The organism is Clostridium sp. AF34-10BH (assembly GCF_003478095.1).
In the GTDB taxonomy this organism is placed as follows: Bacteria; Bacillota; Clostridia; order Lachnospirales; family Lachnospiraceae; genus Acetatifactor; species Acetatifactor acetigignens.
On sequence record NZ_QUEC01000032.1, the window covers coordinates 1 to 41,791 of the forward strand.

At 45.7% G+C, this 41,791-nt stretch carries 32 protein-coding genes; 12 read left to right on the plus strand and 20 right to left on the minus strand.

What is annotated here, in order from left to right:
- Window positions 1-335: 335 nt before the first annotated feature.
- The 7 genes from DWZ61_RS16710 to DWZ61_RS16740 all read right to left on the minus strand — a co-directional run bounded on the left by DWZ61_RS16710 (window position 336) and on the right by DWZ61_RS16740 (window position 16,295).
- Window positions 336-8,579, minus strand: coding sequence for a family 43 glycosylhydrolase (locus DWZ61_RS16710; RefSeq protein WP_118539774.1), 8,244 nt, complete (start codon window positions 8,577-8,579; stop codon window positions 336-338).
- Between the two features lie 273 nt (window positions 8,580-8,852).
- Window positions 8,853-10,592, minus strand: coding sequence for a DUF2264 domain-containing protein (locus DWZ61_RS16715; RefSeq protein ID WP_118539776.1), 1,740 nt, complete (start codon window positions 10,590-10,592; stop codon window positions 8,853-8,855).
- Between the two features lie 319 nt (window positions 10,593-10,911).
- Window positions 10,912-12,084 (minus strand): glycoside hydrolase family 88 protein, encoded by a 1,173-nt coding sequence (locus DWZ61_RS16720; protein WP_118539804.1) that lies wholly within the window; start codon window positions 12,082-12,084, stop codon window positions 10,912-10,914.
- Between the two features lie 166 nt (window positions 12,085-12,250).
- The gene (locus tag DWZ61_RS16725) at window positions 12,251-13,090 is read right to left on the minus strand and encodes a carbohydrate ABC transporter permease (protein WP_118504477.1); all 840 of its coding nucleotides are present in this window, start codon (window positions 13,088-13,090) and stop codon (window positions 12,251-12,253) included.
- Between the two features lie 14 nt (window positions 13,091-13,104).
- The gene (locus DWZ61_RS16730; protein WP_182427151.1) at window positions 13,105-13,896 is read right to left on the minus strand and encodes a carbohydrate-binding protein; all 792 of its coding nucleotides are present in this window, start codon (window positions 13,894-13,896) and stop codon (window positions 13,105-13,107) included.
- Window positions 13,896-14,795 carry a sugar ABC transporter permease gene (locus DWZ61_RS16735; protein WP_243026446.1) on the minus strand — a complete coding sequence of 300 codons (900 nt, stop codon included), beginning with the start codon at window positions 14,793-14,795 and terminating at the stop codon, window positions 13,896-13,898. The genes DWZ61_RS16730 and DWZ61_RS16735 overlap by 1 nt, the downstream gene beginning before the upstream one ends.
- Window positions 14,796-14,930: 135 nt before the next feature.
- On the minus strand, window positions 14,931-16,295 hold the full coding sequence (locus tag DWZ61_RS16740) for a sugar ABC transporter substrate-binding protein (protein WP_022312007.1): 1,365 nt from the start codon (window positions 16,293-16,295) through the stop codon (window positions 14,931-14,933).
- Between the two features lie 339 nt (window positions 16,296-16,634).
- On the opposite strand from DWZ61_RS16740, the gene DWZ61_RS16745 reads away from it, so the two are divergent.
- The 3 genes from DWZ61_RS16745 (at window position 16,635) to DWZ61_RS16755 (ending at window position 22,124) form a co-directional block, all read left to right on the plus strand.
- On the plus strand, window positions 16,635-18,410 hold the full coding sequence (locus DWZ61_RS16745; RefSeq protein WP_242993680.1) for a sensor histidine kinase: 1,776 nt from the start codon (window positions 16,635-16,637) through the stop codon (window positions 18,408-18,410).
- 33 nt (window positions 18,411-18,443) lie between these two features.
- The gene (locus tag DWZ61_RS16750) at window positions 18,444-20,042 is read left to right on the plus strand and encodes a response regulator (protein ID WP_118539780.1); all 1,599 of its coding nucleotides are present in this window, start codon (window positions 18,444-18,446) and stop codon (window positions 20,040-20,042) included.
- Between the two features lie 129 nt (window positions 20,043-20,171).
- Window positions 20,172-22,124 carry a heparinase II/III family protein gene (locus DWZ61_RS16755; RefSeq protein WP_118539782.1) on the plus strand — a complete coding sequence of 651 codons (1,953 nt, stop codon included), beginning with the start codon at window positions 20,172-20,174 and terminating at the stop codon, window positions 22,122-22,124.
- A gap of 11 nt (window positions 22,125-22,135) precedes the next feature.
- Here DWZ61_RS16755 and DWZ61_RS16760 read toward each other — a convergent pair whose 3' ends face one another.
- Entirely contained in the window at window positions 22,136-23,416 is a 1,281-nt protein-coding gene (locus DWZ61_RS16760; RefSeq protein WP_118539784.1) for a GGDEF domain-containing protein, read from the minus strand.
- A gap of 16 nt (window positions 23,417-23,432) precedes the next feature.
- A complete protein-coding gene (locus tag DWZ61_RS16765) occupies window positions 23,433-24,458 on the minus strand; it encodes an ABC transporter substrate-binding protein (protein ID WP_118539786.1) in 1,026 nt (341 codons plus the stop codon).
- A 233-nt stretch (window positions 24,459-24,691) separates the two neighbouring features.
- On the opposite strand from DWZ61_RS16765, the gene DWZ61_RS16770 reads away from it, so the two are divergent.
- Genes DWZ61_RS16770 through DWZ61_RS16780 form a run of 3 tightly spaced genes read left to right on the plus strand, consistent with a single transcriptional unit; the run spans window position 24,692 to window position 27,190 of the window.
- The gene (locus DWZ61_RS16770; protein WP_182427153.1) at window positions 24,692-25,075 is read left to right on the plus strand and encodes a hypothetical protein; all 384 of its coding nucleotides are present in this window, start codon (window positions 24,692-24,694) and stop codon (window positions 25,073-25,075) included.
- Between the two features lie 51 nt (window positions 25,076-25,126).
- Window positions 25,127-26,494 carry a putative ABC transporter permease gene (locus DWZ61_RS16775; RefSeq protein WP_118539788.1) on the plus strand — a complete coding sequence of 456 codons (1,368 nt, stop codon included), beginning with the start codon at window positions 25,127-25,129 and terminating at the stop codon, window positions 26,492-26,494.
- A gap of 33 nt (window positions 26,495-26,527) precedes the next feature.
- Window positions 26,528-27,190: a PilZ domain-containing protein gene (locus DWZ61_RS16780; protein WP_118539790.1), complete on the plus strand. Its 663-nt coding sequence runs from the start codon at window positions 26,528-26,530 to the stop codon at window positions 27,188-27,190.
- Between the two features lie 75 nt (window positions 27,191-27,265).
- On the opposite strand, the gene DWZ61_RS16785 is transcribed toward DWZ61_RS16780, so the two are convergent.
- From DWZ61_RS16785 to DWZ61_RS16795, 3 genes are all read right to left on the minus strand, one after another.
- The gene (locus tag DWZ61_RS16785; protein WP_022311998.1) at window positions 27,266-27,730 is read right to left on the minus strand and encodes an Hsp20/alpha crystallin family protein; all 465 of its coding nucleotides are present in this window, start codon (window positions 27,728-27,730) and stop codon (window positions 27,266-27,268) included.
- 305 nt (window positions 27,731-28,035) lie between these two features.
- Window positions 28,036-28,617 carry a DUF4352 domain-containing protein gene (locus DWZ61_RS16790; RefSeq protein ID WP_172594826.1) on the minus strand — a complete coding sequence of 194 codons (582 nt, stop codon included), beginning with the start codon at window positions 28,615-28,617 and terminating at the stop codon, window positions 28,036-28,038.
- Window positions 28,618-28,735: 118 nt separating this feature from the next.
- On the minus strand, window positions 28,736-29,200 hold the full coding sequence (locus DWZ61_RS16795; protein ID WP_117466495.1) for a cupin domain-containing protein: 465 nt from the start codon (window positions 29,198-29,200) through the stop codon (window positions 28,736-28,738).
- Between the two features lie 104 nt (window positions 29,201-29,304).
- Here DWZ61_RS16795 and DWZ61_RS16800 point away from each other — a divergent pair, with 104 nt between their 5' ends.
- From DWZ61_RS16800 to DWZ61_RS16810, 3 genes are all read left to right on the plus strand, one after another.
- Window positions 29,305-29,784 (plus strand): S-ribosylhomocysteine lyase, encoded by a 480-nt coding sequence (locus DWZ61_RS16800; RefSeq protein ID WP_022311995.1) that lies wholly within the window; start codon window positions 29,305-29,307, stop codon window positions 29,782-29,784.
- 33 nt (window positions 29,785-29,817) lie between these two features.
- Window positions 29,818-30,516, plus strand: coding sequence for a 5'-methylthioadenosine/adenosylhomocysteine nucleosidase (locus tag DWZ61_RS16805; protein ID WP_117466494.1), 699 nt, complete (start codon window positions 29,818-29,820; stop codon window positions 30,514-30,516).
- 79 nt (window positions 30,517-30,595) lie between these two features.
- Window positions 30,596-31,630, plus strand: coding sequence for a M42 family metallopeptidase (locus tag DWZ61_RS16810; RefSeq protein WP_118503080.1), 1,035 nt, complete (start codon window positions 30,596-30,598; stop codon window positions 31,628-31,630).
- Window positions 31,631-31,734: 104 nt separating this feature from the next.
- Here DWZ61_RS16810 and DWZ61_RS16815 read toward each other — a convergent pair whose 3' ends face one another.
- The 4 genes from DWZ61_RS16815 to DWZ61_RS16830 form a co-directional block, all read right to left on the minus strand.
- Window positions 31,735-32,187, minus strand: coding sequence for a GtrA family protein (locus DWZ61_RS16815; protein WP_118502939.1), 453 nt, complete (start codon window positions 32,185-32,187; stop codon window positions 31,735-31,737).
- Between the two features lie 223 nt (window positions 32,188-32,410).
- Window positions 32,411-33,373: a D-2-hydroxyacid dehydrogenase gene (locus DWZ61_RS16820; RefSeq protein ID WP_118539792.1), complete on the minus strand. Its 963-nt coding sequence runs from the start codon at window positions 33,371-33,373 to the stop codon at window positions 32,411-32,413.
- A 194-nt stretch (window positions 33,374-33,567) separates the two neighbouring features.
- The gene (locus DWZ61_RS16825; RefSeq protein WP_022153088.1) at window positions 33,568-34,917 is read right to left on the minus strand and encodes a glucose-6-phosphate isomerase; all 1,350 of its coding nucleotides are present in this window, start codon (window positions 34,915-34,917) and stop codon (window positions 33,568-33,570) included.
- A 158-nt stretch (window positions 34,918-35,075) separates the two neighbouring features.
- The gene (locus tag DWZ61_RS16830) at window positions 35,076-35,897 is read right to left on the minus strand and encodes a hypothetical protein (RefSeq protein ID WP_118539794.1); all 822 of its coding nucleotides are present in this window, start codon (window positions 35,895-35,897) and stop codon (window positions 35,076-35,078) included.
- Window positions 35,898-36,113: 216 nt separating this feature from the next.
- On the opposite strand from DWZ61_RS16830, the gene DWZ61_RS16835 reads away from it, so the two are divergent.
- From DWZ61_RS16835 to DWZ61_RS16845, 3 genes are read left to right on the plus strand one after another with little or no spacing between them, the layout of a single operon-like run.
- Window positions 36,114-36,356 carry a TIGR03905 family TSCPD domain-containing protein gene (locus DWZ61_RS16835; RefSeq protein WP_022311989.1) on the plus strand — a complete coding sequence of 81 codons (243 nt, stop codon included), beginning with the start codon at window positions 36,114-36,116 and terminating at the stop codon, window positions 36,354-36,356.
- 25 nt (window positions 36,357-36,381) lie between these two features.
- Complete coding sequence (locus DWZ61_RS16840; protein WP_118539796.1) at window positions 36,382-37,461, plus strand: undecaprenyldiphospho-muramoylpentapeptide beta-N-acetylglucosaminyltransferase; 1,080 nt, start codon at window positions 36,382-36,384, stop codon at window positions 37,459-37,461.
- Between the two features lie 27 nt (window positions 37,462-37,488).
- A complete protein-coding gene (locus DWZ61_RS16845; RefSeq protein ID WP_243026447.1) occupies window positions 37,489-38,235 on the plus strand; it encodes a copper homeostasis protein CutC in 747 nt (248 codons plus the stop codon).
- On the opposite strand, the gene DWZ61_RS16850 is transcribed toward DWZ61_RS16845, so the two are convergent.
- The 4 genes from DWZ61_RS16850 to DWZ61_RS19850 form a co-directional block, all read right to left on the minus strand.
- Window positions 38,225-39,001 carry an HAD family hydrolase gene (locus DWZ61_RS16850; RefSeq protein WP_118539798.1) on the minus strand — a complete coding sequence of 259 codons (777 nt, stop codon included), beginning with the start codon at window positions 38,999-39,001 and terminating at the stop codon, window positions 38,225-38,227. The two genes, DWZ61_RS16845 and DWZ61_RS16850, sit on opposite strands and share 11 nt — an antisense overlap.
- Window positions 39,002-39,021: 20 nt before the next feature.
- Window positions 39,022-39,492: a GNAT family N-acetyltransferase gene (locus tag DWZ61_RS16855; RefSeq protein ID WP_022153335.1), complete on the minus strand. Its 471-nt coding sequence runs from the start codon at window positions 39,490-39,492 to the stop codon at window positions 39,022-39,024.
- A gap of 52 nt (window positions 39,493-39,544) precedes the next feature.
- The gene (locus tag DWZ61_RS16860) at window positions 39,545-40,891 is read right to left on the minus strand and encodes an AAA family ATPase (protein ID WP_118539800.1); all 1,347 of its coding nucleotides are present in this window, start codon (window positions 40,889-40,891) and stop codon (window positions 39,545-39,547) included.
- Between the two features lie 185 nt (window positions 40,892-41,076).
- Complete coding sequence (locus DWZ61_RS19850) at window positions 41,077-41,232, minus strand: hypothetical protein (RefSeq protein WP_173867108.1); 156 nt, start codon at window positions 41,230-41,232, stop codon at window positions 41,077-41,079.
- Window positions 41,233-41,791: the final 559 nt, after the last annotated feature.

The following is a 41,791-nucleotide window of genomic DNA, read 5'->3' on the forward strand; positions in this document are numbered from 1 at the left end:
TAGGTCACAAATGTTTTTCAAAAAACACTTGACTATTTATAGTTTGTCACCTCTTACTGTTATATGCATGATAGCATAAAAACGTTTTTATTTCTACTGTCCAAATCTAAACATTTTATATACTTCTTATTTGCAGATACTTCTTTCTGTCTTTTCTTGTTTTACTCCGCAAAGTAATACAACTTTCTGTATCCTACTGAACAATGATGTCTCGTGATTTTAAAATCCTGCATAACCTACCGTATACAAAAAACCGACGAAATCTTAATGACAGCCATGTCAAATAAGATTTCGCCGGTTTTTAATGTTAGATCATACAGAACATATATACTCTTTTACTTTTTCTTACGCAGATAGAAATATCCTGCAGCACATCCTGTCAATACTATTACAATCACAATAGGAATCCAAATTTTTCCTGCTTTGCTGTGATTACGGTTCTGGCTCTCTGTGTTGTCATTTTCTGCGGAAACTGCTTCCGACGAAGCATCCTTGGACAGATTCTCTACATCCATAGGCTCGTCAGCCATAACCAGCAGATATTCGCTGGCATGCTCATAGTTGAGTTCAACCCATCCGCTGTCTGCCACCTGACCGAACGCAACTAACTCCATTGCTGCATTGTCAGGGTTATAGTAGAAGAGATTTGCATATTTACCGATATTCTCTGTACCAAGACGGACTGACAGTTTTGCGGTCATGCCGAAGCTTCCGTCGTGTACCAGTGACAAAGGAATATAATCATGTCCCTGTGTCGTCTGTGTTATCAGTTCAGCAGGAATCCGATCCGCTGACCTAAGGATTCCGAAATCAATATCTCCTACATTTTCTGTGATCTCCTGTCCTTCAATGATCCATGCCAGTTCCTCCTCGATTTCGATTCTCAGAGACAGGTTGCTTCCCATTACGCTTTGCAATACTTCTGCAGGAACAACGGTGTCGCTGCCTGCCACAATATAGATCTCTTTATTGCTGCTATCACTTACATTCTGACGAATATTTTCAAGGATATCCTTCCATCCGATTGCCTCAGCCTCACCGGCTGCATTGATTATGGTTGCTCCTGTTTTTTCTGTCTTCTGTGTTGTTGCCGGAACGGTCGGTGTCGCATTTACCATATCACTTGGTGTTGCACCCACTGTAGGATGAACAGGTCTTGCTGTTGCTACCGGAACCGGAGTTGCGGTTGCTGCCACAGGAGAATTCGAGGTGTTGTTGTCCTTGTCATCCTCATGATTGGAATCGTTTGAGGGCGTTGCCGTAGGTGCTGCCGTAGGCTTTGGACTTGCCGTAGGTGCTGCCGTAGGCTTTGGACTTGCCGTAGGTGCTGCCGTAGGCTTTGGACTTGCCGTAGGCTCCGGAGTCGGGGTAACTTCTGCATCCTTCTGCGCTTTTGCCACTACAATAAAGCTGACCTGAACGGCACTGGATGTAGCTGCATTCGGCGAAATAGTTATCGTCAGAGTTCCTTCTTCGCCTACCTCTACATTTTCATACGTAAGAGTATCGTTTACATTATTCTGGTAATTGTATTTCTCTGTTACTACCTTATCATTCAGACTGATATCCGCATAGCGTTTTCCATCCCACCAGCTGGAGGGGTCAAACATACCCACATAAACATTATATTTTCCGGCTTCCAGATCAAACCGATAACTGATGCTCTGGGTCTTGTCTGTTGCATAACGCATACTTTGATAAATGTCATCTGTGCTGTTACGCAGCTTTCCTTCTGCTCCTACATATCCAAATCCTGTTTCTGTACTGTAGGCGCCATCATATACATCCACTGTATGTAACAATGTATTGCCGAGCTGTTTCATGATGGAAGTATAATCTACACTTACCGGTGCTTTCGATGCATTTGCAAAATAAACTGCATTTTTCGGACATACCAGCATTTCTGTTGAGATCTCCGCGTTCCGGCAATCGATGAGTTTACCGGTGACAGTGGTTCTGCCGATGACCTGATAAGAACTCTTGTCCCAGGCAACCTTACTCTCCACAGTCTGTCCCTTATAGCTTACCGTGACTTTCTCCGGCAAATTACTGCCGTCCATCCATGTGATCTTGGGAAGTGCAGTCTGTATGCCAACCGGGATCAGATCTTCCAGTTCTTCTGTCTTCCAGTTGGTGCGATTCAGAATCGCAATAGTATGGGAAGTGGCATCTACCTGTAAGGGCAGCCAGACAGTACGGCTGTCGGATAATTTGTTGCCATTCCAACGGTCTCCCATATAAATGAACTTTCCTGCAGCTGCATCAATCGGAATAATATATGTCACCTGTGTATCAAAACATTTTCCGGTATCATTCTTTGCCGGGTTTCCTACTTTTTCCCAGCCGCTTAGAATGTTCTGACTGCGATAGTAGGTATGTGCGGTGCTGTTCCAGCCATCCGTTCCGCTCGTAATCATGTAATACCAACCATCGTATTTCATGACAGCGGGTGCTTCTCTGCTATTGTCAGATACCAGACGGGCTACCATCTGTTGATTGTCCGCTGTATTACCCTTGGCAGCGAGCCCGGTATAATCACTGTTCAATAGAGATGCATACAGCTTTGCATTCATCTCACTGGAGTAGATTACATAAGCATCCTTTGCTCCGTCTGCATTTGCATCCACATCATCGACAAACACAGTCATGTCTCTGGCTTCGCCCAACCGCTGTGCATTCAGGCTCTCATCATAATTCATACGGGTCATATTTACCACTTTGAAAGGTCCGAATGGTGTATCACTTGTTGCAAAACCAACCATAGCGCGGCTGTATCTGCTGGCTTCACAGTTGCCCTGCATACCGTTCTTCACCCAGTTGTACAGCTTTTCATTGTTGTACAAAGGTCCATCTGCATGGAAAATAATGACAAATTTCTTTGTCTTTTCATTATAGACCATCTTAGGTCGCTCAGTAATGCAATAATTACCATACATTCCCTCGAAAGCAAGCTGTAATCTGGATACGGTCTGGGTTCCATTGGTCTTGCTGTCAGGGTACAGGAAGCTACCTGCCTCTACCTTTGTCTCATCATAACTCTTTGCAATCCAAGATATATCCTCAGCGCTCGTTGGCTCTTTCTCAAACTCTGTGACATAAGCTCTTAAGAACAGCTTGACATCACGGAATTCCGCTTCGGTGACACCCTCTGGTGCTGCGGACAGCTTTCCCCATGCCTTCAGAGTCTCGAAATTGGTATTACTGAGCTGCATTGCAGGATAACTCTGAGTCGTTCCTGTTCCATTTGCTCCTGCGGAGGAAGTGATTGCTTTCTCTGCGGATTCTTCAATCGGCAGGATGCTGCTCTGAAGATACAGTACTGTTCCCTTGTCGGTCCAGTTGTAAAGATCGGTAGAAACATAACATTTTACACCATCTACCGGTCTGGTGTTGTTGGTCTTATCTTCTCCATACCACAGATATACGGTCTTACCCTCTGTGATCTGTCCGTCACCATCGAGGTCAATATTGACGCATCCCTCTCCGGTTCCTTCTTTCATGGCTGCTGCGGAACCGCCGTGTGCCTGCATCGCCTTTCCGTTCGTATCACGGATGACACTGCCTGATGTACCGGGAATACTGTCATTCGGCTGAATTTCCTCGGCATCTCCGGTCCGGCTGACAACGAGCCAGCTGATGACAGGAGCCTGTGTTCCGGTTGCAGTGATCGTATAGGTTACGGTCTGTTTGGTTCTTACGTCAAAAGAATAAGTATTTACAGCATTCGGATTGCTGCCGTCTACCTGAATCGTTCCGGCATCCAGTGTAATATTATCCACTGTTACTGTCAGGTTCATCGGTCTGGTCATTCCCCACCACTCTCTGTGTGCAGAGGTAATGGTGTATTCACCGGGATCTAAAGTCAGCGCGTAGGTCAGAGTTTCGCCTGATTTGTTATTGTTCCCGTAAATACCGGTTGCTGTCTTATCTGTAGTATCGGTGTAACTCTTGGTTCCCGCGTCAGTATCCACCAGCCCCCAGCTATTGCCGGAGGTCTTTAACTGATCCGCAGTCTGGTTCAACAGCGCACTTCCTCTGAGTTCCTTCACTGCTGCAAAGGCTTCCGTTTTTGCATCTGCATCCGGAGTTCCCTTTACCATATCAATAAAATATACCGTATTCTCCGGCACCACTTCTACCGGAATCGTCACTCCGAGACTTGCTCCGAAGCTGTTGACACCATCCTGCACCACACCGGTGACACTGGTCGTCGCATAAGCTTCCGAGAAATGTTCCGCCGTATTATTGCTCCATACGATAGGCTTTGTCACTACAGTTCCATTTCCTGTTTTTACTTCTACCGTAGCCGGCAAATTCTTGAGGGTCTGATTCTGCTCAACTGCATAAGCTGCAGGAAATTTTGTTTCTACGCTGACAAGCACATCATCACCGATCTGGGTTGTCTCACCCAACGCATACAGTGCATCTATTTTCAGGGTACCACTCTTTACTACTACTTTGATATTATGATCTGCAAGGCTCAGACCACTATAGCTGTAAGACTCATAACGACTTGCAGCTGCTGTGGTCGAAACATTCTCCGCTACAAGGTTGTTATCTACATAGACATCCAGCTTCGTCCCGGCGTTGTTAGGTCCAATAATTGCAAATCCCGCACCATGGATAGGGAAACTCACTGTTGCACCGCTTCCGCCTGATACAGACAAGGTACGATACCAGTTGTCCGCACTGCCGCTTCCGGGATTGTCGATTGTCCAACTTCCCTCATAGCTTACGCTGTCATCCTGTCCATCCACCATAGACAACGCATAAGCACATCCTCCTGCAATCTTCTCAATGAGAAGGTTATCATAATATACCTGATGCCAGTTGTTGCTGATCTTGACGCGACCGGACAGCATCGGAGATGCGTCCTGATAGCTTGTGACCTGTTCTCCGTTGATAAACGCGGTAATCATGTCGCCAAGGGCTGCCAGCTTTAATTCATATTTGCCATCTGTTGTGGCTGTTACCGTTCCATTTGCTACAGCACTGCCTACGCGGTACAGTTTCCAAGATCCGGCACCGTTAATCTCCAGCGTATAGCCGCTCTGGTTCCAGTTCATGCCTGTCTGGGTGCGGATACCCAGTCTCGCATAGGTCGATGCAGATGTCTCCGGAATCTGGACATCAATTTTTGTCACATAATCCATCCATCGGAAATCACCGACGATCGTCGAAGGCTCTCCACCGTTCCACTGTCCCACACTGGTCGTCAGTTCCGATTTTAATCTGCCGTTCTCTACAATGTAAGCGCCATGCGTATCCAACATATAACGTGGCTCATTGCCTCTTGCCGTCAGATAATCTACACTGGTGGTTTTCCCGGTTTTAGCATTATACTGTTCCATTTCCGGTTCTTCTGTATACTCGAAATCATCCGCATAAAGTACATTATCCGTTGTATTCTGATTGCGTCCGGTACTGTCAGTATCCAAAACCGTTCTGTCCTCGTTATGGATTTCTTGTTCCGGTGTTCTTGCAGGTGTCGTATTCAGTGTAGTTGCTGTTACCATCCCATAAGCCGGAACTGTTACATACCAGCAACCGTTCTGCTGTTCTGCATCTGTATCACTCTTTTGTAAATAGCTATCTGTTGTGGTTGTCCATATTTTTAAGGTTGCATCGGAGGCTACTGCCATATCCTTTGCAGTAATCTTAAAGGTTTTTTGATTTCTTGTGTTATTTACAAAAATTACAGAAAAGTCTTTTTTATCCGGAGATACCAGTGTCATATAGCTGGCTTTCCCATCCATCCCTGCTGTCTGATGCTCATTGTCACTGGAGCCGAAGGATCCGGAGGTTGCACCGGTGATAACACGCCAGATTTCATTCTGGGAAGGGTCGGTATCCTCCCATCCGGTGACTGCAAACTGAGAGAAATGTGCAATCATGTACAATGCCGGATCATAATGGATATAACCGCTCCAGGGATCTCTGGCACTTAACAGCTCTTTATGGCCATACTGGATGCCTTCATAGAAGGAACCGATAGCCGGCTGGAAAATATAGTGGGTTCTGCGAGATCCGGTAAACGCATTGATAAAGCTGTCTGCCAGAGCCAACGGACTCTGATATCCTCCGATCGTTCCACCACCGTATTCACTCGTCTTGTTTTCCTGTAACTCTGTATAACCAAAGGTTGCACAACCCTCGCTGTACCATACCTCCTTGTCGTCCACATCCGCCATTTTGATGTAATCCTCCGTGGCACTGGTACGATAATGGAAACCAATGATATCTACTGCATTGTAGAGATCATTGTCGCTTCTCATGGAAGGTACGATTTGCAGGGTCTTATTCTCGTCAGAAGCAATAATTCTGATATTGTGATAAGCGTCAATCGCTGCCTGATCCATATAGTCCGGGAAATCTGTTTCTTTTTTTACCCGGTTGGAAAACCATTTGATAAAGTCCTCATTAGGGTCTGTTGTCTCGTTCTTATCAGGATCTACGAAATCTACGACATAACCATATTTTTCATAGGCATCAAAAATGGTCTCCTTGTACCATTTATAAACTGCTTCATATCCTGCACCGGTACGGTCACTGCTCCATTTGGAAGCAACCCATGCCGGCATCTCCCAACGCAAAATACTGATCTTGACATTCGGGTTGATCTTCTTCGCATCAGCTGCCATGACAAATCCCGGAGAGCGGGAAGCATCCGCTTCTTCGTTCTCATAACGCATGGTACAGGCTTCTGCTCCGGTAGAATTATTTCCGTCATTTCCCATTTCCATCTTGATATGGGTAAACAAAGGATATTCTCCACCGAAAAGATACTGCATCATGTCCCAGTATTGATCAGGATGCTCTGCCTTGTAATCCAGAAGCAGGTTACTGGTACTGTTACCATTTAACATGCCAAAGCCCTTATAAGTCAGACCATTGATATTAGCTGCTGCCTTATCAACATCTGCACCTGATATCACTATGTTTCCGTCTGTCTGGACAGCGCCTTTGATGGCATCCAGTCTTGCCTGTGTTTCCGTAATGGCTTCTTCCTCTGTTGCAGCTGCTGCCTTGACAACAATATTGTCATAAGTACCGTTGCACAAATAGTTGGTTCCATAAGCTGCACCGATTCCGGCAGCCAGATTGGTAGTATTACTTAATTTAAACCCTATTCCAGTGGCATTCAGTACCTTTGCTCCGTCACAGTATAATGCCACATAGCCTTGCTGTTCATCCTCGGTATACACAATAGAAAGCGCATGCCAGTCCCCTGCAGTAAGAGCCGTTGTCAGAGGATAATCCTTTGCTCCTGCATTGGTACCCACTCTCAGCACAGACTGATTCTGGGACTTTGCCGGAATTACACGGAAAGCAGTGGAATCGGAATTACCAAGAAAAACAGCAGCACGGCTCCCCGTTTCTTCTTGTATGTAATTGTATTTTAAATTGAGATTATATGTAAACTGCTTTCTCTGGAAAAAATCAGGTGCATTTTTTATGGTTGCGCCTGCCTTAGAGATACCACCACTAGTCCAGCCACCTGTCACAGAAAGCTGCTTTCCTGTGCCGCTGTCTGCTTCTAAGGAAGCATCAGAAAGAACAGTGAGCTGATTATTGTCTTCCAGAGCCTGTCCAAAATATTCCGATTCCTTTGTGATATATTTTGATACTCCAAGCCAGCTTAAAACAGGAGCCTGCTTTGCCGTACTCTTTAAGGTATAAGTAACCGTCTGGGCAGTATCCAGCGTAAAAGTATAAGAAAATTGTGCTGTTTTTACACTTTTGCTAACAGATACACTTCCAATGGTTGTTTCTCCTGCGTCTGTTTTTAACAGCACATCCATAGGACGGGTTTTGTCCCACCATTCTCTATGTCCTGAAGTAATAGTATAGGTGCCTGCCTCCAGATACAGATCATAAGACAACGTTTCTCCAATGGCATTATTTTTTCCATAAATACCGGTGGCTGTTTTATCAGTAGTCGTATTCTTATATCCTTTGGTTTGCGCATCCGTATCTACCAGACCCCATGCAGTATCCGCCGTCTTTTGCTGATCATAGACGGTATTGATCAGCTGGTCACCTGCTAATGTCTTTACTGCTTCATAAGGCTCTGTTGTAGTTTCCGAAAAATCTTTTGTTACATTATCGATAAAATATACAATTCCTTCCGGTACAACATCAACCGTATAGCTGGTTCCATCCGCCGCCTTTGCCGTAACCGCGCTGTACGACTCGCTGAAAGTATCTACCGTCACATCTGCATCCCATGTGATTCCTTCCGGAATTTTTCCTGTATAAGTTGCAATATGTGTATTGGAAGCTTCCAGGCTTATTAATGCGATTCCGTCTCCTTCTGATACGGAATCCGCCTGTGGGGCACCACACTCCGTTCCTGTTTCTTCTCTCTCCTTTATAACTACGTTTCCATCAGATACAGAACCTGTGGATTGCGTATTGCCTTCTGTTCCGGCTTCTGTATCAGTCTCTGTGCCCCCAACAGGCTGTTCTGACTGTACATCCGCTGCCAATGCATCTATCGGCACCGAACCTGCCGTCAGACCTGCACAAAGCAACAGAGTCAATACTGTTTTCGCTACTTTACATGTTTTTTGCTTCATACAATCCTCCCATAATTATTTACAACAATACATCTTTATTATAAAAAATAAGACAGATTGTACAAAATGCAATAAATTACTTTTTACTTCCTTTTTTCTCTATGATTTTTATGATTATTTTTGTAAGTGTTTACATATAATGTAAAAAATTATGCAACTATATACTTTTTTAATATTTATGTTTCAACAATTTACAGTATACATAATACTTTTATTTCATATAAAAACAATGGAGCCTGCAAATAGCAAAACTCCACTGCAATTTCTATATATTCAGATTACTTCCGCATCCACTCTGGTCACTATTTCCTGTTCCCCTTTGCTGATATGGTATTTCACTGCCGGGATCTTGGTCTTGGTGTAGAGCAGGTTAGTGTTGGGATCTACGGTGATCATGTAGCCTACGGGCGGCTTGTCTGCCACTTCGTTAACCTGTGTATTTTCATCCAATACCGCACTGACAGTACAACTGCAGAATTCGTTGCTGGCCTGGGCGGACATACCGTCCACCTTTTCCGCAAAGCCGACCTCTTCAAAATCACCTCTGCTGACAGCAAATCCACAATCATATGCCACGCACTCGATCTCACTTGTGATCTTATGTACTCTGGTATGTCCGCCTGCATCCGGAGTGATCGTCGTCTCTACTGTGATGCCCGGATAGGGACTCCACTTTGACCATACCCCTGTGTCCGTGATCTTTGATGCCTCACAGATCCGGCGCACGTAGACATACCCATTGATCCAGAAAGCCAGCATATTATCCGGTGCATTTTCATGCAGCTCATATTCGGACTTTGCCACACTGATACTGAATCGGGTATCGTAGGCGAATTTTCCGTATTTTGCCACGATCTGTCCGTGTCCATTGGGGCTGTAGACACCCGGGGCAAATGCCGTCGTATGATTGCCGTAATGGTAGACAAACAAATCGGCGTATTTCTGGGGACAAGCAGACGACAGTTTCGGCAACGGTGCTTCCTCTGCACTCCAGAAGGGATGATCGTCGGGAAGCAATAAAAAGGCAAATACCTTCATACCCCAGTAAGGAGATCCGGGCGCATTGTACCGCTCTGCCATGGTCAGATTCGGATAACCGTATCCTATCGTCAGTACATGATCTCTGTCGAAAATCGGCCGTTTCAGCCAGTTTTGCAAATGTCTTGCTATCAGTCCCTTCATCACGGGAACCGGGAACGGCTCCAGTCCTGCCAGCAGGCAGACACTGAAAAAGCTTACCTGTGAAAAACGATAGGTCAGGGATCTGCCGAAAGGAATGGCCTCGCCCTCTTCATCGAACCAGTAAATGAACTGCTTTGCGAACTCCATGGCTCTCGCCTTGTATTTTTTTGCCCGTTCCGGATCATCTTTTTCCATAATTACGGCATAGATCAGGCTGTAAAAATGAATAGCAAAAGAAATATAGTAATCCTTCTGTCCGGAATCTCCGTCCTGATACCAGCCTTCACCCAGATAGAAGGTCTCCAGCCCTTCCAGATATTCTTCCAGCATCTCGGGGCTATACCGGCGTCCCACCTTTTTCATTGCAATGTTCACCAGTACGGCGAACAGGATCCAGTTGCACACCGGCAAGGGATGTTCGTTGATCTTGTTTAAGTAGTTACAGAGGTTCTCTTTCTGTTCCTCCGTGAGAGGATCCCATACCACTTCAGGGGCAAACATGATGCCATAGGAAATAGCTGCCATCTCCACGAATCTCTGGTCAAAGGAAGTACATTCTCCCCAATATTCCGGGTTCTTCTCATCGGTTCCTGCGGTGAGACCCTTGCGGTAGATCTCTTCAAATTCCGGCTCTTTTCCCCCACCTGCCCAAAAGGGCACCAATCCCCATAAGGGGCGGGAAAAGGCTTCCATCCATGTGGCACCGATGTCATAATGTGCCATGGTAACGCCCAGGGTCAGTCTCGCCTTTTCCTCACTGTAATAAGGCTTTAACGGATTTAATATCGATAACATACAGTCCTGAAAATCTTTTTTGCTATGTAAGTTCATGCAGTTAGTCCCTCCAAAATAACAAACGTAGTAACTATATTCCTATATTAGAAATACTTCTTACAGAAGCCCAGACAGGATGCCATGCCGAAGATGTTTGTCGTAGAGTGTGAGATTTTCTTGAAAAGTGGTCTGGCAACAGGGCGAAAGCGAACACGATGTTCGCGTCAGCCGATCGTCGACATGGATGTCGACTGTAGGCGGGCCCGTCATAATGAGAAAAACTAAGCCACTTTTCTTTAGAAAATCCACACTCGGAGACCTTACATCAAGGCATGCGTATCTGTATGGGCTTCGTATGATATCAATTTAATATAATCTACCAGTACTCTCTCCAATCCTTCAATAACCGGGTCAGTGCCTCCATGTAGAAGTAGTCTCCCCAGGAATTGCACTCATCCACGCCGTAATGATTACAGGTATTGTAAGGAGAATGATTTGAGTAAGTGCTGTGCAGCACCAGTCCGTTGGATTCCTTCGGATCCTTTACGGCATAGCCCACATAGACAGACCGCATGATCTGTTTTGCCAGTGTAATGTAATGCTCTGCTTCTTCCGGCTCCAGGTATTTCGCCATCTCCAGCATACCGCAGGCTGCAATGGATGCAGAGGAGGAATCTCTCGGCTGGTCATCCCCGTCGGTGAATTCCAGATCCCAGTACGGTACCAGATCCTTGGGCAGATGTTCCAGGAAATATTCCGTTACATGGCGGAACAGGTCGATATATTCTTTTCTTCCGGTATAACGGTAAGCCAGTGCCATACCGTAGACACCCCAGGCCTGACCTCTCGCCCAGGCGGAACCGTCACGGTATCCCTGACAGGTGGCACCATGATCCGGCGCACCTGTCTTCATATCGAAGAAGAAGGTATGCCAGGTAGAATAATCCTCACGGATCACATTTGCTACTGCTGTATGGATGTGCTTCTCAGCAATATCACGATACTTGGGATCCCCAGTCTCGTCGGATGCCCAATACAGCAGTGGCAGATTCAGCAGGCAGTCAATGATCAGACGGTAATTCTCCGGAGCATCCATGGGGCCCCAGGCCTGAATGAACTCGCCTACGGGATGATATCTGGTGATCAGCTGATCTGCTGCTTTGATAGCTGCTTCCCTGCCTTCCTTGCTTCCGATCAGCTTATAAGCTGCCACGCAGGAAGGAGAATACAGAAATCCCATATCGTGATGATCTACTTCGATCTTATTGTCAATACGGTCCAAAAAGCTCTTCACCTGCACCTCACCTGCTTTTTTCAGGCGTTCGTCCTGTGAATATTCATAGGCCAGCCAGATCTCTCCGGTCCAGAACCCACAGGTCCAGTAATTGTTCGGAATGGGCTGGTAGAAACCGTTCTCACTGTAGGCATTCTGGAACTGATCGGTAAATTCCGGCAGATCCCGGATCACCTGCTCCGTGGAAAACTGCAGAGCGTCTTTGATCTCCGCATCTGTGATCTGCGGATATTTCTTTTCGTCAAATGTTATCATAGTCTTATCCTTTACCTTACTATTCAGCCCCACCCCGCACATTCGCAAAACCGCCTCAGCGAGGCTTTACGGAATAACATGCCTGCATGGTTCTGAATATTCATTTTTATTATACAAGCCTGTGACATGGAACCGGCACAGGCTTGTGAAAATACATTGTTATCCGTTATCCCTTCAGTCCCGTAGAAGCAACACCTTCTACGAAGTATTTCTGCAATACCAGGAATACGATCAGCACCGGGATCAGTGACAATACCGATCCTGCCATGATCAGACCGTAATCGGAAGAATACTGGCTGATAAACATTTTCAGTCCCAGCTGAATGGTCTTCTTCTCCTGGCTCTTTAAGTAGATCAGGGGTCCCAGATAGTCATTCCAGGTTGCCACGAAGGTGAAGATCGTCAATGTGGACAATGCCGGTTTCGACAGCGGCAGCATAATGCTGGCATAGATTCTATACTCGCTCATGCCATCGATTCTGGCGGCTTCACACAGATCATCGGGAATGCCTTCATAGAACTGCTTCATCATGAATACACCGAAAGCGGAGAATGCCTGCAGGCAGATCATAGCCAGCAGCTTATCGTTCAGTCCCATTCTTCTCATCATGATAAACTGAGGTACCATATATACCTGCCAGGGCATTGCGATGGTTGCGATGTATGCCAGGAACAGTCCGTTCTTATGACGGAAGTCCAGTTTTGCAAAAGAGTATGCTGCAAAACTACTGGTCAGTAACTGTAAGAAAGTAACGATCAATGTCAAGTATACCGTATTTCCCACGAATCTGCCAAAGGGAATCTTCGTCCAGATCTTCACGTAATTGTCCCACCTGGGGTTCGCAGGGATCCATACAAAAGGATTCATCTGAAATACTTCTCTGTCACTCTTGATGGATGCGGAAAGCATCCACAGGAAAGGAATGATCATGACCACTGCGATCAGAATTAGAATCGCATATACGATCACTTTGCCAAAAACGGCTTTTTTATGTGCTGATTTCATAATCTGTGCGCCTCCTAACGTTTTACCCTGCCGTACACTTCAATCTGACTCAGTGCCGGGAAGGGGGATGGATCTTCTGCTTTGATCAGGTTGCAAAGCTCCAGCCAGGTGATCTCCTTCTCGGGGATTGGCAGTACATGTGCCCTGCTGCTCTTCTCTAAGGGAAATTCCTGTTCACTGCCATCGGAAAACCGGATTGTTACCTGCTGCCACCAGTTGTCATGCGGGAAATCGGATCTGGTGTACAACACGATCCTGTCTGCCAGTACCGGTCTGCCGAAGTCCAGCTTCATAGTTGCATCATCCTGCATGTTGATTCCCCAGGATTCGTAGGGCCATTCTCCGTGGGAGCGGTTCGCCCGGACACCGTCAATGGCGTTTTTCGCTGCGAATACACTCTCGCCTCTGGTCTCCACATTGGCTGTCGCATGCGGATAACAGGGAACATCCATATGCTGATCCGCAGGATTCAGTGCCAGGTTTCTATAGGCTGTGATCTCATCTTCTCTTGCGACTTCCGCATAGAGATAATGTTTATTTCCGGAAAATACCTTAGGGGACATGCTGATCCTTTTCTCCCCGAAGGGAACATAATAGGATACATTGTCGGTTATGTATACGAAAGCATCCCCAAGAGCATCATCCACCTGTAAATGTACATGTATATTTTTCTCATCGGTCTCCAGCACGATCCGGTCACCCTCTTCATAGGTATGGGTGCAGACCAGATCCACAAAATCCTCACCGCTGCTGACGCAGATGGTGTTGCTGTCCTTATCGAGAACCTTCAAAGCTAAGATTGCCATTATGCTTTCTCCCTCTTTGCCTGACCGCGGAACTGAATGATCGTTACGAACAGTACCATCAGGAACAGTACCATTGCTACAGAGCTGGAGTAGCCCAGATCCCAGTCAATAAATGCTTTCTGATAGATGTAGTATACAAGAACGGTTGCGGATGTGGTCAGCTCGCCGCTTCCACCGCCTGCCAGCATGATGGCGATATCGTACACCTTGAAGCAGTTGATGGTCAGCATGACTACTACGAAGAAGGTCGTGGAAGACAACTGCGGCCAGGTCACATAACGGAATTTCTGCCAGGTATTTGCACCGTCCAGACTGGCTGCCTCATACAGTTCAGCGGAGATTCCCTGTAAGCCTGCCAGGTAGATTACCATATAATAACCCATATATTTCCATACACTGAACAGAATCATGGAGAACAGTACCAGTCCGCCGGTGAACCACTGGGGAAGCTGATCCTGCGGTACATTGAAAACATTCAGCAGAATGTTGTTCACAGGTCCTTTCGAGGGGTGGAACAGCATTTTCCATACTGCGGTGATTGCTACCAGAGAAGCTACATATGGGAAAAAGGAAAGGGTTCTGAAAATACCTCTTCCTATTACTTTCTGATTTAACACGATGGCCAGTGCCAGAGATGCGATCATGGTCAGAGGCACGGTACCGATACAATAAATAATGGTGTTTTTAAATGCTGCGATAAAGAAAGTATCTTTCCACAGTCTTGTAAAATTACTGATGCCTGCCCACTGGATCGGGTTACTCCCGTCCCACTTCATGAAAGCAAGGGCAAAGGCAAAAATAATGGGGATCAAAGTAAATACGCAGAAACCGATAAAGTTAGGTGCAATAAAGGAGTAGGCCACCAGATCTCTTTTGGTTTGACGGCTTAATTTCCGCATAACAATTCTCCTTTCAAACGCTTTTTGTGTCATCTTTTGCGTCTTTTTCTGATAAGAAAGGGGCCGTAGGTACGACCCCTTAAGTCTTATTCAACATTCAACAAACATTCAATACTTTTATAGAGAAGATCTTCATTACTGAGCCTGAAGGTCAGCTACCGCTTTATTCATTGCAGCAATACCATCATCAATGCTCATCTCACCGGTCATGATACTTCCATGATAGGAATCCAGAGCGGAGTTGATCTCAGATACATTGGGAGCGTAAGGAACTTCCAGATACAGGTTGGATACAGTCAGAGCCTCCTTGCTGGCTTCATCGGTGGGGAATCCTTCCAGACCGGAGATCATGTCTACTACTTCATCAGTCATCATTGCAGGGAAGTTACCACTGGAAGCCATAACTGCTGCGCCTTCTTCACCGCTTACCCATTTAACGAAATCCCAGGACGCATCGGGAGTATCACTTGCAGTGGTTACAGCCAGACCGGTGATGGTACCCAGAGTAGAACCGGGCTCTACGCCTTCTGCATGGGGATACTTAACGATACCCCAGTTACCGCACAGGCTGGAATCATATTCGCCGGACTTCAGGTTGGACATCATGGTTGCGATGAACCAGGAGCCCATGTTCATCATTGCTACGTCTCCACCGGAGAATGCTGCGGAATAATGTAAACCTTCGGTCTTCAGATCCGTGTACTTTCTGCATACACCGTCAGCTTCCTGATTCAGAACCATCTCATAGTAAGGTTTGAAGAAATCATAGTTTCCATCCAAAATAGTATGCTTACCATCCAGAACACCGAACAGCTGAACTGCACTTCTCCATGTGTGATAATGAGCACCGTATACCTGAGAGCCGAAGGTGGTATCGGTCATCTCTCTTGCCAGAGCATCGTACTCATCAAAGGTCATATCGTTGGTAGGATAAGCAACACCCTTGGCATCAAACAGATCCTTGTTATAGAACAATACCCAGAAGTCATTTCTGAAAGGCAGCTCATACAGGCTTCCGTCTACAGTTACCTGATCGGTAACACCTGCGTATTTGCTTAAATCCACGCCATCTTTGGAGATGTAATCATCCAGGGAAAGAATAGATCCCTTCTGTACCAGCGTTGCATATCCGGGTACATCCTTGACGGTTACTACATCGAAATCGGATCCGCTGCCGGAAAGCTCAGTTGCCAGAACGGTCATGTAATCGGTAGAACCAAGATCTACCATCTCAATAGTTACACCGGGATGAGATGCTTCATACGCGTCCTTAATGTCACCCCAGTACTGTGTGGTCTCCTGATCCCAGATAGCCCACTTTAAGGTAACTTCTTCTGCAGGTGCTGCTTCGGTGGAAGCTGCTGCAGCCTCAGTGGTTGCTGCTGCGGGTGCCTCACCGGTGGAAGCTGCTGTGCTGCCGTTATCGGAGCTGCCGCAGCCTGCAAGCATGGTAGTCATCATTGCTGCTGTCAGTACTAAACTTAATACTTTCTTTTTCATGTAAACCCTCCTGTTAATTTGATACTATGTTACGTCTGTTACGAATCCGTTGTTATCGGTTCCTTGACTGTAACTAAAGTATAACGAAAAAGATCTTTCCGTAACATGGAAAAATTTATAATATAATTCACATTCTTTTATAATTTTTTTATCTTTTTTCTAAAAGTGCTTTCGGAAGATGTAATATTTTATTTTAATATGCACTTTTTTTAGCATCTTGTTTTTTCAACTACCGTTTTTCTTTCGTTATGTTATACTGAAAGCATGAAAAAGACTGTTTATCACTCAAAAAGCATACGAAATCGCATATTGCTCTTCACTCTGAGCGCCATTTTGGGAATGTGTCTGTTGATCAGCCTGTTCAGTTATTACATATTCCGGCACTATCTGCAGAACACCCTGATCCAGTCCACGGAGACCAGCCTGCGCCTGTTGTCGGAGTCTATGGACAACAGTATGGATGAAGTCTACCGGTTGGTCAGATATTGCCAGACAGATTCCAATATTGCCAATTATATTGAACATAACCCCAATCCCGGCTCTGTCCTGTCCGTATCCACTTATGATTCCTTCTACGAGGAATGCAGCCGGAATTCTTCTTATAATTATATGCCCAGAATTGCCATTGTCTCACAGGAGCATTATCTGCAGGTGGTAACCGCAACGTACTCTTCTACCGCAGATCTTGCAACGCTGATTCCGGAGCTTCCTTATTATGAAGAATTACTGACTGCCGATGATTATGATTTTTCGCCCGGTATTGTATCCGATCCTTTTCACCGTGCGGGACGTAAAGTATTACCTGTGATCCGTCCCATTACCTACCAATACAATAACAGGCAGGCAGGATATCTGTTCATCGAAATATCCGCAGATCTGTTCACCATACCTTTGAAAGATTACAGTTGTCCGTCAGACAGCTTTCTCTATCTGTCCATTGCAGGACATACCTATATTTATGAAAACGGAGGCTTGCAGGAATTTACGCCCGAATATAGTATTCTTGATGACCTGAGCACATATTCTCTCACGGGCACCACACAGATTTCCAAAATCCACAGTGCTACCATGGGAGAACAGATTCTGGTCACCACTCCGTTAAATATGCCGGACTGCTACTTAAGTCAGAGTATTTCACATGCGGAGCGGACCAATCAGGCGGTTTTGTTCATGGGAATCCTTGCCTGCATCCTGATCGGCATTTTGTCTATCGGTGTCGTTCTGATGCTGTTGATGAATCGTATGATCACGGTACCTGTATCCAGGCTGCAGACACGGATGGTACGCATCGCCGGCGGAGACTTCTCCAGAGATCCCAGCGTGGAATGGGATCACGAACTGGGGGATATCGGACGGGGAATCAATGATCTGTCGGAAAATGTATCGGAACTTATGGAGAAACGACTGGAAGATGAGAAACAGAAACAGGATCTGGAATACAAGATGCTACAAAGCCAGATCAATCCTCATTTCCTGTATAATACACTGAACTCTATCAAATGGATGGCAACCATACAGGGGGCAACCGGTATCTCCGAGATGACCACCTCCCTGTCCCGTCTGTTAAAAAGTATTTCCAAAGGCACCAGCCTGTTGATCGATATCCGGGAAGAATTATCTCTGTTGGAGAACTATTTCACCATTCAGAGCTACCGCTACGGCGGCACCATTACCATGGACATTCAGGTGGATAATGAATCTCTGTACAACAGTGAGATTATCAAGTTTACATTGCAGCCTCTGGTGGAAAATGCAATTTTCCACGGTATCGAACCGAAGGGCTGTGCCGGACACATCCGGATACATGTCGGCTATGAGACATCGGACAACACCGAAAAGATCCGTATTGATGTCACAGATGACGGTGTAGGCATGACAGCGGATAAAGCTGCACAGGTATTACGCTCCAACGACGACAGTTCTGCGGATTTCTTCCGGGAAATCGGTGTCAGCAATGTGCATAAACGCTTACAATACCAATTTGGTGCAGAATATGGCATTACCATAGAAAGCAAAGAAGGGGAATATACGACGATGTCCATACACATACCGAATATTCCTCTGCATAACAATGAAACTGTTTCATCCGAAACTATTTCATCTGAAAACACTTAATCCGGACAGACATCTGTCCAGAACGGAGTTACTATGTATCAGCTTTTAATCGTAGATGATGAGCCTTTGGTTCAGGCGGGTATCCGCTCCATGCTGAACTGGAATGAATTAAATATCGAGATCTGCGGCACTGCCATGAACGGTCAGGCAGCTCTCAGGATCATCGAGGAAAAATCTCCTGAGATTGTGATCACGGATATCAAAATGCCCGTAATGAGCGGTCTGGATCTCGCAAAAGTATGTAGGGAACGCTATGGTGAAAACTGTCCGTACTTTATCATCCTTACCAGCTATGAGGATTTCCAGATGGCCAGAGATGCTCTGTCCTATCAGGTATCCGATTATCTGGTGAAGCTGGAGCTGACACCGGAAGTATTGAAAAATGCCATAGACCGGGTACTCACACAGATCTCCCGTTCCCGGAAAAAGCAGATGTCCGCCGTAAATATTCATCCCTTTTATGACAAGTTCCTGATCAGTCTCCTTCATGACCTGTTCGAGTCCGAAGAACAGTTCCGTCTGCAGAGCAGAGATCTGAATCTGAATTTCGATTACGTCGCTTATGTGTGCTGTTACGGAGAGATCATCAGCCCTCAGGCCGATCAGATGTCTGCCGAAAAGCAGATGCCTCTGTTTACCAGTTCACTGCAGATGATCCGGGAACTGGGCGGTAAATATCTGCCGCTGTATGCATTATCCCTGGATCTGCGCCATTTTGCACTGATTTTCTGCTTTGCGGATGCCGTAGGTACCGATGATTATGTAGAAAATCTGACGGAGATTCTGCACAATATCAGTGGAACTCTGCAAAACTACTATAATGTGTCGCTACGCTGCGGCATCGGCATCCCGGTTCAGACGCCTGGTACCATCTGTGATTCCTACCAGTACGCGAGACAGATTTTTCAAAATACGGAATCCCATGACGCGATAGTAGCATTTGATACCGGTCATTCACAGGAAAAGGCTAAGAATTCCTTCAATATCAGCCTGTTTAAGAATGATCTCACCAGAGCTTTTGAAGAATATGATCCTGATATTTTACATAACACGATTCAGTCGATCTGCGATCTGTTCCGGGATCACCCGGGGCACTATGTGCAGGCTCTGGACGCTGCCAGCAATATTCTCTATCTGTCGATTTCGCTTTTACAGGACGGGGAATCTATTGTGTCCGGCTTTTTTGCGGAAGATCCGGATGGCTACCGTTCCCTCTATAAGCAGTCCAATGTGGATCACGTGATCCAGTGGCTGCAATTCTTCTGCGGACAACTGTGCGAATTGTTCCAATCCCGTCGAAAGGATTATAAAAACCACATCGTAACTAATGTTCGGAAATATATTAATGAACACGTTAGCGAGCGGTTGTCCCTGAATGAGGTGGCCGCGGTCTTTGGCATCAGCCCGAATTACTTAAGCCAGCTGTTCAGCAAATACAACGATACTGGCTTCAGTGAATATATCAACATCTGCAAGATCACGGAAGCCAAACGGCTGCTGGAAGAAGAAAATATGAAGGTCTACGAGGCCGCAGAGGCTCTGGGCTTCGAGAGTGCCTTCTATTTCAGCAAGGTATTTAAACGGGTGGAGGGTGTCTCCCCCACGGAATATGTGAATGGGAAATTTAATTAACATATTAACAATAAGAGGTAATTCACATGTCCGACACTTTATCAAATCATAATGTGTCCGAAAATAGACTATTATTAACTATAACCTATCTTTCTGTAACACAGACAACATTCATAACGGAGCATAACGATGAACAATCAGAACAATAAAACAGCTTATGCCAATCATAATATAGAAAAACGCTTTTTGGAAACAGCCGAAACTTTTCATGGTACTTTTCAGTCTTTCCGGCCTTTTCCGAAAGCTTCTATGCAGACATCCTATGAGACTCTCCCTGAGTCATTAAAAGAAAAACTCATTCAGGCAGGTGAGGAAAAACTGAATTACTCTTTTCCGGTGATCCGTACCACGGATTATATGCGTTTTAAAAGAGACGGTGACCGGGCTGCTTTTGAAGCCCTCTATTTCGCCAAACGCAATGCCCTGAATGATCTGATCCAGGCCGAATGTGTGGAACATCAGGGACGTTTTCTGGACGATATTCTCAATGGTATCTATTCCATCTGTGAAGAGACTGCCTGGCAGCTTCCCGCGCATAACTCCTATATCCGCGATACCCCGCAGTTGATCCTGCCGGATGTGACCAGGCCCGTCATGGATCTGTTCGCCTGCGAGACCGGTGCACTGCTGGCCTGTGCGGCTTATCTGCTGGAAGAAGAATTCAACGCTGTCAGCCCTTTTATCCTGACCTGCATCGAGGACAATCTGAAGCGACGGATCCTGCTGCCCTACCTGACCGCACATTTCTGGTGGATGGGACATGACGATGAGCCTATGTGCAACTGGACCGTATGGTGTACACAGAATGTACTGCTGACCACGTTCCTGATGCCCTGGAGTGTGGAAATGTCCTCTCGGTTGTCCTCTCCGGTGCGCACATTCTGCGGAAATGCTCCGTTGTTCCTGCCGGAGAATACGTCTGACACAGTTGTCACATTGCAGGCGATTCTGCATAAGGCCGCTGAAAGCTGTGATTATTTTCTCAAGGATTACGGCAATGACGGCTGTTGCGAGGAGGGTGCCCAATATTATCGCCATGCGGGACTATGTCTATACGGTGCCATGACTGTGCTGAACACGGTTACCGACGGTCATTTCGACACTCTGTTCCGGTGGGATAAGGTGAAAAATATTGCATCCTATATTCTGAACGTGCATGTGAATGATAAATACTATTTTAATTTTGCTGACTGCTCTCCCATCGCCGGTCGCGCAGGAGTACGGGAATATCTCTTTGGCAAGGCCACCGGGCAGGAGGATCTCTGCCTGTTCGCCGCAAAAGATTTCCAGGCGGGACAGGGTCAGCTTGTCACAGATGAAGTGAACGGTGGGAATCTGTTCTATCGTATGCAGACCGTATTTCATTATGAGGAATTGATGAAACAGGACACTTCCGGAACGCTTTCCCACCGGGATGTCTATTATCCCAGCGTAGGGCTGTTCCTCGTGCATTCCGATACTCTGGATCTGGCAGTCAAAGCCGGAGACAATGCCGACAGCCACAACCACAATGATACCGGCAGCATCACCTTATACAAAAATGGACTGCCCATTCTGGCGGATATCGGTGTGGAGACCTACACCCGGAAGACCTTCTCTCCCAGACGTTACGAGATCTGGACCATGCAGTCGGGATATCACAACCTGCCTACAATCTGCGGTACGGATCAGAAGGACGGTGTGGAATACCGTGCGGAAAATGTGATGACAGTTCTGACCGGAGCCGAACCGTCTATTTCCATGGAACTGGCTGCCGCCTATCCTGCCGCACAGTCCACCGTACCGGATCTGACCTATGTCCGCAGGGTGACATTAAAAAAGTCTTCCAACACTGTCGTATTGGAAGACCATACAAATGCACAAGATGTTATTCTTAATTTTATTACTTATGAAAAACCTGTTATTCTTTCTGACGGTAAACTCTCCATCGGAGAAGCATCTGCCTCCTTCGAAGGGGCTGATCTGCTTGCCATAGAAACTTTACCGATCACGGACGCACGCCTGAAAACGGCATGGGATCATGATCTGTACCGGATCCGGCTGAAGGGCAACGATGCCGTCTTCCGGCTGACTATTCAATAAAGCCTAAAATTTCAGGCTTTTCTCACGGAATGTTTATTCTTGTACATTTCATCATCTGCCCGTTTTATGGTTTCTTCCAGAGTTTCTGCTGTCTTGCGAAAGGCTCCGCCGATTGCAAGACGGCAGTAAAACTCTGCTGTTACATCCGATAAATTTCCTTTCTCATCTCCACGCATGGTACTTACCAGTTCCTGTACTTTTTCTTCCTTACAATCTCTGATCAGCATTACAAATTCATCTCCACCGATACGGAATCCGCTTGCCTGCTCCGTGAGATATCTCCGGATAAATTCCGCTGCTTTCAGGATCACAGCATCACCTTTTTCATGTCCGAAGGTATCATTCATGCGTTTCAAATTGTCAATGTCGAAATAAATTACACCGATGGTACTGTCACTCTGCAGTTCTTTTAACTGTTCTTTGTAGTGTCTCTTGTTGTAGAGCTGCGTCATGCTGTCATGATTGCTGTTCCAATCGGCAATAGCCAGCTGGGAACTGGACGCAATGATATCATGCTCCATTTTCTTCATGGATTCACACAGTCGTTCCAGTTCATCTCCGGTTCTGATGTTCATCCGGCTGATGGGAGATTCCTTACCATCCCTCAAAATGTCAATAGAATAGCTGGAAGCCGCCTTGGACATGGCATTTAACGGTCGCAGTACATTGTGCTGCATAAACCAGATCATAAAGACTCCGAAAAGCACCGTAATCGATGTAACAATGATGGTAATATACCCTAAATAAGTCAATTGCTCCCATCTGACATTTTCTGTGGAAATTCCTACGATAATATAAGCCACCGGAATATTGTATGAGGAATTCAGCGGAATGTAGTAATCGCTTCTTCCGTTATACTCTAACGGTTCTATTTTCTCACATGCGATCAACTCGTCTTTTATAGCATTCTGTACCTCATCGTAGGGGCGGATATCTCCTAAAAAGGCTCCGTTTTCTGTCAAATCTGTGTCATACACATAACAGCCTCCACCATCCCTGAAATTGACCACGCTGATCTGCAATACATTTTCACTGGTGTTGCGATAGTCAATGAGTTTATTCCATACCTCGTAATACGCCGTATTTCTCCGTCTGTTGTCCAGATAGCCCGTTACGCTGTCTCCGTCTACCACCAAGCTGCAGGTATTCGCCACAGTCTGCGCCAGAGAATCTGTGTAATTCCGATTGACATTCATATAATTGACGTAGTTTACAAATATGAAGCTCACGTCCATAATGCATACGATGATAACAATAGCCAGAACGATTTTATACTTTAATGATTTTTTCATTCGTAATCCTCGGAAATCAATACTTTCTCTGATCTATATAGTCGGCTGCATTTTCATAGGTATAGATGTTTTCCTCAGTGTTATAGATCTTGTCCACCTCTCTGCCGGCTTCCAGTTCTTCTATGACCATCTCCACAGTGGATGCCAGCAGCGGATTACACTCCACGGTGGCATGTAATTTCCCCGCCATCATATTTTCAAAGCTTTCGTGCAAAGCGTCAAAGGAGATCATAATGATGTCTCCCTCAGGCCCATAGCTCTTGCCGTTCCGGTCCAGTGCTTTCATGGCACCAAAAATCATGTTATCATTTTCCGAAATGATAACATCAATATCCTTTACCGTTCCTTTGCTGAGCAGATTTTCCATATAGGTCTGGCCTTCTCCCTGGGTGAAATTGGCACATCCCCTGTCTACGATAGTCCAGTTCGGATGTTCCTCCACTCCATGTAAAATACCGTTCGTTCTTCCGATGGCAGCGGTAGCTCCTTCAGTTCCTTCCAGCAGGACAATGTGGATTGTCTCGTTTTCCCGTCCCTGCTCTGTTAAATACTGATCCAGCCACGTTACAGCTTTCCGGCCTTCCTCTTCAAAATCCGAACCAATCCAGGACACGTATTCCGTTTCATCCACAGCTATTTTACGGTCCGCTACGATGACCGGTATCCCAGCTTCCTTTGCGGCATGTATGGCATTCTCCCATCCGGTCTCCACGATGGGCTGCAGGATAATATAATCTACTTTCTGCTGGATCAGATCGTACATGGCTTTTACCTGGCGCTCCGAACTGGAATTGCCGTCAATATAGATCAGATCGTAGCCTCTTTCTTTGGTGAAAGTATTCAGATAATCATTGGTATTGGCATCTCTCCAGTCAGACTCTTTTCCCGTCTGGATCATCCCCACCCGGATGAGACCGTCATTATACCCCGGTGCCGCACCCCGGATCAGTTGCTGCGTTTTGTCGGCTCGTTCAGTCCCACATCCGATCAACCCCAGACAAAACATCAGCACACAAGTCACGGCAACTATTCTTTTTTTCATGTAACCACCCCTGGTTCTTTATTTATCTTTATTTATCTTTATTTATCTTTATTTTTACCGTTATCTTCTCTTTTCCGAATCATGCCTCTTACGTTTTATAGTACCATCTTCCTGTATAGGGTGCAAGCCATCACCGGTGGTTCTCATAATAATTTTACGCTTTTTTATTATATTTTTTAACAAGGTCTACCTATCGGATACTGATCATCAGTATCGTCATGATGATCCTGTTCGTGGAATCCAATTTATATCTGAGCCGGATCAATTCTCAACAGCTGGAAGCTACCATGTATATGAACCAATACCGTCTGGGTTTCAAAACGCTGACCGCTGCCGTACAGCCTTATGCCGTCACCGGAGATAAGACCTATTACAACAATATGGGGGAATTACACGAGGACAAGAATTGTGACATTGCCTGGGAAAGTCTGCAGCAGAACGGTCTGACAGACAATGAATGGGAGGAGATAAATCATATCGCCGAGATTTCCGAGACCTTAAGAGCCTACCGAAGAATATGTCGATGGCTTCGTACACTTTTCCAACGGTTTTTATCACCATTTTGTACATTTTTCCAACATTGTAATTTAGTCATGGTTTCTATCATGCCGTTGTGATATGATGGAACAAGACAATATTCGACAATCTTCGACGAAAGAGGTGCCCCTATGACAATAACCTGGTTATGCCTGTTCTGGTTGTTTTTCTTCTATTCCTTTATTGGATGGTGTATTGAGGTATGTGCTGCTGCGGTGCAGCATCGGAAATTCGTCAACCGCGGATTCGTAGCGGGTCCCCTATGCCCGATCTACGGTTTTGGTGCCATATTGTTCGAGATTTTCCTGCCGGAACTAACGGAAGACCCGTTTTTCCTGTTCCTGGGTGGCTTTGTACTGGCTTCCCTGCTGGAATATTCCACTGGCATGTTCTTCGAAAAGGTTTATAAGAAAAAGCTGTGGGATTACTCCCGTTTCCGCTACAACGTAGGTGGCTACATCTGCCTGCCTTTTTCCCTGCTGTGGGGTGCTTTAAGTGTTGTGACGGTAATGTTTGCAGATCCATTATTATGCGGACTTTTTGACCGCATTCCGCACTTGCTTTCCGTTGTACTTCTGTTGGTGCTGGGCGGGCTGCTCCTGTTGGACACCGTCAGTTCCGCTTTATCTACTTTAAGCCTACAGGTACAGGCAAAGCACCGGGTGGAGGCCTCTCTGGAAAAGCAGACCGCCCGCCTGGATCAGATTACAGAAGGGCTGGGCCAGACTTCCCGTTTTCTGGAAAATGCCCTGACAAGACATATACAGAAGCGACTGCAGAAATCATATCCTTCTATCAGCCTGGATGCTCTGGTAAAAGCCAGAGAAGAACATAAAAAATCCACCGTCTTTGCCGAGGGCTGCTGCTTTTACAAACTGTTTTCCCTCTTCTTCATCGGTGCATTGTTAGGTGACATTACGGAAACGATCTTCTGCCGCATCACCGCAGGTGTCTGGATGAGCCGCAGCAGTGTCATCTACGGACCTTTCAGTATTGTCTGGGGTTTGGGCTGTGCCTTCCTGACCCTGCTGCTCTACCGTTACCGCAACAAGAGCGACAGTACTATTTTTCTGGCAGGTACCCTGCTGGGCGGTGCTTACGAATATATCTGCAGTGTCTTCACGGAAATGGTCTTCGGCACAATCTTCTGGGACTACAGCGGATTTGCCTTTAACTTAGGCGGTCGTATCAACCTCTTGTACTGCTTCTTTTGGGGAATTGCCGCTGTGGTATGGCTGAAACTGATCTATCCGAATCTTTCCGGCTGTATTGAAAAGATTCCGAAAAGAACCGGCACAATTGTCTGCAATATTTTGATAGTATTTATGATTGTCAATATGCTGATCTCCGCACTGGCGCTGGCCAGATATACGGAGCGCAACGGCGCTTCCTATTCCGTGGAAACTACAGAGCTTAACGGACTGGAACAATTTTTAGACACCCATTACCCGGATGCACGGATGGAACGCATCTATCCCAATGCAAAAATGGTGAATTAAATAATTTTGTAAAGATGGGAGACCACCAGACTTATGCAGATCGATGACTTGACAGCAGGGTTATCCCTTAGCTTTTTGATCAATCTTAATACCGAGCAGCTTCAATTTGAATCCAAAATTCTGGAGGTATATCCTCACAGGCACACTTTGCTGGCGCAGGGTGTGTTTACTGATGATAAAATTATCTCTTTCCGTGGAAAAGGACTCGTCGTAGATCTCATTGTCACACTTCCGGAGGATAAACCGCAGCTGTTCAAAAACGTTACTACCAATGTAGTTAAGCTTTCCGATGGAACACTGTGCTATACTGTCTCCTCCATCGCCGGAAGCAAAACCTATAACCGCCGGCAAAGCTACCGCTGCTATGTCGGCATCGAAACTGCTGTCCAATGCGGCCTAAACCGTGCCGCCCACGATGCCATCATCAAGGACATCAGCTACAACGGCTTTTCCGTGGTCAGCAAAGAAGATTTAAAACTGGAGGTCAATCAGACCGTCCATGCCGTCTTGAATGATCATATGGATGAAACCGCCGAAAACTTCAACTTCCATCTCTATGGACTGGTTGCACGGATACAGGAACTGGAAAACGGGCTGTTTCTCTACGGCTGCCGTCTCAACAATCCGGTTCCGGGACTGGAACAATATATTATAAAAAAAGAACGGGCTGTCTTACGGAAAAGACAGTCATCCTGAGATTCTACGCAACTATTTCGTATAACGCAAAAAACCGCTGCCCCTTACGGGGCAACGGTTTTTGTATTCAAAGGATTATCCCTCAATAGCGATGTATTTATTGGTCTCTACCGCAGGCTTTGCTTCCTTCTTAGGAACATTCAGAGTCAAGATACCATGTTTGAACTCGCCCTTGATATCCTCCTGAGTCAGGTTGTCACCAACATAGAAGCTACGCTGGCAAGCTCCGGCATAACGCTCCTTGCGGATGTATTTACCGGTCTTCTTCTCCTGCTCATCCTCATCCAGACCTTTGGCAGCCTCAATGGTCAGATAACCATCCTCCAGAGAAACCTTGATCTCATCTTTCTTGAAGCCGGGCAGATCAACGATCAACTCATAGTTGTCATCGGTCTCCTTGATATCGGTCTTCATTACATTATGTGCATGTCTGCCATACAGTTTCTTCTCTATCTGATTCTCTGCTCTGTTGTCAAAGAAAGGTACATCATCAAAAAAGTCATCAAATAAGTTCTCTCCAAAAATGCTAGGTAATAACATAAGTCATCTCTCCTTTTCTATTAAACATATGTCGGTGTCTTTCGATACCTCTTACCTTTTGTCCTCCGGCAACCACCGGAGAATTTCGGAACCTGTCAGAGGATCTTCGATCAATCTCTTGATCTTTCTTCCTCTCCCTTGTTCTATTTGTACTATAACACGCATATATAAGTATGTCAATTAAGGAAAAATTATATAATTATAAATTAAAAATAAACTGCAAAAAAGAACCAGAACACTGTGATCCACAGTACTCCGGTTCTTTTTTACAGGCAAAACCGCCAGTCTTACTTATTTGTTTTCTCTTACTTATCCTTTGCAGTAAAGAATACGAAGAATACATCTCCCTCAGTGTCATTGGAGAACTGCTCCAGATAAGAAATGGAATAATCCTTGGAATCTTCCGGTACTTCATATACCAGCAGACCGGTTTTCTCTTCGTTAACACCCAGATCATACTCTTCCGGCAGCTGTTCGTCACTTACAGTGTTACCATAGTAGGTGATAGGTGCAGCGTATGCGTCATCGTTATCATCATCGCCCCACTGGATCTGGAAATCGGTGTCATACATGGTAACGGTAGAACGATCGGTGTTCTTAACGGTTACTTCTGCTACTAACAGCTTATTTCCCTCGGAAGGGGTATATCCTTCATAGTCATTGCAGGTATATGCGCTGTTTACAGTGTAATCGAAGAAGTAAGTTCTCATTACATCTCCCATACGTCCTTCTGCATAGCCGTCATCATCTGCGGTTACCACACCACTCTTGCTGCTGGTATTGGATCCGGAACTTGCAATATTCTGAATTGCGCTGTCTACAGGACCACATCCTACCAGACTAAATGCCAGTACAGTTGCTACAATAATTCCAACAAATTTTTTCATTTTCTTTCTCCCTCTCATAACCCTTATTGTGCATGCAGTCATCTGCACGCGAAGCTAGTATAACACACAAAATGGCAGAATGCAACGCTTTATTGCGCTACTTTGCGAATGTAAGTGCTTACTCACGGGTCAGACGCAGGATCACATCGCTGTGTTCCGGATATTTTTCCAATAGTTTTTTCCGTTCAAACAGTTCAAATTCTTCATATTTAAAACAGGGTGAAACCATACAGCCCACCAGACTGAAACCCTCTTCCTCCATGGCAGACCCGAAGATCATTCCCTTCGGAACCAGTACCTGCGGGACTTCTCCCTTTTCCAGGTCCAGCCCAAGTTTCGCCGCTGTGAGTTTTCCGGCCTCATCGATCATATAAATCGTCAACGCATTGCCGTCATGATAATACCATACCTCATCCGACTTCAGGCGATGAAAATGGGACACTTCCCCCTTTGCCAGCATAAAATAAATGCTGCTCCACAGGTTCCTCTCTTCTTTTTCCAGCAGGCATTCCTTGAAATAACCGCCCTCCACATGGGGCTCCATTTCCAGATGCTCTATATAATATTCCGCTGAATGCTTCATACTCTTATCCCTCCGGCTATTTTCTTTTCTACTGAATTAGTGTATACTATGCAGAGAAAAAGCGCAATTATTAACCTGAAAGATTGTGCGGAATGGAGAATATCATGGAAAAAATAGCAAGCTTCACCATTGACCATATCAAGCTTCAGCCCGGTGTCTATGTATCCCGCAAGGATCACATCGGTGCAGAGGTCATCACCACTTTCGATCTGCGTATGACCAGTCCCAACGAAGAGCCTGTGATGAATACCGCAGAAGTACACACCATCGAGCATCTGGGTGCAACTTTCCTGCGCAATCATCCGGAATACAAGGACAAGACCGTCTACTTCGGCCCCATGGGATGCCGTACCGGCTTCTATCTGCTGCTGGCCGGAGATCTCTCTTCTAAGGATATTGTTCCTCTGATGGTGGAAATGTTTGAATTCATCCGCGATTACAAGGGTGAGGTACCCGGTGCTTCTCCCAAAGACTGCGGCAACTATCTGGATATGAATCTGGGTATGGCCAACTATCTGGCAAAACGCTATCTGGATAATGTGCTGTACGGCATTGACGACAGCCGTCTGGTATATCCGGAGTGATTACAATTATTTAAGAAAGAACAGGAAACACACATGAAAAAAATCGGAATCATCGGTGCCATGGAGCTGGAAGTGGAAACTCTCAAGGCTCACATGACCACCACTAATATCACGACCAAAGCAAATATGGAATTTCACGAGGGTACCCTGAACGGTACTCCCGTAGTCATCGTCCGCAGTGGTGTCGGCAAAGTCAATGCCGCTCTCTGCGTACAGATTCTGGCAGACCTTTTTCAGGTCACTGCCATCATCAACACCGGTGTGGCAGGATCCCTGAATGCCGCTCTGGACATCGGAGATATTCTGATCTCCAAGGATGCCCTGCACCATGATGTAGATGCCACCATTTTCGGTTACAAGCCTGGGGAAGTTCCCCAGCTGGGATGTCGGGAATTCCTTGCAGATGAGCATCTTATCGAGGTTGCTGCCAGCACCTGTCAGGAGGTCAATCCGGACATTCACGTTCATACCGGGCGTGTAGTCAGCGGAGATCAGTTCATTTCCAGCAAAGAAGTCAAGGACCGACTGATCAAAGAATTTCAGGGGGACTGTGCCGAGATGGAGGGGGCTTCCATTGCCCACGGTGCTTACCTGAACGGTATTCCCTTTGTCATCATCCGTGCCATTTCCGACAAGGCGGATGACAGTGCCGAGATGGATTATCCTACCTTTGAAAAGGCCGCAGCGCTCCACTCCGCCAAGCTGGTAGAGGCTATGATGCCCCGGATCTGATCCGGGCGGCTGTCCTGTGGATCGAAAACAATGCCTGCTGCACAGACTTTGCAGGCAATAGAAAGGCATGCATATTAACATGAAAAAAGAAAAGAAATACATTGAATATATCTTAAAACAGGCCGAAGCCCTGCTGGCTATCGACAGCCCTTCCGGCTTCACGGAAAAAGTAACGGATTACCTCTGTGAAGAGTACAAGCGCCTCGGCTACAAACCGGTCAAGACCAAAAAGGGCGGCGTTCTCGTAGAGATCGGCGGTAAAGACAACGCAGTTCTGACCATGGCCCATGTAGACACGCTGGGCGGCATGGTGGCAGAGATCAAGAGCAACGGCCGTCTCCGTCTGACTAAGGTCGGCGGCTTAAACGCCAACAATATCGAGACCGAGAACTGCCGTATCTATACGCTGGACGGCAAAGTATACGAAGGCACCGTACAGCTGACGGATGCTTCCATCCATGTCAACGGCGATTACCAGAGGTCCGAGCGTACCTTCGATTCCGTGGAAGTCCTGCTGGATGAAAAGGTATCTTCCAGGGAAGATGTCAAGGCACTGGGTATTGAGAACGGTTCCTTCGTCTGCATGGATCCCCGGACCCGCATCACGGAGTCCGGTTACATCAAGAGCCGTTTTCTGGATGACAAGCTCAGCACCGCTATTCTGCTTGGCTTCGCAAAATATGTAAAAGACGAGGATCTGAAGCTGTCCCGTAAGGTCTACCAACATATCACGGTCTTCGAGGAAGTGGGTCACGGTGCCTGCGCTTCCGCTCCGGAAGATGTGGAGGAACTGCTGTCCGTAGATATGGGTTGCGTCGGAGAGGGTCTGGAATGCACGGATCGTCAGGTATCCATCTGCGTCAAGGACGGCCACGGACCTTATCATTATGATGTGGTCAAAGGGCTGATCCAGGCTGCAAAAGACAATCATATCGACTACGCCGCAGATGTTTACCCCTACTACGGCTCCGATGCTGATGCCGCATTAAGCGCCGGTATTGATGCCAGACACGGACTCATCGGCCCAGGTGTCTACGCTTCCCACGGCTACGAGCGTTCCCACAAGGATGCAGTTGCCGCAACGCTGGAATTGTTGAAGGCTTATCTGGCATAACTCCAAATATAAATTGCACATAAAAAGCAGTCCGGAGACCAGCAGATTTTCTATCTTCTGCCAGTTCCGGACTGCTTTTATAATACTCTTGCAAGTTAATATATTTATTTTGCCTCTTCTGCTCCGCCGTCTTTTTTCTTGTTGAATACGAACAGCTTGCTGAATACATAGTTGCCGATGATGACCAGAACTGCGGAGATCAGGGTTGCCACCAGCAGATTTACACCGATTGCGGTCAGTACCTGCATCACTACCATATCCAGGATCAGCGTGGATACTCTGGAAAGTACGAATTTCGGTGCTTCGGACAGCATCGGAGCATTGCTCTTGAATACAAACTTACGGTTGGTAAAATATGCGAAAATGACACCCGCCGTCCAGTTGATAACACTTAATACAACATTCTGAAAGGGTGTTGGATACATTGTGTTGTCAAATAACAGGAAGTTTGCCAGGAATTTTGCTGCCCAGGATACGACCGTGGTCAGTCCGCCTACGATCAGGTATGCAATGATCTCTTCATACTTGATCCAAAGTGCCTTTATTTTTTCTACCATATTGTTCCTCATTTCTCTGTGCTAAGGTTAACAAAACTATTCAGAACCCCATTCGCAAAATCGCCTCTGCGTGGCTTTCTTTTTGCTCATGTGGTTACTTCGCCCTATAAATAGTTAACTACAAATAACAAATATACACAAATATCCCCTTAAATGCAAGCATTCCAAAGACATTTGTGTATATCTTAATCACTGTTTATGAAATTCTATACCACCGTATGGCTTATAAATTTACCACGTTACGGTTCTCACCACGCATAAATGCCTTAATGTTCTCGTAGACGCCCTGTACGCAACGGGTACGTGCCTCCACGCTGGCCCATGCCAGGTGCGGTGTGATGATCAGCTTGTTACTGTCTTTTAACTGGCTTAAAGGATTAGATAACTCCAAAGGCTCCTTTTCCAGGACATCCAGACCTGCTGCCTGAATCTCTCCGGCCACCAGTGCTTCATAGAGATCAGCGTTATTTACCACGGGGCCTCTTGCCACATTGATGAGGATTGCTGTCTTTTTCATCTTACGAAGGGCTTCCTTATCAATGAAATTACGGGATAAGTCACTTAACGGACAATGCAGGGACAGGAAATCGCTCTCTTTTAACAGGGTATCCTTGTCCACCTGCGGATAATCCGTACAGGTGCTCTTGCCCGTGATGGAATAAAAGATTACCTTACAGCCGAAAGCGGTAGCGATCGCTGCGGCTCTCCTGCCGATATTCCCCATTCCTACAATGCCCCATGTCTTACCTTCTAATTCATAAAAAGGTCTGTCAAAATTAGAAAAACGATCCTGTGCACTGTAAGCGCCGGATTTTACATATTCATCATAGTAGGGCAGCTTCTGGCTCAATGCCAGCGCCAGAGTAAACGTATGCTGGGCTACCATGGCGGTGGAATAATCGACCACATTTGCCACCTTGATTCCTCTGGACCTGCAATATGCCAGATCACAGTTGTCGTATCCGGTAGCAAGCTCACAGATCAGCTTCACATTGGGGCAATCCTTCAGGGATTCCTCTTTCATGGGAGCCTTGTTGCAGACAATGACATCCGCATCGCCCACACGCTCTGCCACTTCCTGTGCAGTAACGGTATTCGGGTAACTGGTCACTTCTCCCAATTCATTAAAGCAGTCCACCGGCACATCCGTGCCGGCGCTGTTTCTCTCCAGTAAAACAATCTTCATCTCTTGCAATTTCTCCTGTCTTTTGTTTTCTTTTCGTAATAGCATAATAACATAGTAGAATAAACGATTTCTCCGGGCTATCGCCCTACTTACTTATTCCATCATACAGCAACAGCGTAATGAAATCAATTCATTACGCTGTCCTTTTCTTCTTTTGAAACATATTACTGCCGGAGTGATCCCGCCTCTGTGGCTTACAATCTCTTCAGCAGTTCTTCTCTCTGTGCCTCATAACCGGGCTTGCCAAGCAGAGCGAACATATTCTTCTTGTAGCTCTCTACACCGGGCTGGTTGAAAGGATTTACACCCAGCAGGTATCCGCTGACACCACATGCGAACTCGAAGAAGTAGAACAGCTCGCCAAGATAGAACTCATTTACCTCGGGAACGGTTACCATGAAGTTGGGAACCTGACCGTCGGTATGTGCCAGAATGGTTCCGTTCATAGCGCTCTTATTGACGAAATCAACGGTCTTGCCTGCCAGATAGTTCAGACCATCCAGATCTACAGGCTCCTCGCCGATCGTAAGCTCCTCTCTCGGAGTGTCGATATTGATCACGGTCTCGAACATTACACGGGAACCGTCCTGAATGAACTGACCCATGGAATGCAGATCGGTGGTCAGGTCCACGCTTGCGGGAAACAGACCCTTGTTGTCCTTACCTTCGCTCTCACCGAACAGCTGCTTCCACCACTCACTTACATAGTGAACAGCGGGCTCATAGTTCGCCAGGATCTCGACACTCTTGCCCTTGCGCAGTAAGATGTTACGCAGAGCCGCATACTGTAAAGCATCGTTCTCTTCGAAATCATTCTCCAGGGCACGCTTTCTTCCGCTGGCTGCACCTTCCATCAGCTTGTCGATATCAGCACCACTGACAGCGATCGGTAACAGACCTACAGCGGTCAGTACGGAGAAACGTCCTCCTACATCATCGGGTACTACGAAGGTCTCGTAACCTTCCTCATCGGACAGATGCTTTAAGCTTCCCTTCGCCTTATCGGTGGTAGCATAAATTCTCTCTGCCGCGCCCTTCTTGCCGTATTTAGCTTCCAGCTTCTCCTTGAATACACGGAAAGCAATAGCGGGCTCTGTGGTGGTACCGGACTTGGAGATCATGTTGATGGAGAAATCTCTGTCGCCTACTACATCCATCAGGTGCTTCAGATAGGTGGAGCTGATGGAGTTACCACAGAAGTAGATCTCCGGAGTCTTACGTACACTCTTATCCAGTACATTGTAGAAGCTGTGGCTTAAGAACTCGATAGCCGCTCTGGCTCCCAGATAAGAACCACCGATACCGATAACCAGCAGAACATCGGAATCACTCTGGATCTTCTTCGCTGCTGCCTTGATGCGGGCGAACTCTTCCTTATCGTAATCTACGGGAAGATCGATCCATCCCAGGAAATCATTGCCTGCGCCGGTCTTGGATACCAGGGTCTCCTTCGCATCCAGGGTAAGCTTCTTCATGTAACCGATCTCTTCTTCAGAAATAAAAGAGCCGGCCTTGGAATAATCAAATGTAACTTGTCTGCTCATAATGCTCCTCCTTATATCTTGCAGATATATCACGCATTCTTGCGTTACTTACTTAAAAAATCCGTTTTTATTTTAACAAAGTTACATCTCATTTTCAAGACATATCTATAGATCCGGGGAATGTTTTCTGAATTCTTTCGGACGTCTGACATTTTCCGCTATACTGTAAGTAATTCCTGAAGCAATGCCTGTAATTCTTCCTCCGTGACTCTGGCGGGATCCTCCGGTCTCTGCGGCAGCACTTTTTCTCCCGGCTTTTCATGTGCGGCATTTTCTACGGAAAATACTTCTCTGTCCAGACGATCTCCCGTTTCTTCCGGCTGCGCCATTCTGCTGCTGATCGGCATCAGTTCCACCGTCCGCCTGCCGGAAGCTCTCTGCTGTCGTCCTCTCGTTCTTCCGGCCGCACTGATCTCCTCCCCCAGGCTTCCCGGTCCGTAAAGTCTTTCATAATCCTGTTCCGTGACAGAGATCCGGCCCGACAGATGATTTTCCAGATAATCAATGAGGTTCGTCTTTAATATTCTGCGTTTTCCCTTGATATCCACCATGGCTGACAAGGAAAAATAAAGATACATTCCTAAGAAGCTTACTATATAAAAAGGCAGGATTTCCCCCAGCATCCTTCCGCCCATGATCCCCTTGCAGATCCCGACACCGGCAAACACAATGGAAAACAGCATGCACTGGCCGGACAAATGATACCAGGCATCAAAGGATAGGTGTCCAAACGCCAGCCGGTTGAGGAACTTGTCCACAAACACCGGAATGTTTGATACTCCACCATTTAACTGGTAACAATTTGCAAATTTTACTTTACACTGTTTCAACAGGCGGTTATTCGTCGTTGCCATATTATCTGTCTCTTTTATCATCGTATGGTAAAATCCTGCCAGAAGCAGACGCACCAGAATACTAAGTCCCAGAAATACCAGAATTCCGGTTGTGATCACTTTTTCTTCTTTGAAAATCGTAAACATAACCTGCGCTCCTTTCTATCGCTTCCTTAGAGTATAACGTATTAGAGGCTTGTTTTGTACGTTTTTTCATCGTCATTCTTCTACGTTGCCGAACAGAAAAAGTATTTCTTTTACATTTTTCGTGAAAAGAAAACCTTGTACATATTGTTGTATAAATGCCGAAAATCTGCTATAATCACTCCTTAGAAATTCAGTTTGAAAAGGATGGTTTTACATATGATATACAAGACAAAAGGTACCTGTTCCACTTCGATCGATGTAGAATTAAAGGATGGTGTTATTGATTCCGTAAAATTCACCGGTGGATGCAACGGTAATCTGCAGGGAATCAGTGCTCTGGTAAAAGGAATGAAGCCGGAAGAAGCAATCAGCCGTCTCAAGGGGATCCGCTGCGGTTTCAAGCCTACCTCCTGTCCTGACCAGCTGGCTCATGCCCTGGAAGAAATGATCGCACAGTAATCTCACCGACAAGAAGGATTTTATTATGAAAAAAATCGTATTGACCGGCGGCGGAACTGCCGGACATGTAACCCCCAATATTGCTTTATTACCGGCGCTGCAGGCGGCCGGCTATGAAATTGCCTATGTGGGATCTTATGAAGGCATTGAGAAAAAGCTGATTGCAGATTTCAACATTCCTTACACAGGCATTTCTACGGGCAAATTCCGCAGATACCTGGATCCGAAGAACTTCTCCGATCCGTTCCGTGTCATGAAGGGATTTGTGGAAGCGAGAAATTACCTGAAAAATTACCAGCCGGATGTAGTCTTCTCCAAGGGGGGCTTCGTAAGCGTCCCGGTCGTCCGCGCTGCAGCTTCCTTACATATTCCCTGTATCATCCACGAATCGGATATGACACCGGGACTGGCCAATAAGCTGTGCATTCCCGTGGCAGAAAAGGTATGCTGCAATTTCCCGGAGACTATGAAAAATATTCCTGCCGACAAGGCTGTCCTCACCGGTTCTCCCATTCGTGCGGAGCTGGCACAGGGCAGCCGGCTGGCCGGACTGAACATGTGCGGCTTTACTGCCAATAAACCTGTCATCATGGTCATTGGCGGAAGTCTGGGTGCAGCTAACGTGAACAAGGCTGTCCGCGATGCGTTGCCGAAGCTTCTGGAGGATTTCCAGGTAGTACATCTCTGCGGTAAGGACAAAATAGACAACCTGTTGTTAAATACACCCGGATATAAACAGTTTGAATATATCAAGGCGGAACTAAAGGATATTTTCGCCATGGCAGACGTGGTGATTTCCCGTGCCGGAGCCAATGCCATCTGTGAACTTCTGGCGCTGAAAAAGCCCAACATTCTGATCCCCCTGCCTGCCGCCAGCAGCCGCGGAGACCAGCTGTTGAATGCCGCTTCCTTCGAAGCGCAGGGTTATTCCATTGTGCTGAATGAGGATGATATTACGACGAATCTGCTGGTGGATAAAGTACACGAGCTGTACTTCAACCGCCAGAATTATGTGGAAGCCATGAGCCGCAGCCACCAGATGGACGCCATCAACACAATCATGGTGCTGATCAATGAAGCCGCAAACAAGAGTCATACGCAATAATGTCATGTATTGATTGAGGGGATTATTTTGAAAGGATTATTGGAAATCTGCTGCGGCAGCTTCGAAGATGTGAAAACCGCCTGGCAAAATGGTGCTGACCGGGTAGAGCTTAACAGTGCACTGTATCTGGGTGGTCTCACACCTTCTACGGCCAATCTGATCTGTGCAAAAGAACAGTGCAGCATCCCTATTGTAACAATGGTCCGCCCAAGAGGAGGCGGATTCTGCTATTCACAGGATGAATACGAGACCATGCTCTTAGATGCCCGCATCCTTTTAGAGCACGGAGCTGACGGTATTGCTTTCGGCTTCCTGACAGAGGATCATGCCATCCATAGGAACCGGACACAGGAAATGATCGACCTCATCCATAGCGCCGGAAAAGAAGCTGTATTTCACCGGGCGTTTGATTGTATTGCACAACAGGAACGTGCAGTGGAAGCATTGATCTTACTTGGTGCGGACCGGATCCTCACCAGTGGTGGTGCACCCGATGTATGGTCGGGCAGAACGCAATTGCAAAAGCTGCAAAGCCAGTATGGTAAGGATATCACATTTTTAGCCGGAAGCGGCGTGAATGCACAAAACGTAAACGCTCTGATGGAATATACGAGCATAGAGCAGGTTCATACATCCTGCAGAAGCTGGCAGCCGGATGCGACCGCCTCCCTGCAGGACGTGGACTTCTCTTATGATAGAAACCGAAAGAATGCATATGAAGCAGTAGATGCCGGGAAAGTGGCAGAGATGCGGGCAGCAATGCCTATATTGTAATCAGCCCATGTTCTAAGCAAAAATCGTAGACTCCGTCTTCTTCCACCGATCTGCACGTGCAGGTGGCGTGGGCTTTGATCTCATCCTTCGCATTCCCCATGGCCACACCGGTGCCGACTGCTTCCAGCATCTCGATATCATTGAAGCCATCTCCAAAAGCGATGGCTTCCTCCTTTGTAAAGCCAAAATGCTGAAGTACCGCGCGCACAGCGTTTCCCTTCCCACATTCCAGAGGAATGATATCAGCCGCTCTGTCCCACCACGCTGTAATCTGTGTATGGTGCGTACCATAGAGAATCCGCTCATACTCTTCTTCCCGGCAGGCACACATCATCTGATAGATATCCTCACGAACCCGTTCATCGAATTGTTTATCGATTTTCAGCATCTCATTACCGAATCTGAAATACTGCTCCAGATCCGGATCTGTACCGTTGGTGATGATAAAATGTTCGTTACTTATCGCTACCGCCCTATGCATGTCTTTCAGATTCTGAAGGATCTGAAGCTTGTCCATCCGATCAAGCGGGCACTTAAAAATAATCTCGTCTCCTACTGTTACATAAGAACCGTTAAAGGTCAGAAGAGCATCGAAATCAATCCCCGGAAAACGCGGCGCCGACAGATATCCTCTTCCGGTCGCCATACACAGCTTCACCCCATTCCGATGAAGAGAAATTAATGCATGCAGCGTCCGCTCACTTAATTCTTTATGACCCATCTTCAAAAGTGTCCCATCGACATCAAAAAATGCAATTTTAATCATGCTTGCCACCTCCGTCCGGCTCACAGGATATATTCCATCTGCCGTTCTTTTGTCTTCATTCCCATCTTTTCATAAAAGTGCTCTGCCGAAGTGTTGCCTGCCCAGACGTTCAGGGTTACTTCATAGCAGCCCAGTTCTTTTGCCTGCTGTTTCACATATTCAAACAGGCTTTCCCCGATATGCTGCCCCCGTGTCTGCTTGTCAACGCAAAGGTCATCGATAAACAATGATTTGAAGGGGACCATATTAGTGGAAAAGGGCTGCTCCCTGAGTTGGCAGAATGCATAGCCCATGCACAGATCGTCCTCGTCTACGGCAACATAGATAGGGTGATCCTCCTGTTGTAATAGCTCTGTCAGCTCGCAGGGGGTGTATTTCGTAGTACCCGGTATAAAAATATCCGGACGGATCTCTGCATGTATCTGTAATACCTGCCCCAACAGTGCAAGAATTCTTGGAATGTCCTTTTTTTCTGCCTTGCGAATCTTCATTTCTATTTTGCTCCTTTATTCGACAAATCCCGTTTTATTACTTCTCCCGGTGTTATAACCCTTCCATATCTAGATTCACGATTAACTTTCCAATTTTCCGTTCTTTTAAAAGATAGCACATATAGATAGGAAGATATACCACGGCTCCCTCCTGTTCCATATTTGCTACCGATAAAACATATGCTTTCTCAATATGATAATCAGAAATTTTCATAAAGTTATCCAAGGATTTGTGTGCCTTGTAAGCTTTCCCGGATTTCACCTCAATGGGAACCACTTTCCCATCCATTTCGACCAAAACATCCAGTTCCCCTATATTTTTCTTTTTACAGAAATAAGGTTCCAAACCATTGGCCATTAATTGCTGTGCCACAGCATTTTCAAAGTGAGCACCGTTATTTACTTCGCTGTTTTTATTGATCAGTTCCAGTTTGGTTTCCGCCGGATATGCACTGGTAAGCAAACCGATGTCATTGGAAAAAAGTCGGAACACATTACTGCTCTTGCTCGCTTTGAGAGGAATAACAGGAGCTTCCACGTTATACACCGGTAACGCAACTCCGGCATCTTTCAGCCATAAAAAGCTGTTTTCATATCTGTCAAACTTTAACTCTTTATTCAGCATTGTAAATACAAATTTTTTATTCTGTTTGTTCAATTCTGCCGGAATGATATCATAAATAGATATCAATTTCAGTTTTTTATCTTCACTCTCATGTTGAGAGAAATCCTCTTTATATAGCGCAACGATATCCCGTTGTACCTTATCCACTTCCCGGATATCTTTTGTAGCAATATATATTTTTACCGCATCCGGCATGCCTCCGACAATTAGATAGATAAAAAACAGCGACAATAGCTTCTGATGTATGAATTCATCCACGGGCTGACATGTTTCAAATTTCGCTTTCAACATTTCCAAAGTTGTTTTTGACACATTATTTGCTATCATGAATTCTTCAAAATCCATCGGATACATTCTCAAAACAGTTAAATATCCAACCGGAACCGACGTTATTCCCTTAAGCTCTACTCCTAATAAGGATCCGCTCATTACATATTTGAAGCTGCCTTCTTCTACAAGGAATTTTATTTTTGTCACTATTTCCGGACATTTCTGTATCTCATCAAAAAAGACGACCGTTTCCTGCGGCTTACAATCCTCCGGCATAATCATTTTTAATTTCACCAGGAACTCATTCGCACTCATTTTTACATTGAGATAATCCACCAAATCCGGCTGATCTATAAAATTAACTTCAAACTTACGATATCCGCTTTTGGCAATTTCCTCTCTTATCAGCCAGGTCTTTCCAATCTGTCTGGCGCCTGTTACCAATAATGCTTTATCCGATCTTTTCAACCATTCTTCTATGATAATAGAGTCTTTTCTATACATAAATTCCCTCCTCCCTTTTTAACAGTATCTATTTTGCCCCGTTTTTTCAATATGATTTGTAATATTTTGCCCCGTTTTATTCAATTTACCATTCCAAAGGTATTTTTTTCTTTCTCGTCGAATTCTTTTTTCCATGCAAAAATAATTGTTGTATCATCCCTATAAACTGGAATTTTCTCAATTCTTCATCTCTGTTTTTTTCTTTTCCAATTAATTAATAGACCAATCGTTGAAATAACAAAAATTAATGCTGATGTTAGAGAAAAAATACCATCAGTAACCACAAATATGATAAACGTGGCTAATGGAATATAATTAAGAATACTTTTCAAAATTTTCATGTCCAATCCTCCTTTTTAAAATCTCATTAATCTTATAAAATATTTTGTTCTAAAAATACCGATTTCTCTTTCTATTCAACTACACGCCAACTTCGTTAAAATTTTAACATTATATTTAAGCTCATTCAAAGAACTCAAATAAACACACATGTGGAATCTTCAAATTAAGTTTGTTTATTTGAAATTGCAATATAACTGCATATAGAAATCAGGAAACTTATACAGTACAAAACAACCGCTCCTAAACTAAACAATATTTCTCCAAGATAAGTTAGTCCTGGCATAAATCCATATCCAAGTAAATCATTATAGTAAATCATCAGTCCTATGGATATAAGCAGCGGAACTAGTTCTGCCGAAAACAATATCCGCCAAAGCTTTTTTGTTTTCTTGCGAATGGATATCACAAATAATATTATTTGAAATATTAAAATCACTATATATGTAATCAGTAGGAACAGTGCCATTACTATTTTCCTCCGTAAATTCCGATTTTCTCAATTCTCCAAACTGTTAAGGAAACAATCGGAGTTGGTGTAAACGAAAAAGCAGCCTTGAG

Bases quoted from the DNA above. Each gene is read 5' to 3' on its own strand.
- DWZ61_RS16765 (WP_118539786.1), bottom strand. From the start codon at position 24,458: ATGAAAAAAAGAATAGTTGCCGTGACTTGTGTGCTGATGTTTTGTCTG.
- DWZ61_RS16725 (WP_118504477.1), bottom strand. From the start codon at position 13,090: ATGAAATCAGCACATAAAAAAGCCGTTTTTGGCAAAGTGATCGTATAT.
- DWZ61_RS16775 (WP_118539788.1), top strand. From the start codon at position 25,127: ATGACAATAACCTGGTTATGCCTGTTCTGGTTGTTTTTCTTCTATTCC.
- DWZ61_RS16780 (WP_118539790.1), top strand. From the start codon at position 26,528: ATGCAGATCGATGACTTGACAGCAGGGTTATCCCTTAGCTTTTTGATC.
- DWZ61_RS16825 (WP_022153088.1), bottom strand. From the start codon at position 34,917: ATGAGCAGACAAGTTACATTTGATTATTCCAAGGCCGGCTCTTTTATT.
- DWZ61_RS16795 (WP_117466495.1), bottom strand. From the start codon at position 29,200: ATGAAGCATTCAGCGGAATATTATATAGAGCATCTGGAAATGGAGCCC.
- DWZ61_RS16855 (WP_022153335.1), bottom strand. From the start codon at position 39,492: ATGAAGATTCGCAAGGCAGAAAAAAAGGACATTCCAAGAATTCTTGCA.
- DWZ61_RS16860 (WP_118539800.1), bottom strand. From the start codon at position 40,891: ATGTATAGAAAAGACTCTATTATCATAGAAGAATGGTTGAAAAGATCG.
- DWZ61_RS16730 (WP_182427151.1), bottom strand. From the start codon at position 13,896: ATGGCAATCTTAGCTTTGAAGGTTCTCGATAAGGACAGCAACACCATC.
- DWZ61_RS16805 (WP_117466494.1), top strand. From the start codon at position 29,818: ATGAAAAAAATCGGAATCATCGGTGCCATGGAGCTGGAAGTGGAAACT.
- DWZ61_RS16755 (WP_118539782.1), top strand. From the start codon at position 20,172: ATGAACAATCAGAACAATAAAACAGCTTATGCCAATCATAATATAGAA.
- DWZ61_RS16835 (WP_022311989.1), top strand. From the start codon at position 36,114: ATGATATACAAGACAAAAGGTACCTGTTCCACTTCGATCGATGTAGAA.
- DWZ61_RS16810 (WP_118503080.1), top strand. From the start codon at position 30,596: ATGAAAAAAGAAAAGAAATACATTGAATATATCTTAAAACAGGCCGAA.
- DWZ61_RS16740 (WP_022312007.1), bottom strand. From the start codon at position 16,295: ATGAAAAAGAAAGTATTAAGTTTAGTACTGACAGCAGCAATGATGACT.
- DWZ61_RS16785 (WP_022311998.1), bottom strand. From the start codon at position 27,730: ATGTTATTACCTAGCATTTTTGGAGAGAACTTATTTGATGACTTTTTT.
- DWZ61_RS16820 (WP_118539792.1), bottom strand. From the start codon at position 33,373: ATGAAGATTGTTTTACTGGAGAGAAACAGCGCCGGCACGGATGTGCCG.
- DWZ61_RS16735 (WP_243026446.1), bottom strand. From the start codon at position 14,795: ATGCGGAAATTAAGCCGTCAAACCAAAAGAGATCTGGTGGCCTACTCC.
- DWZ61_RS16790 (WP_172594826.1), bottom strand. From the start codon at position 28,617: ATGAAAAAATTTGTTGGAATTATTGTAGCAACTGTACTGGCATTTAGT.
- DWZ61_RS16750 (WP_118539780.1), top strand. From the start codon at position 18,444: ATGTATCAGCTTTTAATCGTAGATGATGAGCCTTTGGTTCAGGCGGGT.
- DWZ61_RS16850 (WP_118539798.1), bottom strand. From the start codon at position 39,001: ATGATTAAAATTGCATTTTTTGATGTCGATGGGACACTTTTGAAGATG.
- DWZ61_RS16710 (WP_118539774.1), bottom strand. From the start codon at position 8,579: ATGAAGCAAAAAACATGTAAAGTAGCGAAAACAGTATTGACTCTGTTG.
- DWZ61_RS16715 (WP_118539776.1), bottom strand. From the start codon at position 10,592: ATGAACTTACATAGCAAAAAAGATTTTCAGGACTGTATGTTATCGATA.
- DWZ61_RS16800 (WP_022311995.1), top strand. From the start codon at position 29,305: ATGGAAAAAATAGCAAGCTTCACCATTGACCATATCAAGCTTCAGCCC.
- DWZ61_RS16830 (WP_118539794.1), bottom strand. From the start codon at position 35,897: ATGTTTACGATTTTCAAAGAAGAAAAAGTGATCACAACCGGAATTCTG.
- DWZ61_RS19850 (WP_173867108.1), bottom strand. From the start codon at position 41,232: ATGAAAATTTTGAAAAGTATTCTTAATTATATTCCATTAGCCACGTTT.
- DWZ61_RS16840 (WP_118539796.1), top strand. From the start codon at position 36,382: ATGAAAAAAATCGTATTGACCGGCGGCGGAACTGCCGGACATGTAACC.
- DWZ61_RS16760 (WP_118539784.1), bottom strand. From the start codon at position 23,416: ATGAAAAAATCATTAAAGTATAAAATCGTTCTGGCTATTGTTATCATC.
- DWZ61_RS16815 (WP_118502939.1), bottom strand. From the start codon at position 32,187: ATGGTAGAAAAAATAAAGGCACTTTGGATCAAGTATGAAGAGATCATT.
- DWZ61_RS16745 (WP_242993680.1), top strand. From the start codon at position 16,635: ATGTGTCTGTTGATCAGCCTGTTCAGTTATTACATATTCCGGCACTAT.
- DWZ61_RS16720 (WP_118539804.1), bottom strand. From the start codon at position 12,084: ATGATAACATTTGACGAAAAGAAATATCCGCAGATCACAGATGCGGAG.